We start from the raw sequence: 57671 nt of genomic DNA on the forward strand, positions 1-57671 counted from the left end.
ATGGCGGAGGGGACCCACGCGTTCCCATCTCGAACACGACCGTTAAGCCCTCCAGCGTCGATGGTACTTGAACCGCAGGGTTCTGGGAGAGTAGAACGTTGCCAAGCAGTTACCCCTTGTGGGTATTTTTTTTGTCTGGGGCCATAGCTCAGCTGGGAGAGCGCCTGCCTTGCAAGCAGGAGGTCAGCGGTTCGATCCCGCTTGGCTCCACCATTGTTCCCTGATAGCTCAGTTGGTAGAGCACTCGACTGTTAATCGAGTTGTCACAGGTTCGAGTCCTGTTCGGGGAGCCACTCTTTTCTAGGCCCGTTGGTCAAGTGGTTAAGACACCTCCCTTTCACGGAGGTAACAGGGGTTCGAGTCCCCTACGGGTCACCATTTACACATCCCATGGAGGCTTAGCTCAGCTGGGAGAGCATCTGCCTTACAAGCAGAGGGTCGGCGGTTCGATCCCGTCAGCCTCCACCATTAACTTCATATGCCGTTGTAGCTCAACTGGTAGAGCAACTGACTTGTAATCAGTAGGTTGGGGGTTCAAGTCCTCTCGACGGCACCATTTTTATGGTAAACCTTTTTGTAGCATGGAGCTGTGGTGTAGTGGCCTAACATGCCTGCCTGTCACGCAGGAGACCGCGGGTTCGAATCCCGTCAGCTCCGCCATTTTATTGGTAGAGAAACAGAATATTCGGCGCTATAGCCAAGTGGTAAGGCAGAGCTCTGCAAAAGCTTTACCCCCAGTTCGAATCTGGGTAGCGCCTTTATATACAAGCCGGAGTGGCGGAATCGGCAGACGCACAGGACTTAAAATCCTGCGGTAGGTGACTACCGTACCAGTTCAAGTCTGGTCTTCGGCATTTTTAACAACATAGATGCGCCCTTAGCTCAGCTGGATAGAGTATTTGACTACGAATCAAAAGGTCGGGAGTTCGAATCTCTCAGGGCGCGCCATCAATGCTTAAACAAACTACGCGGGCGTAGTTTAATGGTAGAACTTCAGCCTTCCAAGCTGATCGCGCGGGTTCGATTCCCGCCGCCCGCTTACATGAAAAAGACCACCTTTGGGAGAACGCTGCAAAAGTAGTGTTTTTGGAAAAAGAAAAGAATTTAGGGGGTAAAATATAGGTCTCCCTAAACGCGAAACGAGCCTTAGAAGCGATTCTAGAGGCTCTTTTTTTTTAATATTTTTTTTGTTCTGAAAAAATGGACTTTTGCAGCGGTCTTATATTGGCTGTCTTTTTGTATTATAGTTTGTATCGTGGTAGGAGGGCTAAAGCACCTGCTGCATTATCTTGTGCAGAGACTCCATTGCCTTCAAGTGTGATTTTGTCAAAGTCGGCGATGGTGAAGGCAAGGCTTTGATTCACATTGACAGCCAAATGAGCGATTTCAACAGCTCCATTTATGAATCTAACGATGATCTTACTGATACCCGTTCCTAAACTGAATTCGATAACGCCTGACGCAGTCACAGTTTTGTTAGGAGACTGGTAGATAGTTACTGGCGCCGAGTCTCGCAGTTTCCATTTGAGCTCTAAGCAGTCTTTTACAAACGACCGTTTTATGTGAATGAGGTGCTTTCTTCTTCGACGATGATGCTTTTTTCTTTTCTTCGCACACTTATTTTCTTTGATTAGCTCGCAGTGCATACGCTCACTCCTTTTCTACCCACATTATAATATTATGGAAAAAAAGAGGTTGTACTAGATACCAACCCTGATAATTGAAAAAAGGCGATCAGGGTTATTCTTGTTCATGATATTCAACCAATTAATAAAAGATGGTTATTTCACATGGGTATTGCTATCTTTCTCGTCCAATCTAACAGGTACTATTTTCTATATAATGTTAATGAAAGATTTAAAAAAAATAAAATAGTTTAGGAGATGGGAATATGTCCTGTGCGTCTTGTGCATCGATTAAGCATAGTAACCTGCAGTATTGTTTAGATTTTAGTCCGGTTGGATCTTTTAATCTAGGGGTGGGTCCGTCAGCCGTGACTTTTGATGAAGTGTATCAATCCTCCGGTGGACTAGTTACAGCATCTGGCGTTTTGGTGATTTCAGCAAGTCTTACACCTCCAGGACTATCTGCTACTACTTCTATAACACTTAGATTTCAGCAAGGAGTTACTACAGTTGGAACAATAACTTTAAATAATGTCACTAGTGGTCATACGTATGGTTTCACCGAACTGATTCCATTCGATAACATCGATGTAATAGTAAATAACACTGCTGCTGGTACTTCTGCTGGAACAATTAAAATGTCTCTTGTAGTAAACGCAGCGTCCTAATCTTACTTAAGGTAGACAGTATAAAAGAGACCATGGGTAAAATGGACTCAAATGCTGTTCGCTGTTACATTAAAAGTAGGTTTTTTGCAGTGGTCTCCTTTGGGGGCTCTTTTTTTTATTGTATAGGCTGGGAAGAGAACACGTAGAGGGTTCGACCCAATATGCTATGGATAAATGAGGCGAGAAAGGCATCCTTGTAATCTCTCCTTTGACCAAAAAGATACCGTTCGGTATCATGGAAGGTGATAACCGACATATTCGCATGAATATCGAAAGTCTCTCCCTGTATCTCAAAGGAGTTTGCATGAACTGAAGATCAGTTATAGCACATATATAAAGTTAGAAGATGAATGGGGACGAGTGTATGGCGCGGCAGCGGTACAGCAATATGGATCCAAAGGCAACGACGAAAACTTGGAAAGAAGTACGTCGCTGGCAAAAGGAGCGCAAGGGTAAAGTCAAAGATCTGAGCTTCCGAATTGGCCAATCCGAACATAAGCAGCAGAAGCTGCTGAAGAATAATCAGGGTGAAGTTACGATTACCTGGATCGGGCATGCAACCTTTTTGCTGCAAGTCGCTGGATTGACGATTGTAACCGACCCGGTATGGGCTACTCGGATGGGTTTCACCCAGAGGCTTGAAGCACCTGGTCTTTCTATAGAAGAGCTGCCGCCAGTAGATGTTATTCTGCTATCCCATGCGCATTATGATCACTTGCATGTGGGTTCGTTGAAAAAGCTGAGAGGTACGCCCTACGTACTTGTGCCAGAAGGACTTGGCTCCAAGCTGCGGAAGTTGGGGTTCAGCACTGTTTATGAATTGCCATGGTGGGGGAGTCAAACCATTGGCAAGCTGGAGTTTCACTTTGTTCCCGCGCAGCATTGGACAAGGCGTACGCTAACCGATACGAATACATCGCATTGGGGCGGCTGGGTGATGCAGCGAACAGCGGCGTCTCTGCCAGTGGGAGAGCAGGATCCTCATACGATATACTTCGCAGGCGATAGCGGGTATTTCGATGGGTTCAGAGAGATCGGTGCGAGATATCCGAGCATTCACTACGCGTTGATGCCGATTGGCGCCTACGAGCCGGAGTGGTTTATGGGGATGCAGCACGTGACCCCTGAGGAAGCGGTGCAGGCGTTCCTCGATGTCGGCGCCAAGCAGTTCATTCCGATGCACTATGGGGCATTTCGGCTCGCCGATGATACGCCGAAGGAGGCACTGGATCGGTTGCTGGCGGATTGGCAGCGGAGGGGGCTTGACCGAAGCAAGCTGCGCTTGTTAAAGCATGGTGAAACCTTGGTGGCGGAGCGAACGGGGGAATAGGCAGTAAATTGAGGTGCTTGATTTCGAGGATGGGAGTCCTGGAAGGCAAGCATCTCTATGCGTTAGGGGGCTAGCTCCTATTAAATGTAGCAGACACCTTCGTTTTGTTCCACACGACTTCGATGAGATAATCCCCTGTAGGTAAATTCGTAAAAGTCTTCGAATCCGTATAGGATTGCCCCGGCTCCAGGTCCAAATAGTCTTTGATCGCAACGGAGCCTTTTTCGATTACCGTATGATCCTTCAATAGCGTATACTTTGCTCCGCCGATGACGGTGATCGTTTCATTACTCTGATTTGTGAACGTATAGGTCACCTTCGTTGCCTTGTCCCCGTTGTCTACCGTGGCAGTGCCTTGCATGACTTCTGCGATTTTTACCTTTGGAGAATAAAGTGCTGGTTTCGTTGAGCTTTCTGACGGTACTACCTCAGTATTCGAGCATCCTGTAAGGAGTAATGTAGTGCTTAGTGCTCCAAGTAAAGCATTACGCATTATTGTCATCCGTAGACGTAGACCACCTTATCCAAAAGATTCTGTATAACATGACTGACGGCGAGTTTTTCATTTAAGTTGCATGGGGGATGATTTGGGATTTTGTAGGGGGCTCGCGGGGGTGCTATATATTGTTTTGAAATAATTACGAATGACAAAATCGTAAAAATGTCATTTGATATCTGTCATTCGGACATTTATAATAAATTTAATATGTTAGGTGGGAAAGACGGCTGGATACTTCATTTCATTGAAAAGGCGGGATTAAGAGATGGAACGTAAATTGACAGGTAAAGTAGCGCTTGTGACGGGTGCATCCAGAGGAATAGGTCAGAAAATCGCGGAAGAGCTAGCTCTTCACGGGGCTAAGGTTGTTGTGAACTACGCTAGCAGTCCAGGTAAAGCGGAGGAAGTCGTTAACGGCATTAAACAATCAGGCGGGGAAGCTATCGCGATTCAAGCGGATATCAGTGAAGTGGCGCAGGTTGAGTTTTTGTTCCAGAAGACGCTGGAGGCGTATAGGCAGGTTGATATTTTGGTCAATAATGCAGGGATCATGATTACGAAACCGATACTCTCCATTACCGAGGAAGATTTCGATAGGCAGTTTAATATTAATGTGAAAGGGACGTTCTTTGCGATTCAGAAAGCGGCGCTGCATATGAAGGAGAACGGGCGAATCATCAATTTCTCTACTTCGGTTAATGGGCAAATGTTCCCTGGATACAGCTCATATGCTGGCACGAAGGGGGCCGTTGAGCAGTTCACGCGTCAGCTTGCCAAAGAGTTAGGGCCTAAGGGCATTACGATTAATGCCGTTGCACCTGGACCGGTGAATACGGAGTTGTTCACAGTAGGGAAATCTGAGGAACAAATCAAAGCGATTGCTAACATGAATTCGTTCGGGCGTTTGGGTGAAGCGAAGGATATTTCGCGTGTTGTACTGTTTCTGGCAAGTGAAGAATCACAGTGGGTAACGGGACAAACACTTCGGGTGAATGGCGGGTTTGTATAATATGACGAAGAATGAGTTGCCATTATCGAGAGATGAGATTTTGGATGCAGCCGAGCAAGTACTTCGAAGGTATGGTCCGGACAAGACGTCCGTTGTGGACATTGCCAAGGTGCTGCAAGTGAGTCATGGGACGTTGTATCGGCATTTTGAAAGCAAAGCTGCGCTGCGGGAGGCTGTGACTTCGCGGTGGTTGCATACGAGTGTCGCGATTCCTTTGGAGGCTATTGCGAGTGATGAGACTAGCGGCAGTGCGGTCGAGCGTTTGCGAATGTGGCTAGAGACATTGATTCAAACCAAGCGGAAATTCGCCGCCGAGGATACGGAAATGTTTACGATGTATGCCAATGTAACGCTCATTGAAGTTGAAATGATTAGCACTCATGTGTATCGCTTAATAAAGCAGCTAGTACAGATCCTTGAGCAGGGGATGGCGAGCAAAGAGTTGAAGCAAGGTGACTCGGAATCGCTTGCTAGAGCCATTTTCTTAGCTACCTCACGTTTCCATCATCCATCGCATGCTGGGGAGTGGGGAGTGGGGAGCAGGGTGGATGAGGATTTTGAAAATGTCTGGCAGTTGTTGCTTGGAGGGATCATATGATCAAACCCAAAAGATTAAAGCCTGGATCCAAGATTGCCATCATTTCACCATCAAGTGGATTGCCTTATTTGTTCCCAGATATTTATGAGCTTGGCTTGAAGCATCTGCAAGAGGTCTTTGGCTGGGAAGTTGTTGAAATGCCATCGGCAAGGATGTCTCCAGATGAGCTGTATAAGCATCCACACCTGCGTGCTCAGGATATTAATCATTGTTTTGAAAATGAAGATATAGCAGGAATCATTACCTCTATCGGTGGCTATGAATCAGTGAGGATACTCCCTTTTTTAAATATGGAAGTTATTATTAATCATCCTAAATTCATCATGGGCTTTTCGGACGCGACGACATTCTTAACGTACTTAAATAACTTGGGAATGGTAACGTTCTATGGGCCATCTGTTATGGCGGGATTTGCACAGTTGAGAAATCTGCCGGAGGCCTATCCCGAGCATCTCAACGCAATATTGGTTGAAGAGCATTTCCCGTATCGCTATGCGCCGTATCAAACATGGACGAATGGCTACAAAGACTGGAGAAATCTAGAAACATTGGGCGAATGTCAGCCGTTTATCGAGAATGAGAACGGGTGGACTTTTATACAGGGGGATTCGATTGAGCAAGGGTATTTGTGGGGTGGATGTATCGAGGTTTTAGAGTTTATGAAATCGACGATCTACTGGCCGAAGGATGATTTCTGGCAGGATAAGATCTTGTTTTTCGAAACATCGGAAGATAAACCCTTGCCCATGCAAGTGGGCTATATGCTGCGGAATTATGGGATGCAGGGCATCTTTTCACGTATTAAAGGCGTCATATTAGGTAGGGCGAAGGATTATAGCGCAGCTGAGAATTTAGAGCTTAGAGGGATCCTGGTGAATATTATTGCAAAAGAGTTTGGGGCGGGTCATGTGCCGATTGTTGTTGATTTTGACTTTGGGCATACCGATCCGAAATTGATTCTGCCCCTCGGTGGGCGAGTGGAATTGAATCCGAAAACGAATGAGGTTATTTTGTTAGAGAGTCCTTTTGAATAACAACAGCATGAGAGGTAGCAGATGAACATGAATGAAACAGTAAGTTTAAGTCTTGGAGGCTCTTACATGGTGGCTCCAGACAACCCAAGAAAAACCAAAAATCGAGGTAGAAAATGTATGATTCTTTCTTTCGAGCTTAACGAAGAGGAATTAGATATTAGGGTGATCTACCTCGATACCAGTAGAGAGGTCTTGCTAAAGTTCAGTGATTTGAAGCCAATCACCGAGTGAGAGTGACTTTGTCACGGGGATACTCCAACGTGCGGGATGGAACAGATAGGGAGGGCGCCAATGTGTAAAAAGTGGTTTCTTTTAACGTTGACCGTGGTCATCTTTTGGGCATGTGTAGGGTGTGGCAAGGGGGAAGCGGCAGAAAAACCTAAGCTTACCGTAAAACAATTAGAAGAATTTTACCCAGGCGACATTTCGAATGTGGATCATATTGAAATTAGGAGTGGCTCGACAGGAGAACTTAAGATCATTAATGATAAACGATTGGTTCAGGATTGGATTGGTAAAGTACGTCATATGAAGCTTACACCAGACCCGAATCAAGAAGGTAGGGTAGGTTTTTTATACTCCGTTGTACTATTTGAAGGTAAGGAAAAAAAGCTCGTATTTAGTCCTAGCAGCATTGCGGGGAATTATTATCTGCATTCTGAGGAATTAGCGAAGCAAATTAGTGAGCTTTTTCAATCGATGGACACACGAGCCGTTATTTGACGAAATAGCAGGGATACCAAATTGTAACGGACGATACAGCCGGTATTTATTTTTAAAAGTACATGTGAATGACATGTAAGCACGCCAATAAGCAAATAACGCTCCTTGTGTCCGTTAGAAAGCGGATTTGACTGATTTCTTAGTAATAGAGGCTGTCAGGTCCGTTAGTATAATCGATCGAATGGGTTTACACCAAAAGACTGGAGGCTTACTCCTCCGGTCTTTTTTGCATCCCGTTCCCAAGTAGCGTTCCCGGCGGCAACTTTCTGTCAGTTCCATACGTCTAATTCATATGGGAAATATTATTAAAATCGAATAAGGATTGGTGCATACGATGGTCAGAATAGTAGGTTTTGGATTTCTTATATCTGTCATGCTGTTGTTGAACGCGTGCGAAGATAGTAGCCAGGGTTCTGCCGTATCTCCAGCCGTATCACCACCAACAAGCTCTCCAGCAGCATCGGCGATGATGACGGCTGAGCCCGTCGCAGCTGTCGAACCTTCAATCCGCAGCAAGCTGCAAAGCCTTATTTTCGGTGAACGAAATAGTTCTGAGGGGAGGGTATTCCAGCAATGGAAGGCTACGGATGTCCCCCAGGAACCTTTCCAAGTTGTGTATCATCTAGAGGATGTCAGTGTGAATGCGACTTTTGCGAACATGAGCGAAGAAGAACGACGGTTGCTAACAAACCAGATTAGGGTTGACGGCGATGTGGATTGGGAAGTTGAAGTAAGTGACAATCCGATCTACCAGGTGAGGATTCAATTTCATCATGCGAGTTCATCGTTCGACCTACGCGTTGGGGATCTGCCTGCCATGACGTTCATACGAAAAGAACCGGTGAGTTTTACATTCAGCCCAGGCGCAGGTCGCGATGTTCCTCACCTTTTGGTAATGGCACAGGAATATGGACCACGACTGCGTATCCCCGAAGGGGAAAGCTCGGTAGAATTAGTCTTCTCTAATGAGATGCGAAATGACCTGCCTACGACGATAGAGGGTGTGCCTTTAGCAGCCAAATGGTTAGATGCCAAACACCTCTTGGTCCAACTGGACAATATGGGGGCCGGAGAGCATGGAATGAGAGAACAGTATCTGCGAATGGATAACTTGGTGGATGTAAGCGGCAATCGCTTGGGTGGTGGTCTCCAGGGAGTCTGGGTTCAACAAATGCCGAGGCATGTATGGCGCTATGTCGAATCAGGTGAGCTGGCTGGGGGAGGCGCGAGGGATCAATTCTATGATCAGTTGGTTTTATCTGAGGATAAACAAAGCTATGTCGGGATTGTTCGCCTTGGCGGGTCCATGGGAGATGGGGACGGAACCAGCTACGCTTTTATTTTGGAGCAAAAAGGGAAGACCCCTGTTGTCATTGAGGATGTGTTCTATTCCACGATAGAGCCAGATCAGCAACCCATCCAATGGATGGATGCGAGAACGCTCATTTATGGGTCCTACTATGGCGTTTATGCCTATGATATCGAGAAACGTGAGAAGCGTATTCTCCATAAGGCTGATCCCCAAGAAGATCATAATATCAATTATGCTTCGTATGATACAACGAGAGGATTGCTTCACCTTCTAGCCTATGAGAACCGGCATGGAACGAGTCAATTGGAACGGCTCACCTACTCGTCAGGAGATCCCATGCCCCAAATAACGCAAGCTTACACGACAAGCGTTCAGGTAGCCAAATACTCCGAATTGGATATGGCTATTACCCCAACGCCGGATGGAACGTATTGGACACGTATACAAGATGGCGTTCCCTACACGGATTTTGTGAGCAATTCAGGGGCAATGTTTACTGCGAAAGGGATTGCTCGGCTCGTCACGAAACAAGGCGTCTACCTGCAGCAATATGAAAAAGGAGAATTTCAGCTGCAAGCCTCCCGATGGACATTGTGGCAACCAGGCCAAACTGCCAAAGTGATCGCTAACCCGCCAGAAGGCAGCTTTACCTTTGCTAGCGGGACGGATTTATTTGCAAGGCAGGATGATAGGTATGTTAAATATGATCTTTCACGTAATAAATGGATGGCTTGGCAGGCACCAAATGGAGAGAAAAATGCTGAGCCTGTTCGGGGAAAAGATGGATTGTACCGCGCCAGAATGGAGTAGCCAATCGTGGAACAATAGGCGAGGGGGGGATCGTCACTGTTTAAGCGACTTTATCGTACGATGTTAGGCATCATCATTATGGGTGGATGTACTTTCTTGATATATATGATCGTTGAAACCCTGGTTACCGAGAGAACGCGCGGAATTCCGGTAAATATTTCACAATGGAATGTGCATGACTACGCCGAGCACTGGCAAGAAATTGCATCCAAGCTGGAGATAGATGCACAAGCGAAGCTGGAAGATTTTCATCTGTTATATAATCAGCAGGGGGAAGCTCGGAAGCTATCGTACGAAGTAGTAGGACGTAGTAAGGATGATTTTATTTATTATTATGTTGATTATGACCTTGCATCTAGTAAAGCGATTGTCAAGCGGCACAAGCTAGATGGCCCATGGTTGCAATATGATCGTTCGGTTGCAGCAAGGTATTTTTTTGAGCGATTGGATGAAATGGATTTGAGGGTAATTAAACCTAACAACGACGATCCGATACGCCAAATGCGGGTCCATGTGAGTGGCGCTCGTATTACTTACGCTATGAAGGATACGCAGAAATACCGCATAGACAAGGATCAGATCCAAGAAATCTCTGACGCACAGCTTCCCGTTGAAGGGTATTGGCTATCTGTATGTGGCATGTCGGAGGACGCTGTGCCCGATTTCGTTTCGTCTTGTGAGGATCGGATCGACTATATCTTAGATGCTCGTACGAGCGATAATAAGTAAAAGCAGGCTGCCGATAGGATATAATCGGTGGCTTTTTTTGTGAAAAGCGAGGATGAATTTGAGTGAATTATTTTATTTCTTTGTAATTTGGACATAATATCCAGAAAAGGGTGTAATTATTTACTCCATGGGAAGTAAGTCGCAAATGACGAATGATGATCTGAAAGTTTGACACTTTTGTGTAATGAAGCGCAGTTTGGACAACTATTGGTTGTTTGATTTGGATTAACTTTCATAAAGTATGTTATCATGAGATTACATTATTACTAGACGAAAAGGTAAGTTAATACTTGGAGGTAATTACCATTAATACCGATACCCTGAATGATGCAATGACGATGTTGAAACAAACGAGCCGAACCTTTTATATACCGATCAGCAATTTGGACTTCGGATTAAAAGAGGCTGTAACATCTGCCTATTTATGTATGCGGGCCATCGATGAAATCGAGGATCATGAGGAACTCGCTGACCCGTTGAAAATAGAGCTTTTATCTGGGGTGTATGAAGCTTTCCAATCCTCCGATATTATGGGCTCGATACAGAGTTTGTTAGCACCTCATCGGGAGGTTTTGCCGGAAGTCTCGATGCGACTGGATGAATGGCTGGCTCTCTGTCCACCCTCTGCAATGCCAATCATTGAGCAGTATATTGCTAAAATGTCATTGGAAATGTCCGAATGGGTCCAAAATGGTTGGAACATTCATACGGAAGAGGATTTGGACCGCTATACGTATAGCGTAGCTGGCATGGTTGGCGAGATGCTGTCCGAGCTGTGGTTGTGGCATGATGGCACGCAATCTGATCGTGATAAAGCTATTGCCTTCGGAAGAGGACTGCAGGCGGTGAATATTCTCCGCAATAAATTGGAGGATGCGAAGCGCGGCGTGAACTTTTTCCCGGATGGTTGGGGATTCAAGGAAATGCAGCAATACACGCGTCGCAATTTGCAACTGGCAGATAGCTATATCGCAGATCTGAAGCAGGGTCCAGCGTTGAAGTTTTGCAAGGTCCCATTAGCCCTAGCGCATGCTACGGTAAATCTGCTAGCTGCTGGCGGCAACAAATTGACCCGAGATGCGGTTATGAAAATTGTGAGTAAAGTAACGTAAGTATAAGATTTACATAGGGAAATTGAAGGGAGGCCTGCAGCGGTTTGTGCAGGCTTCTTTGTTTTGCGTCTCGATAGAGCCTCACAACGCCATTTTAATCACCTTCCGATAATGCTGCACAGACAGCACGCCGAACACCGAGTAGAGTACCGTGTACAACACCATAACGATCATCATCGGAGTCCACAGCGCTGTTCCGAAGAAGAACCACCCTGACTGGATTGCGAAGTAACTGTGAATCAACCCGACAATTAAGGGGATACCGAAATTAAAAAACTGTTTAACCTGAATCCCCTTTGTTAGATCGCTTTGGGTAAAACCGAGTTTTCGTAGAATGGTATACGATGACTTCTCATCCTCGCTCTCATCCATTTGCTTGAAATAAAGAATGCAGCCAGATGTGATGAGGAAAGTTAAGCCTAAGAATCCAACGATGAACATCATTAATCCCATTCTATTTTTCAGATCATTGGCCGTAGTCAGATGAGAATCATTGGCATGAGTTTCATCAAAATCTAACGAATGGAAAATCTCATTAGCCTCCTCCAGTTGTTTCTCATCTGCGATATCAACGCCGATATAGAGGGATGACTTCATTTGAATATCCGGATTGATATCTTGCTTCAATCGCTGGAAGACGGAATCGTCTACGATGACTGCGGGCAGATTGCTCCTTGAAAAATACCATGAAATATAAGAGCTTTGCTGGGCGCCTATATTCGTCTGCGGAATGACGGAGTGCAGCCCATGCAGTTGGATAAGGCCGTTATTTTTAAAATGAAAGAATTTGAGCATCGCGTCATTCACTCCGGTAAGAAGCGTTTGGTCTGCCGTCAAATCAATCGATTGCGCAACTTTGTCGCTAATAACAGCCATGGGTTTGACGCCTGAACTCATTAAAAGGGAGCTTATATCCGATTCCATCGCTTGACTGAGATCGACGTCTGTCTGAATAACGTCAATCGTTGTTTCACGATGTTTAATGCCACTTGCGTCTAAAGCGGTCTTGAACCGGTCTGCGTCTTGTACATTCGTAATCGCAAAGTGAGCGGGCACGTTCATTTTGGCCGTTTTCTCAGCAGAGTAATAGGAGATATAGCTTAACGAGAGCAATCCGATAGCTAGTGCGGATACGGTCGTAATCACGGTCAAAAGCAAAGCATTGGATTTCATCCGATACATGATGGAGGCTAGCGATAGGACTTCGCGAACGTTCAGGAAGCCATTTTTCTTCGTTCTAGCGATATTTAGAATCAGACGGACGGATCCTTTATAGAACAGATAAGTACCAATAATAACAGATCCCAGAATCAAGATCATACCGCCAAACAATTCCGTCGTTGTCGTGAAATTTCCGGTAAACAGCCTTGAGGATACATAGTAGCCGATCAAGATGAAGGAAAGCCCAACGAGTCCCATGATGATTTCCAAGGTGGACATCTTTTTCACTTTGGCTTCCGTCGAAGTTGAGGCGCGAAATAGCGAAAGTATGGTCTGTCTTTTAATAAACATAAAGTTGACCATCATAATAAACACATAGATGACGCCAAAGACAACAAGTGTTTGGATGAACGCCTGTGGCGAAAAGTGTAGAGTGGCAGTAGCCTTGACCCCTGTGATTTGAAATAAAACCATCAGGATCAGCTTAGACACGGAGAATCCGATAAACGTCCCAACGACTAACGATCCGAAGTAAAGGATGCAATTCTCGGTACTAAGGATGCGAAAGATTTTCCCCTTCGTCATGCCGATGAGCTGCAGAAGACCGATTTCTTTACTGCGTCTTTTGACGAAGATGTTATTGGCATATAAGTTGAAGATAGCAACAATGGCGATAAGCAGGATCGATGCAGACTTCAGCGCAGCGGCTCCTTTAATAGTCCCCTTGGCTGCATCAAGCGCAGGGTCATACTGCAGCGTGACAAAAGCGAAATAGAGCGCAACGCTAAACATTAATGCGAACACATACAAGTAGTAATGCTTGATATTGGCCTTCAGGTTTTGGAGGATGAGCTGATTAATACTCATATTGCACACCGCCAAGGACGCCCTGGGTCTTCATAATGTCTTGAAAGAAGGCTTGTCTCGTCTCTTGCCCTTTATAGATTTGGGAGTAAATCTGCCCGTCCTTAATGAAGATCACTCTGCTGCTGTAGCTAGCGGCAACCGGGTCATGCGTGACCATCACAATGCTCGCTTGGCGACTTACATTCATTTCACTGAGTTTATTAAGCAAATCTGATGCAGATTTGGAATCGAGTGCACCCGTTGGTTCATCGGCGAAAATAATATCAGGATCATGAATGAATGCCCGAGCAGCGGACGTTCGTTGTTTCTGCCCACCGGATACTTCATTCGGATACTTATCCTTCAACTCATAGATGCCAAGCTCTGTCGCTAAGTCATGAAACCTCTGATTGGCTTCTTGCTTGGACATCTTCGTAATCGATAGTGGAAGCAGGATATTTTCTTTCACGGTTAACGTATCCAGCAAATTATAATCCTGAAAAATAAACCCTAAATGATTCTTCCGAAACTCAGCCAATTGCTTTTCCTTCATGCTCGTCGTTTCTGTCTTGTTAATCTGAATGGATCCATGACTCACCTTATCGATGGAGGAAAGCACGTTGAGCAGCGTCGTTTTCCCAGAACCGGAAGGGCCCATGATGCTAACGAATTCCCCTTTTTCGATAGAGATGTCGAGGCCTCGAAGTACCTCCTGTTTGTTATTTTTATTGCCGAAGCTTTTATGAATTTTAACGGCTTGTAAGATAGACATGAACCATCACACTCCTTTACACGATAGCTTTATTATAAAAAGCTGGATCGCATTTATCCTTCGATTGGACGAACAAAGTAGACAAGCATGTGACATTATTGTCACATGCTTGTTATCCGTACGAGTTCATTCGGCTGTGGGAAGGAGAGGGTGAACGTGCTTCCTACGCCAACCTCGGACTGCGCAGTGATCTGGATGTGCAAAGTGTCAGCTGCTTTGCGGGCCAGATATAAGCCCATGCCTGTCGCGGCGCTGTCCTGATGCCAGGTCGTTGAGGTGAAGCCCTTATCGAAGATGCGAGGCAAATCTTTCGCGTCGATGCCGCGTCCAAAGTCCTGGATTTCTAGGACAACGTGTTCCTGATCCAGAAAGCTCCTCACGATGATATCGGACGAGCAGCTTGCGCTATATTTCACGGCGTTCGTCAAGATCTGCCGCAGGATAAAAGCGAGCCATTTGGCGTCACTGAGGACCGTCTCTGTGGCGTCTAACTGGACGTCAAACCCCATGCCTTTTTGAATGCACCAAGATTGCAGCGACTTAATCTCCATGTAGAGGAGATCTTCGATGTCTACCTTCTCAATGTAGAGATCATTTTCAATCGAGGGGAGCCGCAGTTGGTGAAGCTGCTGGTCCAGAAGATGATGTATACGCAGCCATTCAAAGGTTAATGTCGCTTTCATCGGATCGTTCCCTAGACGGCCAATCATCAAATGCATGGCGGTAAGAGGCGTCTTCACTTCATGAATCCAAGACAGCAGCTCGTCTTTCTCCTGTTCCAAAGCGATTTGCTGCCGCGAGGCCGTCTGGTGGAGCTGCTCGGTTTGATTGACCAAGGCTGCTTCCATGACTTTCTCAAAAGGACTAGCCGCATCAGCGACACCGGATACATCTAGACTGGTTTCCCAGTCAATTAGCCGCTTGATAAAAGCCGTTTCTTTGTGATAGCGAATGATCAAGAAGACCACGAACAGCATCGTGGATAAGAAAACAATATACAGAACGGATTGGAATGGAATCGAGTGGTCGAGATAGGCAATTAGCAGCAGGAGGGCTTGACCGAAGAGGAACATGAGGATCCAGCTTATTCGCTCTCTGAGATATGCCTTAATCATAATGAGGGGTCTCTTCCGTTGCGATATAGCCTTGCCCGACCCTTGTCTCGATAAAACGCCCTAAATCCAGCTCGTCCAGCTTTTTTCTGAGCCGATTCACGTTAACAGTCAAGGTATTATCGCTGACAAAACGCTGGTCATTCCATAAGCTGTTAATCATGGCCTCTCGACTGACAATCGTGTTTTTATGCTCGATGAGGAGCTTCAATATATAGATTTCATTCTTGGTTAACTCAATGGATCCTGCGGGATTACTGACTACATTCTTTTCAAAATCAATCGTAGCACCGGACCACGTTTTCAATTTCATTTGTTCCGTATTGTAGTTATACACGCGGCGGAGAATGGCATGGATTTTCGCGATCAGCACGTCAAAATGAAAAGGCTTTTGGATGAAGTCATCCGCTCCAAGCTGCATAGACATAACCATGTCCGTAGGATGGTCGCGCGAAGAGAGGAATACGATTGGCACGTTGGAATGCGTCCGAATCATGCGACACCAATGAAACCCATCGAATTTGGGGAGTTGAATATCAATAATGACGAGATCAGGCTTCAGCGCAATAAATGTCTCAACCACTTTATTAAAATCAGCAATGCCATGGACCTCGTAGGACCATTGAGCCAGGCGTTCTTTGATCTCTGCAAACAGGGTTGCATCATCTTCAATAAGTAAGATCTTAAACAAGGGAAAACACCCACTTCTGGTCATTCTTTGAAGCTAAGCTTCATTATAAGGTAAACTGGTTATGAGTGAGTATCATCAGGTGATCCCTCTCGTTCGACCATTTTAGCAAATCATAACATAAATTCAAATGAGGAGTCATGGATGCGATGAAACAGAACAAATATGATGATCTTGGATTTTATGAAAAATATAGCGAGATGCCACGTTCTATTGGTGGCCTCAATGCCGCTGGGGAATGGCCCGTACTACGTACGATGCTGCCTGCGCTTCAAGGTAAACGCGTTCTCGAGCTTGGATGCGGCTATGGCTGGCATTGCAAGTATGCTCGCGAGCAAGGCGCTGAGTCTGTAGTTGGTGTTGATCTCTCGGAGAAAATGCTGGCGTATGCCAGAGCGAATAATAACGATTCCGCGATTACGTATCAAAGACTGGCGATTGAAGACATCGACTTCGCAGCGAGTGAATTTGACGTTGTGATTAGCTCATTGGCCCTTCACTACATTGAGCAATTTGATGTTGTTTGCCAGAAGGTGCATCATAGTTTGGCTGTTGGGGGGACTTTCGTACTCTCTGTTGAACATCCGGTCTTTACCGCACGCGCTGCGCAAGACTGGCACTATGGTCTGGAAGGCGAGCGAATGCACTGGCCTGTCGATGACTACCAGAAGGAAGGAATGCGGTTAGCGAGATTTCTTGATCATGATGTCGTTAAATATCATCGGACGATCGCTACCTATATGAATGCATTAATGGAGGCTGGATTCCGTATTACGCAAGTTGCCGAACGCAACCAACACAAGAAGCCTTGACTCAATATCCCGAAATGAAAGATGAAACACGGCGTCCCATATTTTTATTGATTTCAGCTGTTAAGGATTAGTGAATAGAGACGTACATAAGCATCTTACAGTGAGTCCTGCTGCCCTTCGGGGTGGGAGGTTTTTTTTCTATTTAGCAAAGATATGAAACATTAGTTGGAAATTAACGTCTTATGAATAGGACATGGAAGGAAGTGGTTTGTGAAAAAATATGTGAGAGCGACTCTTTTGTTTGTACTAATGTTTATTTGCATGAGTCTCATCCTGCATAGTAAAAGTTATGCTTGTAGCTGCGTGATTCAACCGGATCCCATCAAGGCTGTAGAACAAGCTAAGGCAGTATTTTCGGGTAAGGTTCTTGAAATCAAACCAAAGGTTCTAGATATCAATGGTATTCTCGATTATAAAATCGCCGTTCATTTCAATATAGAGGAATCTTGGAAAGGGATTTCTCAAACAGAGGTCATTGTACTCAATACCTTGGGTGAAGCTTCATGCGGATATAATTTCAAAGTCGGTGAATCTTATCTCGTTTTTGCCTATGACTATGATTATAAGGAGAATATGCTGCAAACAAGTTCTTGTTCATTAACAAAGAAGCTCTCAGTTGCGACTTCGGAACTCGCTAAGATGGGACAAGGTGTAAAGCCAACGAAGATAGTGAGCTTGCAAGAAACCATGGATAAGATGGCGTATACGAATATACTGGCTTATCTCGAAGCTGTCTATCATCGTTTGGTTAATCATCATCTCCGTGAATTCATTGTGGTGGCGTTAATTATAGGTACTGGAGTAGGGTTGCTAGTGTTCAGGATGAGAAGAAAATCATAACTATGCTGCATGGATTAAGAGAACGATAGGTTCCAGCATTGACAAACGGCTTCCAGAACGCTATGATATCTCTTGTTGTTTAGAAAAGTAACTGGAGGTGTTTTGACTATGGCAGTTCCTCAACGGAGAACGTCCAAAACACGTCGCGATAAGCGCCGTACTCACTTTAAACTGGCTGTGCCAGGAATGGTGAAGTGTGAACAATGTGCTGAACTTAAAAAAGCGCATCATGTTTGCAAAAACTGCGGTTCATATAAGGGTAGAGAGATCGTACAAGCTCAATAATCATATGAATCTTGCAATGAAAATGACACTTCTAATAGAAGTGTCATTTTTTTTGTTATCTGTAGGGAAGGCCGTTGATTAAATCTCTATTTAATCGTTGTTAGTAAATTTCTTCAGCAAATCCTCGATTAAGATACCGTTAATTTTCAAGCCAGTTATATTACCTCCTAAATTTACCTTTACATACATATGAGGCCACAAAGAAAGAAGCCCCACCCAGGGCTTCTTCTTTTCCGTTCATTTCCCGTAAATCAACTACTCCATCACCACATGCCAAGGCTGCATCCACACGATTCGCTCACCTACACGAAGAACGATGTTCAAGTCGTGAGGGCCAGAAGTAAGGGTTCTTGAAGTACTTAATTGGTACAATGGCGTGACCGTGTCAGCGGTAACCGTCTTACTGGCGGGGGCAACCGCGATCGATGAGACAGCATCCTTCCCGTCAAGCTCATTCTTTTCTTCCAGAGATAGCCGTGGTTGTATGGCGTCTTTGAGATTTTTCTGTGTCCATTGTACCTGTGTATCGTAAAGGAAAGCATCCAGTTTAGCCGTTGTTCCTGCTAATTTGTCAGGGAGCTTTCCGAGCTCGACCTTGTAGGCTCCTTCATAATAGGCGTGCCCCTCATACCAAGGAATGGGGGAAAGACCGAATAATTGCTTCGCATCGGGCTGTTCCAAGTACCACTCACCTTCTTGTTGCTGGGGGATGCTGCTAAGGGCAACAGATTTGGTTAAAATATCTTTCCAGTAGATCTCAGCACGCTGTTCCCCTTTGTGTAGTACGAAGGCATAGTCGCCTTTCGTATAGCGAACGGCCCCTTTCGCATCTTCCACATCCGATTGCTTGTATCCCAGTTGCTCAGCTAGAACCTTCAGCTTCAGAACATCCACGCCTTCTTTTACAAAGCCTGCGTCAACATCCTCGTTCCACTTCAGATTGCTTTGGCTATCAAGCTTAAGAATAACTTGCTGTGGATATTGGGTTTCAATCTGTAGCTCAGTACCCGTATCCAGGTCCCAGAATCGGTCTTGATTCCATGGTTGTAAAGGGATCCACCCCGTATGTCCATCTGCACTCGCCTTGAGCCATGTGGCTCCATTTGGAAGGCTCCATACCGCGGATACCTCCACCTCCTGATTCCGCAGCAAAAGGACAGAAGACGTATTGTGCACATCAGGATAACGCATTAACTCACGGTCACCGCGAATGGACACCTTCCAATGAACGTTTACCGCGTCCGCAGGCTCCCCGTATAAGAGGTTGATCCATCCTGTTCCTTTTGTTGTTTGTACATGGTACCAAGTAGAGAAATGCCAAACATCATACGGACCTCTGCCGTACCATAACGGCTGGGTGATTTTTTCGAAGGCTGTGACCTTCTCGCCAGAGAGGACAGTTATTTCTTTGTTCGCTGGGCCATTGAATAGCGGAAGCTCAGTTGTCAAGTTTAGCGTTTCATCGGAAGGGACGATGGACACACCTGCTTGCGAAGTCCACAGAGGACCCACCTCGGTTTCAACGAAGAAGTAACGGTCATAAATCGTTGTATACTCTTGGATGATTCGTGTTTCCCCAGCAGATGCGGATTCCATCGAAGTCTGCGCTGATTGTAAAAGGGGCAACAGCTCCTTACTGCCGTAGATACCTTGATAATAGACGGGCTTGCTGACGTCTTGAACGGTGCCGATCTGCTTCACCGGGATGTGCGCCCACAAGTCACCCATCCATGTAGTATGAATCTGAATCCATGCTTTATTGGACGGATCGTTCGTGTAGAACCATTGCTTCTCCGCACTGACAACCTTCACTTCTTGAGGTGCAAGGACTGCTACCGAACCGCCTCGTTCGCTTATTTTGCTATAAAGCGGTGTGTCAGAGGATAGCAAAATGTGATCGGGTGGCGCGATATCAATCTCCCATGGGTTTGGACGAACCCAACGAGGGCCGAACATCGTCTCAATTTTCCAGATAGCTGCACCAATGGACCAAGCGCCATTCGTCTCGATGACGTTGACGTTTTGTGGAGAAAACCATCCCTCGGGCTGATCGGCAGGTGTATCTACTGCAGGATAGTAAGCTGTATCCGACAGCAGTTCTATCGATCCAGGAATACGTAAACCATCAGGGGGATAGGGCCCCTGAGCCATGAAATCCGCGGAGGTTCCTGCAGGTTTACCTAAAAGTCCGGCTAGTGTTACCACTAACAAAGTTACCATCCAACTTGCTCGCCATTTCATTTCTTAACCACTTCCCGTCACCAATTGTGGTAAATATTTCAAATATTAGACGTAAAGTGTGAGCAAAAGTTTCTCAAATAGGTGTAACATATGGGAAAGGGCAATGATAAGATTTTTGGAAGCTTAGGAGGCGAACTCATGAAACTTATCAAACTAATCCCATTATTTATAGGTGCAATGCTGTTGCTGCTCTCGGCAATGCCCTTGTTTTCGATGGGACAAGAGATGGTTTACGGAAGCCGAGTCGACCGTGAATTCACATTTGATCATATTTATGTGAATTTCATGGAGTTAGGCAAAGTGGAGATTCTGGGGAGAGGTGCGCCCATTCCAGTAGATCGTATTTCAGTTGAGAATTATATTTCTGCTGACAATGACAAAAAAGCCATTCATACGATGGCAGAGTACGTGAACATGAATCAACAAGCCAATTCGAATCCACTTACTTACACTAGAACGTATAAGTGGGCAGGTCAGACCATTGAAATTGCAGATCAATTCCAATCAGGTGTTTTCAATGAAGCCAGTCGTGAGGCTGCCAACTTAAAAGTGAAGGTTAATCAGAAGGATTGGTCTGTGGAGGGGCCAGTTCTGGTAAGGCCGAATTTCTTGGATGATAATCGGTACCACGGATACTTTGGCATTTTGACAGTCATGGAGAAAGGGCTCGAGAAGTTCGTGGTCATTCAACGAATATCCGGAACTGCGTTTACACCAAATCAAAATTTGTCATGGCGCATACTGTATGTGGACCAGAAGGGGCAGGTTCAAGAGGATCGCTTCACATTTGATGAGCTGGCGGAGGTTCCGCAGAGGGTAAACATGATCAATATAACGACAACTTCACCGTCTGCCTTGGGCTATCATAGTGACATTCTGCTTGGCTGGCCATCCCTTATTTTCCCGATAGCGTACCCATTCGGTACAGCCTTAGTAGGACTCCTTTTAGTTATCATCGGGTTAGTGAAGGGATTTCGTACATTTCCGCAATAAGATGAGGCGTTGAAAGGAGTGAATCCGTTTGAAGTTTTCGTACTATTTAGTGCTATTAACTTTACTGGTAGGATTGTCTGCGTGCCAAGGAACTGAGCCTACAGCGGTTGAACCGATTGCAATATCAGAACTAGCAACGGCTCCCATAGTGGTGAAAAAGGATACTGCAACCCCAAAAATTAATGAGGTTAAGGATCTAACGTCCCTTATTCCTATGGGGTGGCAGCAGCTTATTCGGCAGAGCGGACCTGACAAGGTAGAAGGTGACTTGAATAAAGACGGTATCCCCGACGTCGCCGTTGTCATCGAAAAAATTGAGGCCAAGAAAGGCGAAGCACCGGAGAGGGCACTTCTCATTGCTTTTGGGAATAACGATAACACCTATAAGCTCTCCATTATCGCAGATGAAGCGATTCTAAAAGCCGACGAAGGCGGGATATGGGGCGATCCACTAGCTAGTATTTCTATCGATAGGGGCTCTATAGTTGTTAGTTTTTACGGGGGAAGTAACTACAGATGGTACGGGAATTACCGGTTCAGATTTCAAAATGATGACTGGTACCTGATCGGTGCCACGGTTGGATCTTTCTTTGCAGGTACGATGACAGAAACGACGGGTGACGAAGAAGACTATAACCTGCTCACAGGTGATTACGTCAAACGAATCGTAGACGATCCGAAGGCCGAGCAGCCCACCTCACACACGGTCAAAGGCAACACGGGGAAGAAGAAGCTTCTGAAGTTGAAGGATTTTGTTGCGACGGGGTCAACGGATCAGTTTTTAAAATAAAGAGAGTTCGCGGCCGCGGGGGCGACGATGAGGCTAATAGCTGGGGGATACGGGCTCCAGTAGGGCAACAAAATAGATGGATTTTCTCCATCTATTTTCGCCGAAACTGGCCAAAATCTTGACTTAGATGTATTTTCTACAGTTAATTTGAAGCTACTTTGCCATTTGGCGGAAAATGGGTTCATTTAACTGGATATTTTCCATCTATTGCTTCATTTCGCTGAAAACGTGTGAAATTAGCTGGAGGAAATCCAGTTAGTTTGCTGGGGGGAGGAGCTATCTATTTCTCCATCCTCATTTCGACCATCCGCCATCCTACTATCCCATACCTACCTACATACTATCTACCTCATTATCCTCGTCTCCATCCACCCGCCATCCAACTCAATTATCTCATCATCCATCTACCTCACAATCCTGGCCCCCACCATTCCATCCACATTTCCTCCATCCATTCCACCAACGCCACCAACCCTCTTCTCCCTCTTTTTACCTACGGTTTTCGTCGTCGAAATCCCCATCTTACCCACTTATCCCCGAAGTTACCCACAGTATCAACATGTCCACAAATCAAGCTGTGCATAAGATTCCGCAATCCTTATACACATATCCACAGAAGATCTTATCCACAGGTGGAGAAAGGAGTCCTTCTAAGCAAACCGCTGAAATGAGTCAGCCCTCCAAAATGCTTAAGAGATGCTTTTCCTCGTGCGATTTGGTATGCTGTATTATGTTGTAACATTGTCGTAATATATTTGAAACACTTTTGCTAAAACCAGCTAAGCTGCCATACCAAACACGTCGCATCATCTTCATATGCAGCTTAGGATGTGGACAACTCCGCCTTTGGTCTAGTTTTTTTCACGACCTTTGGCTAACGAAAGACAGTACCTTGGTGCGTTCAGCAAATGGCCTAACTCCTTTATGATAGAGGTAACGTAGAGGAGAGCGAGGATTTGGCATGAGAACAAAAGCTTGGATGTCCTATTTGCTGGCTTGCAGCGGACTACTTTTGATCCCATTAGTAGGGCTCATTTATATACATTTAAATCAAGATAATGGAACGGCATATAGCTTAATGACGGATCTCGATCGACAGATTCCTTTTATCAAAGGCTTCGTGGTCCCGTATTTAGCTTGGTACGGCTATCTTGCTGTAGGATTCCTTTACTTAGCGTATCGAGATCGCTCGAACTATCTTCAAACACTCGTGGAATTTATCATAGGTTTGCTTTTGTGTTATGGCGTCTATGCTATATATCAGACGACCGTGCCCCGACCGGACATTATAGGAAGTGATTGGCTGCTGCGGACGGTCCAGTGGGTATATCGCTCGGATCAACCGTTTAACTGTTTTCCCAGTACACACGTGTTAACAGCCTATCTGATGATGAGAGCCTATCTCCGATCGATACCGATTGCGATACGATACAAAATTATAGCGGCGGGTATGTCCATTTTGATTATTGTATCGACATTGTTCGTTAAGCAGCATGTGCTTATGGATATTGTGGGTGCAGTGCTTGTGGCTGAGGGAGTCGTCTATGTAGTGGAGAGATATAGAAAAGGTTGGTTAACAGGATCGATAACTGCTGGTGCGCGGCAGGATAAGCTCGAAAGGGGACTAAAGCAATGAGACGAAAAGGGAAGCTTTTGATACTGACGGGCAGTCTTGGCGATGGGCACAATAAAGCAGCACAAGCGATACTTGAAGCGGTGCGTATGTATAGGCCGGATATGGAAGTGAAAGTGGTTGATTATTTAGCATGGACGCATCCGTACCTGCATGGATTGGGCAAATACTGCTATATGCAATGGGTGAAAAGCTTGCCCTCGGTGTATGGCTTCCTATACCACAAGACAAGACATGATACCGCGTTATCCCATATGTTCAAAAGAATGAAGTCGTTTAGCACTGACCGGATGCTAGATTTAATAGAAGAAGAAGCACCCACGGAAGTCGTATGTACGTTCCCTGGTGCTGCGGCAGCTATGTCTTATCTAAAATGTAACGGCCTTACAATCGTGCCGACCGTGACGGTCATCACCGACTACACCGATCACAGCTACTGGATACATCCGGGAACGGATAAGTATCTGGTGGGGGCGGAGCATGTGAAGCAGGCGCTCCTGCGGTATGCTATTCCTGAGCAGCGTATCGTCGTGACGGGGATTCCGATTCGGATGCCTTTCACACAAACGTACAATCGTGCTGAGCTGCGAGATAAATACGGCTTACACCGTGACATGCCAACAGTGCTTGTGATGGGCGGGGGACATGGCCTGATCGGGAAGTCGTTCAAATCCGTACTGCAATCGGATGAATTGGCGGTGCCCGTGCAATTTGTATTCGTCTGCGGTCGCAATGAGAAGCTGAAGCAGCATTTGGAAGAGGAACTTGGTGGCTCGAATACGCATCATCATGTAATGGTTACTGGATTCGTCGATCATGTTCATGAGCTGATGGCGCTGTCCGATCTGATCGTGACGAAGCCAGGCGGGCTCACTGTTTCCGAAGCGCTTGCGCTGGAGCTGCCCATGATGCTGTACAAGCCGATCCCTGGCCAAGAGCAGGCAAACGCCGCTTATCTTGTGGGCATTGGCGCAGCCGTTGAAGTGAAGAATGCAGCGGAGATGAAAAGCCAACTCCTAGAGGTCATCGCGAACCAATCCGTTCTGCTCCAGCTGAAAAAGAATGCACAGCTGAGTCATCGCCAGCCCGATGTGCTTCGCACCTTGGATGCGATTCTGGAAACGGAGCATCATTACCTTCCTGTTCAAGATGGCGTACAATTTTCGTATGCTAATGTTTAGAATCGTTGTTTCAGGCTTCCAGATAGCTCGACCTAACACAAACGCGACCCTTCTTCCTCCCTCATTTTGGCGGGGGAGAAAGGGTCTTTTTTTAGGTTTACTTTGGGTAGCTACTTATCCTCCTGCATCGTCACGATGATATCCTGTGAGTAGTTGCCGAATTGTTTGCCAAACAGCGTTACCCCGCCACAATTCGCTGCGGATTCCAAGGATGCAATACGGAAATGAATATCTTGAGAGAATAAGATGTTCAGATCGTGAATCGTGGTCGCTGATATTTGCGTGCCATCTAGAAAAGAGCCCTGCGGATTCACCGTAATAATTTTCAGCAGACCATGCTGCGTGTTGCAATTTCCCCACCAATCGGGGGAGTGCACGCCTCTGTGCTTGCCGAAATCACCAGGGCAGGTCCATTGACCGAGCGGCTTGTCGTTAATAGAAAAGGAAATATCCGAAGGCCAATTCTCGTTATAGCCAGGAGCTTCCGAGCAAATTTCAAACGAAATTTCCAATGTGCGGAGCTTCTGGTTGCTATGGAAGAAATTCGGGATGCGGTACTCAACATAGCCGCTGCCGAACCAGAGAATGCCAGCTTGTACATGCTGCGGATCCGCAAAATACCGCGGATCATCCAGCACCCCAATGAGCTGCGTCGGTGAAGCCAAGCCACACGTCGGGTTCACGTCGAAGGCGGAGTATTGGCCGATAGGAATCGCAACCGTCGTTGTCGGATGCTCATATGGCTTCTTAGACTTAAACTGAAGGGTGGCTTGTTCAAGCTGCAGGTAGCAGATCTTTTGCGTGCCGCGCACGCCAGTCACACTCTCCGAACGCACGATGCCAGCTTGCTCCAGCTTCTGGATATGCTTCGTCACGATCGCCGACGAAATCTCCAGCCGCTGGGACAGCTGTTTGATATTTAATGGCGCTTCGCTCAAAAGCTCAATCATCTTCACGCGAGTCTCCGAGGAGAAGCATTCCAGGAAGGACATATTTTTGGATGAAACCTCAATTTGCATAGGGGGACCTCGACTTTGCAGGCATAGTTTTCTTTATTGTATAACCTGTAGGTTATTTAAACAACCTGATTGTGAGGGTTTTGGAGGAAATCTGTAAGGAAGCCCTTGGTTCCCCAGGTAATTAACCCCCGATGTTGTATGAAGTGCAACATCGGAAGTGATTTTAGGCACAAATAACCCCCAATGTTGTATTTCATACAACATAACTAAGCCAATTACCTGAAACGAGACCAAATCCGCCAATATTGTTGCACAAAATGCAACATAGAAGCTCTAGAGCGTTTATTACGTGCAATAATGTTGTACAAAGTACAGCTTGCTCACTCGGGAAGAGGGGATTAACACCCGGTAGCGGAATGGCAGCCACCCAGCAACGGAGTAACTACCATCCCTAACGAGCGTCGGCCGATCCTCTTCACAACAATCGCTGCCAAGCGCCATCACTCAGCTCATAATATCGCGTATAGGCACCATCACCTGATTTCTTCTGAAGAACGCCTTTCGTAACAAGGCTACTTAGCCAGTTACGCGCTGTGCGAAAGTTAACCTCGAAACAATTAATGACATCCTTCGGGCGGATTGGTCTGCTGAGGTTGATCGCTAGCCGAAGTACTTCTTTTTCTTCCGAAGTCAGCTTCGTTGCAGAAGTATGGCTGCGAATGAGATGGGGGCCGATCACTAGTTTCAGCAGCATTTGGCACACTTCGGGTCGGTTCTGGATATCGTCGAAGGAGAAATGAACCATTCTCCAACCCATCCCAGTGAGGAAGGTATCGCGGTTCAACGAATAGTTAAACTTTTCGCGATCCATCTCTTTGATATGACTCTGGAACCCGTCACATTCTATCCCGAAACGCCCCGACGGTGTGAGGTAAGCGAAGTCAAGGAATTGGGATTTTCGATTCCAATCGTAAATCTCATACTCGGGATGCAGGTTGTCGAAGCTTTCGAATAAAGACCACCATACTTGCTGGAGGAACAGCTTCTCAGCATAGTTGTGCCCACGGAGCAATCGCCCTTTACGTTCTCCGTGTCGACGAGTCAGGTGATCATCCAAAAACGCTTTATGAGCATCTTCAAATGACATATTGCAGTGGTCGCCTCCTTTTGCAAAAACAACAAAAAACGCCCCCTGCCAAATTGGCAAAAGGACGTTCTTCGTCTAGCAAATAGTGTACAACAATGGAGGAGATATACCCTATTATTATCCGAATTCAAATTCAGGTAACAATGCGCGGCGATGTGATTTCGCTAATTAATCGAGTCAGAAAACTATGGTATACTATGCATACTGTATCACACAAAAGCAACAAAAAGAGTTAGCTCGAGGAGTCATTAGGAGGAATCACGTATGGATCGAACATATATCGAAAAAATCAACGAATATTTGCAAATTGATGAGTATAACTTGAATTTAATTCTACAATGTTTTGATGAGATTCAACGCTCAGAATTTTTGAAAGAGCAATTGGAAATCGCACGTAATCAAATCTTTGTAGAGAACCAATATGATTTATCCGAAGACGTAAAAGCCAATGTGGCAAACCATTTGCAAGGCGCAAACTTTTTCCCACTCATTGTGCTGTTGGAGAAATTCGATGACGTTCTAACGTTTTATGAACAACACAAGTTGCCCAAGGAGACTCTGCTACTCACGTTTAGCGATGTGAATTTATGGATTCGAGGCTATAAAGATAGACACCAGAAAGATGGATTTGAAGAACTTCGTTGGTTGAAAATCCATTTTAAAAATGAAATTTTCAGAGTAGGGCGTCTGCAATTTATTTATAAGAAAAATTATTTGAAGGCGAGAGTCTATAGAAATAAAGTGACCAGCGAAATGGTCATTATCCCGCTTGATCAGGTACAGTTTGATGATGAAGGGTTTACTACCGCGCTCCCTAGTAAGGATCTGACAAGAAGCAGCTTCGCATCTGAATTGCTGGAAACCGATAAGGCAATTATTTCGAATTGCGTACTTGAGAATGGGGTCATGATGAAGAGAAATGTGACTCTTGCCAAGGAAGATTTCGAGCTTGTTTTGGGTGAAAACGATAATGTCTTGGACGTGCATATACCTGGTTACGAGCCGCTAAACGCGGAGAAATGCAGGGAATCCTACGATCAGGCTTTGGAGTTCTACAAAACGTATTTCAACAATTATACCTATAAGGCTTTCATTTGTGACTCCTGGCTTCTTACGCCGCATTTCAAGGAAATTCTGCCTGCTGACAGCAACATAAATAAATTCAGCTCCATGTTTGAGCTCGTAAGCGGTGTTGTGAGAAACTCGTCATTCTTGTTCTTTGTGTTCAGAACCACGAATCCTGATTTAGAGAAACTGCCTAGACAAAGCAGCCTGCAACAAGCGGTATACAACCATCTGAAGAGTAATAAAGATCTATGTGTTATGAATGGTTTTATTTTGATTGACGAAAAATGATCATGATAGACGTGTCTCCACGTCTTTCATCTTCAACCCTTCTTGTAGAAGAAGCGAGATAATAAAATGCCGATGAAACCAAGTCCGATAAATAAAACGGCTTTGATGATCAGTGAGACATTTGGCAAGTCCATGTAGATGACCTTCAATAAAGTTAGGAATAACAAGGCTATTCCAGTAAGTCTTACTTGTTTGACTTCTTTCTTCAGTCCGTAGGCAATTACACCAATCGCATATACGACCCACGCCGTCGAAGCAAGTAGATGTTGTATATTTGTGCTTAAATCGTGTGCCAATGTTCGTGTGACTTCCGTAATGAAATACAAGAACAATGCACCAAGTCCATATTTAAGAATGACTAAAATGTTCTTAGTTGTGCTGCCCACCCCATAATGAGAAACCATTTTGATCATACACGACAGGGTTCCTAGTACTAGTAACCATATTAACATTCCAACCGAAATAATTGTGCTCATACCTTCTGTGACTGTATTTAATGCAGTTGCGAAGGCCAGTACATAGATGATGACTCCATTGATTTTTTGCAAGAACGACTTAACTACGAAACCAAGTAACAACGCAATCATTCCCTCAACCAACAGGAAACCCGGTAAAGCATCAGCGCTGAAGTAGTTAGCGGAGTAGAATAACAAGGCATAGGATGCTAATGTTATTGTAAATGGTAAATTCTCTTGCGCTTTTCTGCTGAACCAGTAGGAAATCAAGGCATACGCAATAAAAGTAGAAACCATCAAAACATTGAATTGAGCGTCCGTGTAAGCCACTTTAAACCAAATAGCTGTAAACGCGAAGCTTGGAATCAGCATTCTAAGTTGGTGATACATCGTAGGGCTTTTAATAAATATAGATGCAAGCAAAATGAATTGTTGCGCTAACACGCCAATAGCTGCAACTTTTTCATCTCCATTTACACTAATGACATAAAGGAACAGTGCTAATTGCAGCAAACCGAACGAATTGTAAAATAAAGCGACAAATTTATTTTTTACCGCATACATCATAAAACTTACAAACAATATCGTCTCGTAACTTACAAAAAATACCGTTGATGGATTGTCACTATTCAATAAGAATGGCGTCAATACGCCTGCTGCACTGGCTATGATTGCTAATGATTGTGACTTTAATTTGTGTGAAAACCATAAACCCAAACCCACCCATAACACATTCAGGGCAAATGCAACCGGTGCTTGGATGAGTTCATATAATTGATGACACGCAAAGGTGGTTAGCATGAACAATCCGATTGAACCGCCTAATAAAACCTGGGACAGCAATGGCCGGTTTGCCTTCTGTTGTTTGAAACCGAAGAAGACAAAGGTCCCACCGACCAAATAACCAATAGCACAGCGCATGGGCTCTGTTAAGAATCCGCTGTCAACCGCCGCTTTGAATCCCCATACGATACCGATAAGAAGTACAAACATAAAAACTCTCGGCAGCCATACCCTTGCAATCAGGTGTTCCCAGTCGGTTTCTTCTTTAATAACTTCTTGTTTTGGATGTGTAATCTGCTGAACGGGATTTGGATGACTTACTTTATTTTCTGTTGGTTTGCTTTGCTTTAAATTTGCGATTTCCTTTTCGAGCTCGATAACTCTCTTTTCTAAGTTCTCAAATCGATTATTAATGTCCAAGACCAAACCTCTCCTTAGTTCAGTGACATTTTCGATCAAATGTTTTATAAATTCAGGATAACAGTTTATGGTAGATAAACTAAGTACTATCCTATTGTAGTACCTTTATGATGATGCCAAAACTATGCGCGGGCAAACCGCTCTATTGAATGACAATACCCATATCGACTAAAGAACCCAGCAAACATGAGTTTGCTGGGTTCTTGCGTGAAAGGTTTCGTGTTCATGTAATCTCTATCAAGCTAGAATAAATCTCTCTAACTCCGCTTCCCTTGCATCCGATAACGGCTCCGAATTATCCCAATATTGGAGAGACGATGATTCCATCCGCCAAGTAACTTCTCTGCGCTGCAGGGAGGAACGAAATTGCTGCCAATTCTCCAGCTTCCAAACATCCAAAACCGAACCTCTCACACGAATACGTTCTTTATAAGCTTCCTCACTCGGTAAATACACATAAATCACCCTAACGCTAACATTATGTATCGTAGCGCCAATTCGAACTAACTCCCCTTCCAGCCACAGCGGATCCCCCTGCTCCTTGGTAAATGGCCCGACTACAATGGCATCTTGATCAAGTGCGAGCTGCTCAAGCGCCGCGTCCATCGTGATACGATACCCCAAATCGCGGCAATGTGCCTTGTAAAAAGGTGAATCCCGATCGCTCGGATCTTGCCCGGCCAGGGTCATGATCGCTTCTGCGGCCGGACGCAGCAAAGTGTCCATATCCAAGAAAGCCCCGCCATGTCGGCGCACCCAAGCCTTCGCTAGGGTTGTTTTGCCTGCACCTGCAGGGCCGATAAAAAAGATTAATTTGCGCAATAGTGGTACCTCCAATTTAATGACTAAATATGACGTTCATAAGATTGTAACATAAGAGCGTTTACAACTCTGATTTTCAGGAAACTTTCAGCTAACTTAAGGTTTCTTTAAGATTCCCACCACATTTGCTTCACACTTTTTCGGTATATTACAAAATATTACAGATAAAAAAGGGGAAAACCATACTGGAAGGATCGATCATGTGTTAACAAATGTGACTAGACCACTTCGAAGTGGAAATGGAGCAGCGTCCGAAACATTGGCTCAATGGCCGACGCATGGCTGGCCAACATCAACGCCCGAGGCACAAGGTATATACTCAGCTACGTTAGCTAAGACTTTTGAAGTTTTCCATATGCAAGGCGTTCACAGTATAGCGATTATCCGTAATGGTATATGGGTGGCGGATGCCTATAAAGAAGGTATTCAGGCGGGAATTCCGCAAGATATGAAATCTGTGACCAAAAGCGTGACATCCGCATTAATCGGTATTGCTTTAGCGGAAGGTAAGCTAAAGAGTCCGGAACAGCGTTTGGCAGCATTTTTCCCAGAGATAGAGAAGGATCCTTTAAAATCCAAGATCCGAATAAAGCATCTGCTTAGTATGACTTCAGGTCTTTCATGGGATAATTATCAGGAACAATCATCTACTGAGATGATGCATGCAGCGGATTGGGTTAGTTATATATTAAACCGTCCAGCACAGCATGAACCTGGTGCCGTGTTTAATTATAGCAACGGCGACGCGCATTTGCTCTCGGCCATACTTGAGAAGGTTACTGGCATGTCTATGTTCGATTATGCGAAGTCCAGGTTATTCGAACCGCTTGGTATAACGAATGTGAACTGGAACTATGATCACCAAGGCATTACCATTGGTGCGTGGGCATTAGCTCTAACACTGGAGGATATGGCGAAACTAGGCTTGCTTTATCTCAAAGAAGGACAATGGGAGGGGAAGCAGATTATTCCCCAGTCATGGATTCGCACATCATTGGCGAAGCGGGTTGTCTTGAATTATAGCAACGGAACACAAGGCAACTACGGCTTTTGTTGGTGGTCCAAATCACTTGCCAAAGGCATGGTAAGAGGAAGTAAGAAACAAATGGATGTTTTCTATGCGTCTGGTGCAGGCGGTAGACGTGTATTCGTCATACCGGACTTGAATCTGATTGTTGCGCTAACAGCTAACTCGGATGATGTCGATTTGCCAGAAAGTCTGTTAAACCATGTTGTGCAGGCTATTCGATCGGACAAAATGGTTGCTGAGAATCCGAATGCTTACATGCAATTGAAGCAAGCGATTCAATTATTTAGAGCAACACCACTTTGCTAAATGAGAAAAAAACCATCAGTATTAGCGTCAGTTACGCTTGCTGATGGTTTTTTGCGTCTGTTACTTCCGCAATACCGGTATCCAAATTTCACTTCTAAACGTAGGCGAAGTCGTATCCTTATCCGCATTCCACAGCATTTCCGGACCTGCGACTTGTTCATAGCCCGAGGAGGGGAACCACTCGGAGTAGATGCGCCCCCAAACATTTTGCAGCGTTTCAGGGAAAGGGCCGATGGCTTCGAAAACCGCCCACGTTGAAGCAGGCACGTCGAGCTGTGTTAGCTGTTCTGGACATTGGTTCGTTGTGGCGACACCAATATAGTGATCAAGCTCTCCTTTTTCCTCCATACGGCCTTCTGAGAAGTTGGTGGAGGCACTAAGCAGTCCCATGGGCTCGACATTTGAAAGCTGCTTAAGGGTGGTAATCAAGTCCATATTTAAGCTTTGCCACATCGCGGCAATTTCAGGATTAACGCCGTTAAAGATAATTGGCACTCGTTTGTGAATACCGACAATATGAAACGCTTCTTTTTCCTCTATACGATAATTCATTTCATTTCCCCCTTGAATGGTGATTTGGAAGGTCATTGGCGGATAGGCTTTCAAGGATTGCCCATTATTTCTGGCCTCTGACGGTGTAACTCCATGTAAATTGTGAAAAGACCGCGTAAATGAATCGGGCGAGTTATACCCATATTTGATCGCAATATCAATGACCTTGACGTTGCTGTCTCGCAACTCAAAAGCGGCAAGGCTTAGCCGCCTGCGGCGAATGTATTCTGATAGCGGAATGCCTGCGATGAAGGAAAACATTCTTTTAAAATGATATTCCGAGCATAAAGCCCGCCGCGCTACCTCTTTCGTGTCAATCGTGTTCGTCAGGTTTTCTTCAATGTACTTGAGCGCACCGTTCATGTTTTTAAGCAAATCCATCGTTCTGACCTCCTATATCTATAGAATAACAGGCATGGAAAGGAGACGCCCGACATTTCGTGCACAAGTATGTAGGACTTTCCTAGGTGACGAAAGGGGAATACTGGTATATCATAGATGGAAATTAATTAACCCTATGAAGTAGAGGAGTAGAGCCCGATGGAGATTACTTGGAACCAATTTGTCATTAGCGATAATAAAGAACTACTTGATCTAGACGTAATCAAAGGTTTCCTTTCACGAAGCTATTGGGCGAATAAACGACCGGAAGAAAGGACTCTGCGTTCGATCGAGAACTCTGCATGCTATGGTGTGTATGAGGGCCGCAAACAAGTTGGCTTTGCTAGAGTCATAACTGACAACGCGACGATGTATTATTTATGCGATGTATTTATTGATGAAGACTATAGGGGAATGGGGATCGGTAAGAAGCTAGTTGAAAGCTTGACCACTTCCGATGAATATAAAGATCTCACAGGGTTGTTAGGAACAATGGATGCGCATGACCTGTATAAGCAGTATGATTTTGAACCGGATCCGGAACGATTTATGCGGAGGCGGCCTGATTATGTAAGAAACATGACGCGGCATGAGTAAAACGACCACTACCATCAGAGAAGCAACCATCGATGAATCCGAACTTATTTTCCAAGTCATGATAGAATCCTTCAAAGAATACAACGGCAAGCTCAATCCACCCTCGGGTGCACTTAAGGAAACGGTGGATCATACGATCCATACGTTTACAATCGGTGGTGGAGCAGCGCTAGCATGCGATGGTGATAAAGTGGTGGGGTCTGCCAGGTATAAACCGGTCGCCGATTATATGTATATTGGCAGGGTGTCGGTACTCCCTGAGTTTCGGGGGAAGGGCATCGGCAAAGCTTTATTAACTTTTGTGGAAAATAAAGCGCGAGATCAGGGAATTATGGAATCTCGAGTCGAGGTACGGCTATCCATTCCAGAAAATATTAAGCTGTACGAGCGGTTGCATTACGAAGTCATCGAGCACAAATTTTATCCGGAGCGGACAGATAGTTGGTATGTCATGCGCAAAAAGTTATAAGGTTAATGACATGAAATATTCTTCTTATGTTGATCTCCCTTGATTCAAATAAGTCGTGAAAGTTTATGCTAAAATAAGGTAGATCGCATTTTAGAATGATGAGGGATTTCATGTATAGAATCATGATGGTTGAGGACGATGAAAAAATTAGACGGATTGTCGCGGATACGTTGAGAAAGTGGCAATATGATGTGGTGGAAGTCACTCAATTTGACCAGGTTCTCAAGGGGTTTCAGCAGACAGAGCCGCAACTCGTCTTATTAGATATTAATCTTCCGGTACTTGATGGATACTATTGGTGTCAGCAAATACGCGCGGTTTCCAAGGTGCCGATTATCTTCTTGTCATCCAGAAATCAGAATATGGATATCATTATGGCGATTAATATGGGCGGGGATGATTTTATCCAGAAGCCATTTGATTTGGATATCCTTGTCGCGAAAATCAGTGCGCTGATCCGCCGGAAATATACCTATCAGGAAGATGAGAGCCTGCGATTCGTCCATCGGGGCTTGAAATTACATGTGTCCAATTCCACCATTGAATATAAAGGACAAAGTACGGAGTTGAGCCGGAACGAATTCATCCTTTTACAATTGATCATGCGTAATATCGGGAAAATTGTTTCGCGCGAGGACATGATGCAGGTCTTATGGAATGAAGAGCAGTTCGTCGATGATAACACACTGACCGTGAACGTGAACCGGATGCGAAGGAAAATCGCGGCGCTTGGACTGGAGGAGTACATCGTCACCCGGAAAGGAATGGGGTATATGATCGAATGACTTTCCTGCGATATCTCGCCTATGAAAAGTCTTATTTGTATCTGTACCTGGCAGGCTTCCTAATCCCGGCTGCTGTATTTTTTACCGATAGCCATGGTGACTGGGCATGGGGGACCTTCTTCTATGCCTTCGCCTTGTCCTCGATTGTGTTACTGGGATTTTTATTAATTCGCTACCAACAGCACGTACGTGTGATCCGACAAATGAAAAGTGAGGATTATGACAGTTTGTCGTTGGAAGGCGAGTTCGCCCAGCAGTATATCGAGGAGCTGAGAAAGCAGCATATTCATGAAATGAATCAGGTTCAGGACAGGCAGCATGAGCATTATGATTTTATCGTTTCCTGGTTCCATGAGATCAAAACACCAATTGCGGTACTTCGTTTATTGCAGCAAACCGATATGGACGCTAATAGTTTAAGGGAAGAGATCGCAAAGATCGAGAATTACGTCGATCAAGCGCTCTATTACGCCAAGCTTGATAGTTTTAACCAGGATTACGCGATTCAAAATTGTGATGTAATCCAGATCTCGAAAGAGATCGTGAAGTCACATTCGAAAACCTTTTTCTCCAAAAAAATTCGCATTGGTCTACAAGCAGAAACATTTGTGGTTCAAAGTGATCCTAAATGGCTGCAGTTTATCGTCAATCAGCTTGTGACGAATAGTTTGAAATATACAGAACACGGCGGCGAGATTACGATTTCCGTATTCGAAACGCCGCAAGAAAGACAGCTGCTGATTCGGGACAGCGGGATTGGCATTAGCAAAAAAGATCTTCCGCGTATCTTCAATCGCGGGTTTACGGGGGAAACAGGACGATCGCATCCAAAGTCGACCGGAATGGGTTTATATTTGGCTCAGCAATTATCGAACAAGCTCGGTCATTATATTGACTGCACGTCGGAGGTCGGCGTATATACCCAATTTATCGTTCATTTTCCGAAGGATAATGATCCCTACTTATTTGTGCAGCAAAGAACGCAATGATTAGCTCATTGCGTTCTTTGGTGTGACAATTTTGTAGTAAATACTCGTAGAGGATAAATAAAACAACGTATAGATGGCAAAATACAGGATCAAGACCGCTGCAATAATCGAAGTGATTTGCGGCATATCTTTTACTTCCTCCATGCTGGGATAAACTAAAAGAAACCAACTGTGCAGCATACCGAGGAGTACCGGAGGCAAGAACACAAATAGCAGCTGTTTGCGAATGATCCCTTTTATTTCACTGTCATCGACGCCCATTTTTCGTAAAATGGCATATTGCCTTTGTTCTTCAGTCGCCTCTCGCAATTGCTTGAAATAGATGATGCTTCCTAAAGCGAATAAGGCGATAACCGCAAGGAATGCAATTGAAAATAGCAGCAAGGATGAACTTTCAATATCAATCGAATACATCACGACAAACGCTGCGTAGTAGGATCCAGGCGTTTTTGAAACAAGGGCATAAATTTTATCGGATAAAGCAATCGAATTTCTGGCATCTTTGATTTCATAGATGTCGAACGAGGCAAGGACTTCCCCTGGCTTCAGCTTGGCGAAGGCTTCATCAGAAATAATCAGTATCGCAGGTTTCTTGCCTACATCGCTGTCTGCGTCGGTAGCCTTGCTTAGCAGCGCATAGTCTTTTATTTCAACGAGATTAAATGTCGATTCATCCTTGAGTTTTAGAGTGAATTTGGGCTGGTTGCCTTCGGTAAACTTGCTCGGATTAGGTACTCCTTGTGAAAGGACAACCGCTTCTTGATCTTGCAAATTCACTTGGCTGTTATCACCACGGAGCCTGACGACGTCATTAAATTGTGACTCAGAGAACAGAAGGAATTGTTCTGTGAAATTATCAAAATATCTGCTATTATAGGCGATTCCCCTGTCTGTAACCGGTATTGCAGACAGCCCCTCGATCCGTGCATGATGGATGATAGGATGAGCTTCCTCGATGATTTGTTCAATTTGCTTCTGGGTTTGTTCATTCTGCGACGTAAACGCAAGGTGGTTCGGGAATTCTCTCTCCGCCGAGTAAAAATGAGCTGTATAGTTAATCGAGACGAATCCAACCAAGAAAATGAGTAGTGCACTGAATAATGAAATGAAGGTAAGATTCAAGGTGTTTCCACGAATTGAAAAACGCAGCGAGGAAATCCATAGCATCTTATTGCCTTCAACATATTTTTTCCCGCGGCTGATCTTCTCCAGTACCCAACCGAAAAATTGACGGAAAAATAAATACGTCCCCCCGATCAATCCGACTGTTACGGCTATCATGCTCGCCAAGGTGTAATCCTTCCAGAAAACCGAATCTCCCTTCCGAGTAATGAGAAAGAAGGCTGTTCCTAACAACAGGATGGATAATATGGCAAGCCATGCGGAAAACTTGAGCGGCTTCTCCATTTTTGCTTTGGCATGAAATAATTCCACCAATTGGACCCGACGTACACTTACGTAGCTTTGCACACTAATAATGCCAATGAGTACGACAAATAAAAGAATGATCGATCCTACGGCCTCGATGGGGAAGGCAAAGGAAATGACCTCATCGTATTGCATCAGATTCATAAGCAGCATACCAAAGAATTTGGACAGCAATCCCCCGATCAAAATCCCGCTGACAAGTGAAATTGCGCTCAGAAATAAAGTCTCTAGAAAGACCATCAAGGTAATTTGCCCTTCACTCATGCCGTAAAGCAAATACATCCCAAATTCTTTTTTGCGCTGTTTCATAAAAAACGAGTTGGCATAAAGGATAAAGAAAATAATGAACAGAAATACGACAACAGATGCAATGGACGCGCCAAGTTGAAAATTTTGTTTATGGTTAATGGCTGCTAGAATATCGTCGTTAAACATTAAGGATGAGAACGTAAAGTGAATGATAACCCCGATTAGCATGGAAATGAAATAGATGGCATACAGCCGAAAATCACGTTTAATGTTGCGCCATGATAAATGAAACAAACTCATCGCCGGTCGCCCCCTATGGCACTTTGAATCGTCAGGATTCGGTCGAAGAATTCTTTTTCCGATTGTTCTCCTTTGAACATCTCATTGACGATTTTGCCATCACGAAGAAAAATGACGCGCCGACAGTAGCTAGCTGCATACGGATCGTGGGTAATCATCAGAACTGTTGTCATAAAGGTTTGATTGAGCGATTGAATTTGTTCCAGCAGCTGGGTAGCAGATCGGGAATCAAGCGCACCCGTAGGCTCATCGGCAAACACAATCGCAGGATTGGTAATGATCGCCCGCGCTGCAGCCGTACGCTGCTTTTGGCCGCCGGAAATTTCAGACGGATACTGAGGTAAGATCGATTCAATATTTAACGCTTCAATTATTTTTGCTAATCGCTGCTCCATCTCCGCGACAGGTGTTTTTTGCAACGAGAGCGGCAACAGAATATTTTCTTTCACCGTTAACGTATCCAGTAAGTTGTAATCTTGAAAAAGGAATCCCATTCGTTTTTGGCGGAATTGTCTGAGGTCTTTCTTTTTCAAATCTAACAGCGATTTCCCCTCGATCCAAACTTCACCACCAGTAAAGGCGTCAATCGTGGAGAGCATATTCATTAATGTCGTTTTACCTGAGCCGGACGGCCCCATAATCGCGGTGAATTCCCCTTGTTCGATGGTCAAATCAATATTTTTTAAGACTTGTGTTTTTCCGTAAGATTTCGATAAGTTCTTGGTTTGAATAATAGTAGTCATCGTTTCGCCACCCCTTCACCTCCTTACTATACCGATTAAAGTGAGTGCCAACCATCGATATAACAACGTCTAAAGTGACATTTCTGTCATGTTGCAAAAAGAAGCGACCATGATTCCATCCATTTATTTGTTTAACCTCGTCATAGGTCTACAAAAAGAAATGATTAACAAACCTACAGGCAAGAACAACCCGATGGTAAGGGCAAACGGAGGCCATATGTTTGAAGCGAAATCTCGGAAATAGACAATGTTAGGGTAGACGAGAAATGCGAGCCCAAACATCATAAGTGCACTCGGCACAATGAAAGGGCGATAGGTACGCAAGTTTAGAATCTGCGACAGTCCAACTAGTGAGCTGTAGAAGCATATGATGAGCTTGAAATAGATGGTTACAAACCAGATGACGGCAACCAATACTTCGATCCGCTGGACGAATCCCCCAACATGTATTTTTTTAGCTAATGTGTAACTGGGAAACGTATGACGTGATGTGAAGTCCCAACCAAGCACGGCGATGCATAAAGTAGTTATGATAAGTATGATAAGTCCACCCATAATTCCTGCTTGGACGAACCCTTTGCTAATCTTCAATTTGGTGTGAATGGCTGGATAGATAACAAGAAAGACGATCATTTCCAAATAGGGAATAGATAGAACGGACAAGCTTCCATGAATAATGGCTTTGGAGCCTGCTTCAAATAAAGGCGGCAAGTGCTCAATTCTAATTTGTGGAATCAGAAAGCCAATAAGCACACCAATAAACAGCAGTACCCATGGAAGGAACACTTCTCCAGCGCGTGCAAACACCTCTAAGCCCAACCCTGCTCCTAACATAATAATCAGTAGGAATACAAAGTGAATAACTTGAATCGGTGTCTCCGGCATGATGATGGTTGTAACAAAGTCACCGACATTACGAAGAACGAGTGAGGCTACCATGATGAAATATACATAGAAGATGAGCCCTACACAAGTACCAAGCCATTTGCCAAGAATGAACTTACTATACGCTATTATGGAATGATTCGGATATCGATTAGCTAGGGCCATGTACAGGCACATCACGCCACAGCCGATCACAATACCTAGAATGGCGGACATCCACCCATCCTGATGGGCATAAGCCGTAAGTACTGACGGCACGATTAAGATCGTACTTCCCAAGCTAAAAAGCAATACTAATATTTTAAATTGACGCAGACTAATTTTCTCATTTTCGAACATCGCTGACTCCTTTGATTGACAACTACGTTAATAAAGTTGTGATCATTTTGCCCATGGGTCTAAATATGTAGGCGATAACATCTAATGGATTGAGTACGGGCAATTGTAAATTCACTGCCATGCTGAATAGGGCAGAGGCGCTGATGGATACAAGGAAGATCCAGAGCTCTTTATGCTGTTTATTTTTTCTAAAACGAGGGATTTCAACCTTCAAAGCCCACAGTGAAACAAGCAAAATAATCAGACTCCATATCATGCGTTATCACTCCATTTGATTAAGAAAGGATTCAACAATCGAGCCCGTGCGACGGATTCTGCTATGTACACTCACTTGTACGGGTAGATCCACAAAGGCTTGATCCCAGTTATCTTTGATGAGATTCCATTGCTTATAATTGGCACGATGGAGGGCGTTTCCGAATCCGAAAATATCTGATTTATAAGACTTCGCTTTGGCAACCGAGTCAAGGATCGTCCGTTTAATTTCTTCATTTAACAGTTCTTCGAAGGCTTGTATTGTATAGGTAGAGTTTAAGTTTAATTTACAGGTTACTTCTCCGATATTCGCCTCGACCTGGACACTTACGAAAGCCTCTGGATGTTCATCCATAAACTTTGCTTTGATTTTGGATTTCGTGTTTATCAATTCTATGGACATTTTGCCGCCTTGACACGGGAGAGCAACAATTGTGCTTCGAAGGTTACCTAAGGCATAGTTGTAGCCTTTGCTTTCTCTGTCCGTTAACCATCCGACAAACTGATCTTTATGTATGACACCAAGGCTTTGATACTCCAACGATGCCGGTGGAAGAACAGAGTTTAAGTTTTCGCGAGACTTTGCTAATTGCGGGTTTCCTTTGATATGAATACTAGAAAGGACGGGATCTTTGCCTGGATCCACTAAATCGAAAATAAGTTGATGCAAGTCAACATTTGTGGTAACTCCCCAATTTTTCTCGGAAGAGATGAGAGAAGAATAGAGCTTATTAGCTGGAATTTTCTCGAGCGGTGTCAACACTTGTAAGATTTCATTGGCTGTAGCATTTCTAGCTAGTAAAATATTGAAGTCCGAGCGCAGCTCATGATCTCTTGATAAGAGATCCAGCACTTTGGAGATACCTTCTCCAGCCAATTCTTCTCCTAGGACAAGTATACGTAGATGGGAAGAAAGGATTTTGCGCGGTGAGCTCATTGTCAGCTTACGAAATGACTCGAATATCGTATTCCCGCTGCTGAGCTGAAGTGTCACAACAGGCATTCGTTGCCCGGCGCCTTTATTTGACGCGATTTCTTCGGAGTTAAGTAGTTGGGTGGAAACACTATAATGATCCCCTTTTTTATCAATGCCAATAGCTGTCGCTATGGAAATCTGATCAAGTTCCTTTCGATTCCAACACCCCGTTACGATCATCAGGATGAGGATAAGTAGTATCGCTCGTTTAAACATGCGTATAGATCACCTTCCCCGATTTGGTTGTACTCGCTTAGGATTCTGGATTCTGTGGGGGATTGTATGTTTGTTTCTGCCTATTGTTTGGACTAATAAACTGAGGACGCTTTAATAAGGCCCATTGCGGGAGGCGAATAACATTATCCTTCTGATCCTCCAAATTATAGGGAGCGAATGGAGCCAGGTAGGGAATGCCAAAAGAACGCAAGCTGCACAAGTGCAGGACCAGAGCAATGATGCCAATCAGTATCCCATATAAGCCTAAAGCAGCTGCTAGTAGCATCAGTACGAAACGGATCATACGAATGGAAATCCCCAAGTTGAAGGAAGGGATAACGAAGGTCGAGATAGCTGTAATGGAGACAATAATCACCATCGCAGGACCCACTAACCCAGCTTCGACGGCTGCTTGTCCAATGACAAGTGCACCTACAATGGAAATTGCCTGTCCTATCGCTCGAGGCATTCTTATCCCTGCTTCGCGTAATATTTCGAACGTAACCTCCATGAGTAGTGCTTCTACAAACGCAGGAAAAGGGATCCCCTCTCGATGGGCGGCGACGTTTATGAGAAGCGTTGTCGGAATCATCTCTTGGTGGAAGGTTGTCACCGCAATATAGGCGGCAGGAGCCAGTAAAGCAATCAATAGGGCGAAATACCGGAGAGTGCGGAGCAAGGAGCTAATATCTGCCCGTTGGTAATAATCCTCTGCTGCTTGGAAAAAGTGTGTAAATACAGCAGGTACAAGGAGGACAAATGGTGTTCCATCCACAAGAATGGCGACTCTCCCCTCGAGTAGAGCTGCTGCAACCACATCAGGTCGCTCTGTATGAAATACAGTCGGGAAAGGGGAGTAAGCATCGTCTTGGATTAACTCTTCGATGTAGCCGCTCTCCAGGATCCCATCGATATCTATTCGTGCTAAGCGGGTACGCACTTCCTCGATAATCGTGTCATCCACGAGTCCTTTGATGTACATGATGGCCACGTCGGTCTGGGTTACACGGCCAATCTGTGTTGTTTCCATCCATAAATGAGGATCTTTAATTTTCCTTCGAACTAAAGCGGTATTAGTGCGCAAGGTTTCGGAGAATCCCTCTCGAGGCCCTCTAACAACGGTCTGTGAAGAAGGCTCGGTGACTCCACGATCTTTCCAGTCCCGTGTACTTGCGCAGATTCCTTCGCTGAACCCATCAACTAAAATGACAGTATCACCTGATAAAATCATATGATAGAGCGTTTTGAAGTCGGATGTACTCGTGATTTCACCTATTTTTAATAGGTACTCTTTGATTAGTGGTAAGGGGAGTATGTCGTCTAGCAGAGGAAGAACGATATCTCCTGACTTGTAATCACCCAGAAGAGAATCCAAGATATCTCTGACATTCGCAAGTCCATTGATGTAGATAATGGCAGCCTTGCAAGGTGGGTGGGATGGAATCATCATTCTTCGAATTACAAGATCCGTGCTATGTCCCAAACCTTCACTTATCGTGAGCAAGCTCTCTTCAAGCTTATCAAGCATGGAGTGAATCCTAATTACTTCGCTGTTCGTTGCTGCATCCGGTTGGTGCTTTTGTTTCAGTAATTTTTGCATGAAGGTAAAGATGGAGTTCTTCATGGAGCAGACCACCCTGACATGTTTTTGTTAATATTGCCCAATGTTGAGTTTTTTCACTCATGAGTTTGAGGGAATCGTGTGTCGAAGGTAAAATCAGCGAAGCCGATTTTTTCTTTTCCACCTCCAGATGTAGTAGAATAGAGCCACAGCAACAAGAAGGGGAGTCAAATCGTGACGACAAGAAGTTTTAATGATTATCAATTAAGCGAGGATATCACTCGTGCTTTAACTACGCTGGGTTATACACAGCCAACGGATGTTCAGCACAAAGTGATTCCGATCGCGCTGCAGGAGCGGGACCTGACCGTTAAATCCCGCACGGGGAGCGGGAAAACGGCGGCATTCGGCATACCAATCTGCGAGTTGGTGGAATGGGAAGAGAATAGGCCGCAGGCACTGATCCTAACACCAACACGAGAGCTTGCCGATCAAGTGAAGCAGGATATGACCAATATCGGGCGCTTTAAGCGGATTAAGGCCGTAGCCTTGTACGGCAAGCAGCCTTTCGCCAAGCAGAAGATAGAGCTGCACCAGAAATGCCATGTGGTCGTTGGTACACCAGGACGTGTGTTGGATCACATTCAAAAAGGGACGCTGGATGTCGAGCGTCTGAAGTATCTAGTCATTGATGAGGCGGACGAAATGCTGCGGATGGGATTCATTGAGCAGGTGGGGGCGATCATTGATGAGCTGCCGACGGATCGGATGACGATGTTGTTCTCGGCAACATTGCCTAAGGATGTCGAGCAGCTGTGCCATCAGTACTTGCGGAAGCCAATCGATATCGAGATCGAAACGCCGGAAGCTGCGAAGGTTCAAATCGAGCACTCCCTCATCACTGTTCGGGAGAACGAGAAGTGGCCATTGCTTCAGAATGTGCTCGTGATGGAGAATCCAGATAATTGCATCATCTTCTGCCGGACACAAGAGCATGTGGACAAACTCTATACTCTGCTGGATCAGTTAGACTTTCCGTGTGATAAGATTCACGGCGGGATGGTTCAGGATGATCGTTTTCTCGTCATGAATGCGTTCAAGCGCGGCGAGTTCAGATTTCTCGTGGCCACGGATGTCGCGGCTCGCGGGATTGATGTGGAGGACATCACACATGTCATCAACTACGATCTCCCGATGGAGAAAGAGAGCTACGTTCACCGGATCGGTCGGACAGGGCGTGCTGGCAAGACAGGCAAGGCGATTACGTTCGTCACGCCGCATGAGGACAAGTTCCTGGCGGACATTGAAGGCTATCTAGGCTTCGAGATCCCGAGGAAGGATGCGCCCGACTCGGAGGAGGTTGCCGCGAAGCAAGCTGCCTTTGATCAGAAGATGCAGGCGACGCCTGTCATCAAGCGGGATCGCAGCGACCAATTGAATAAGGGCATCATGAAGCTCTATTTTAACGGTGGCAAAAAGAAAAAGATTCGCGCAGTCGACTTTGTCGGCACCCTCGCCAAGATTGAAGGCGTCACTGCCGAGGACATCGGCATCATCACAATTCAGGATAATGTGTCGTATGTCGACATTTTGAATGGAAAAGGGCCGATGGTGCTCAAGATCATGAAGAACACGACCATCAAGGGTAAACTGTTGAAGGTACATGAAGCGAATAAGTAGTCAGATGGGAACCAGAATGCCATAAAGGCGTTCTGGTTTTTTGGTGTGAAGTCCGTAACGGTGTTTTTCAACGTTACAGCGGGAGCGAGCGAGTGGTAAGGAGCTGTAAGGGTGTTTTTCACGCTTACAGCGCGTAAAACTAACTCAAATGCTGATCTGTAGGTCTGTAACGTTGTTTTTCAACGTTACAGCGGGAGAAAACGAGTTACATGACGCTGTAGCGATGTTTTTCACGCTTACAGCTTGTAAACCTCGTTAAAGCAAGCAGTGATTCCGACGCTCGGGCTCGTCATTAAGGCCCGAATAGGGCCTTAATGTGCAACGCTTCTGAAACAACGAGCCGGATCGTGAGCTTTAACGCCCCTTTTGGGAGTTAAAGCAGTGATCCTGACGCTCGGGCTCGTCATTAAGGCCCGAATGGGACCCTAAAGCGCGACGTTTCTGCAACAACGAGCCGGATCGTGAGCTTTAACGCCCTTTTGGGAGTTAAAGCAGTGATTCCGACGCTCGGGCTCGTCATTAAGGCCCGAATAGGGCCTTAATGCGCAACGCTTCCGCAGCAACGAGCCGGATCGTGAACTTTAACGCCCCTTATGGGAGTTAAAGCAGTGATTCCGACGCTCGGGCTCGTCATTAAGGCCCGAATGGGCCTTATTACGCAACGCTTCCGCAGCGACGAGCCGGATCGTGAGCTTTAACGCCCCTTTTGGGAGTTAAAGCAGTGCTCCTGACGCTCGGGCTCGTCATTAAGGCCCGCTTACAGCGCGTAAACCGGCTGGAGTTAGGTATTTGTTGTTCTTGGCGAGCCCGAGCCCACGCCGAACTTCCCGAAATGGGAGGCAAGGCCGCCCCAGATCGGCCGCCACATCTCCTTTTCCTCATAGCAATCCATGCCGAAGGTTAAAATATTACCCGAAAGGGTCAATTCTGTGACTTACCCGTCAAACGCTCACAAGGTAGACTATAGAAAACACGACATGGGGTGAATTTCATGGCTAACCATATACAATCACAAGCGAGCAGCATTCCAGCAACAAAGGTAAAATCGAAATGGTCCAAGCAGAGTATTCGAGAGAATTTGGCCGGATATGCCTTTGTTAGTCCCATGTTAATCGGCTTATTCGTTTTTACCTTATTCCCGATTATCGCTTCATTCTTCTTAAGCTTCACGGATTGGAACTTTGTTGCCGGGTTTTCGAAGGTGAAATTCCTAGGGTTGGACAACTTTACCAAGCTTGTTCACGATAGTGTGTTTCTACTTTCACTGAAGAACAACATGATTCTGTTGGTCGTTGTTCCGTTAACGCTCATTATTTCGCTAGTATTAGCGGTTATCATTGATAAACAATTGTATTTCAAAGGTTTTTTCAAAGTTGTTTACTTTATTCCTTACATCTCAAGTGTTGTTGCAGTAGCGATTGTCTTCCAAGTTCTGTTTCACCCAACTTACGGACCGATTAACCAGACATTAATCGATTGGGGAATCGCCAATCCGCCCAAATGGCTGGCTGATCCCGATTACGCTTTGTATTGTGTAATGGGACTGATGGTTTGGATTAACATCGGGTACAACATGATTATTTTCATGGCAGGACTTCAATCCATCCCGAAAGACCTTTATGAAGCAGCCGATATTGATGGCGCATCGAAATGGAAGCAATTTTACAGTATTACTGTGCCTTTATTGTCACCAACAACGTTCTTCTTACTCGTGTCCGGTATTATCGGAACGTTCAAAGTATTCGATGTCATTTCCGTATTGACCAACGGTGGTCCTGCGAACTCCACAAGTGTTGTGGTATATCGCTTATACGAAACGGCCTTTATTAACCTGCAATCCGGTTATGCTTCTGCGATGGCGATTGTGCTTCTAGTTCTCGTGCTCTTGATTACGCTAATTCAATGGTTCGGCCAACGTAAGTGGGTCAACTATTAAACAGGAATGGAGGTTAACACATGGATAAGAATAAAAGTTTGAAAAAAATCATTTTAACGATCGTGATGGCCCTCTTCGGCATCCTGTTCATGACTCCGTTTCTTTGGATGATATCGGCTTCCATGAAGCCCGAAGCTGATGTTTTCATTTTCCCAATTCAGTGGATTCCTAAGCATTTCAGTCTGATTGAAAATTATAAAACCGTATGGACCACCAAATTCCCCTTGTATTACTGGAATTCGATCAAGGTGTCTGTCATCACAACGGTCTTGTCCGTTCTGTTTTCATCGATGGCTGCGTACGCATTTTCAAAAATTAAGTTCCGCGGCTCGAACTTTCTCTTCATTCTCGTTCTCATTATGTATATGATTCCAAGTCAGGCGATTCTCGTACCTCAATTCTTGCTGCTTCGGTCGATGGGCTTGTACGACACGCATATTGGACTTATCCTTCTCGGTTCCTTCAGCGTACTTGGTACCTTCATGCTGCGTCAGTTCTACCTAGGTATTCATGATGAGTACATGGAATCTGCAAGGATCGATGGCGCAGGTCACGCTCGTATCTTCTGGTCCATTTGTACACCGCTTGTTCGTCCAGGGATTGCAACTTATGCGATTCTGCGATTTATCTGGACCTGGAATGACTATCAGAACCCATTGATTTTCTTAAGATCGAAATCATTATTCACGCTTCCACTTGGGATTCACTCTTTTGCCGATCTGAACGGTGAATTCTACTCACTCATCATGGCAGCGTCCGTATCTGCGATCTTACCTTTGCTCATCATTTTCATCATTGGTCAGAAGCAAGTTATCGAGGGTATTTCCATGGGTGGCGTTAAAGGTTAATCTTCGGTTAAAAAGCAAGATGTCAAAATAAGAGTGCATGAGGTTAAAATATTGCCTCGTGTGCTCATACCAAGTTTGTTACGATTCGTCATGTAAAGGTTTTCAGGTATCGAAGCATTATACAAATATCTTCTTGGAGGGGTTCATATGAAAAAGAGTTTACTCGTATTAAGCGGTGTTCTAGCAATCAGTACGGCACTTGCAGGCTGTGGCAGTAAAAGTGAAGATAAACCGGCTGAAACGGCTGGTGGTGCAGCAACTTCATCAACGAAAGCACCTGTAACAATTAAAGTACAAGCATGGTATACAGAAGCTCAAGGTAACTGGAACAAAACAGTTGAAGCCTACAATGCAACTCATCCGAACGTAAAAGTCGTTTATGAGAGCATGTCCGAGAAGGGCGATTCCCAAGAAGGTATGAAAAAGCTTGATCTACTAGCTGCTTCCGGCGAGCAAATGGACGTTGTTATGTACTCCAGCGCATCTGATTTTGCACAACGTGTAGGTGCAGGGATTCTTGAGCCTCTAGATGCTTACCTGAAAAAAGATAACATCGTTGTTAAAGACGAGTACAAACTTGATCCGGTTGTTAACGGCAAATACTATGCATTGCCTGGTAAAATGATTGAATGGTTCGTTCTTTTGAACAAAGACAAATTAGATGCTGCGAAACTTCCAGTTCCGACAGAATGGACTTGGAATGACTATGCAGAATATGCGAAAAAATTAACTTCCGGTGAAGGCGCAGCGAAACAATACGGTTCGTACTTCCACAACTGGAAAGACTACGCTCTTCTAGGTTTGAACAACAATATGGATAACCCGTACCTAGTTAAATCTGATGGTACAGAAAACATTGATAACCCGCAGGTTCGCTTCTCCTTGAACCTACGTAACCAAATGGAAAACGTGGATAAAACGTCTGTTCCTTACTTCGAAGTTGTTTCCCAAAAGATGGCTTACCGTGACGTGTTCTACGCAGGTAAAACAGCTATGCTAGCAACGGGTAACTGGATGGTTGGCGAGCTTTCACAAAATGCGAAGTTCAACACCGTATTTGCGCCATATCCGAAATATGATGCAAAAGATGCGAACGGTTTAACTGAAGTTGGCGCTGACTTCATGGGTGTAGCTGCAAACTCCAAAAACAAACAAGCAGCTTATGACTTCGTGAAATGGTACACAACGGAAGGTATTCAAACGCAAGGTCTGTTCTTCTCCGGTTGGAAGAAAGCGGATATTAATAAAAACGTAGACGCGATCCTAGCAAGCGGCAAGCCAGATGTTGTTGCTAAAATCGATAAAACGTCCTTGCTATCTACGTTGAAAGTAAACAAAGCTACTAAATTGGTTGTTCCTCCAACGTACGCATTGCAACAAGAGAAAGAATACTTGACGCAAGTTGAATTGTTCTTGACAGGCAAGCAAGATCTGGAGAAAACGATCTCAACAGCAAAAGGTAAAATTGAAGACATCAGAAAGAGCAATGCGAAGTAATCGGTAACGATGAAATCTGCTTTACTGTTATAATAGTTTAAGGAAGCAAGAGGAGGCCAAAGTGGCCCCTCTTTTTCCCATTTTCAACGGGAAAGGCAGGACATCTTCGTGCTAAACTGGCTTCGCGCATTATCGCTGCGTAACAAATTAGTCCTAACGATTCTGATTTGTCTGGTTATACCATCCATTGTTTCGATGAATGTATCCAATTTGTTTACAAGAGATGCTGTGCGCTCACAAGTGGCGAACAGTTCGCGAGAATCCATGCGGATTGTTAATCAGATTGTTTCGGGGCAAATGAAGAATATGTTATATATCATGAACTTCATTCAATTCGATGAGGATCTGCAGGAGCCTATTCTGAATTTAAGCCATCGGGATGAGAAGTCGACGATAGGTGACATTGTTGCAGATAAGCAAACCATTTCCAAAAGGCTCACGACGGTTATCAAATCATTAGGCAATTTGTATGTAACCGTGCTATTGCCCAACGGGCAATATGTCGCTTCCTATTCCACCTTTAATTTTGACCCGAGAACGTTTCTGGATAAGAGTTGGTTTCCTGAAGTGGATCAGGTGACTGGCTATAATGTGAAGTGGATTGGCGCAGAACGGAATTACAGCAATGAGTCTAGTCAGCCCTATTTATTATCTGCTGCGAAGCCGCTCAAAACGAATGGATTGACGAAGGGCTATGTTGTTGTCGGTCTAGAGATGAGTGTGTTACAGCAGTTGTTTAATCAATACGAAGACAATGAATCCATGGTGATCATTGATGGTCAGGGACGTATTTTAGTCGACAGAGACTCCAGCACGATAGGGGAATTATTTCCCTATTATGACCAACTGCCAGCTGAGGACGGTTCGTCTTTTGTAAAGGTAGATGGGGAAGATTATATCTTACTAAGCAGTCAAGTGACGACCGAATGGAAGCTTGTGAACATGACGCCATATAAGGCGGCAGCGCAGCAGATCGAGTCGTTCCGAAAGACGGATTTTGGGATTCAGCTGCTGTTTCTGGTTTTGTTCGCGGTTGTGCTTCTATATGTGGTAGGAACCCTTACGAAGCCAATCGCAAAGCTTGTTCAAACCGTCGTTCGTATCGAATCCGGTCAGTTGAGTGAACGCTCCAATATTCATGGCGGGGATGAAGTAGGACGGCTTGGTTATGTGTTTGACCGGATGATTGATCGCATCGAGCTGACGCTCTTCGAGAACAAGCGAGAACAAGAGTTGAAACGCAAAGCGGAGCTGGCGATGCTGCAGGCGCAAATTAATCCGCATTTTCTGTTTAACGTTCTGAATTCGATTCGGTTGAAAATCATGATGAAAGGCGACGAGGAGAACGCGGAGCTCATCAGCTCCTTATCTGCACTTCTACGAATGACCATCAACCGCAACAACGCGTACATTTCACTACATGAAGAGATTGGGATCAACGAACACTATGTACGACTTTTAAATTCGCGGCACGGTGATCGGGTTGTCCTGCGGGTATCTGTGGCGTCTGACACTCTTCTGATCCAAATTCCACGCTTCCTTCTACAGCCGCTCATTGAGAATGCGTATATTCATGGGCTTAAAAGTAAAGCAGGTGAAATAACGATCGCCTCCCGAATTTCCGAGGATGGCAGGCTGCAAGTGGAGATTAAGGATTCTGGTGTAGGCATGACACTGGAACGCCTTGCTGAACTGCGCGATCATCTGGGGGCCGCTTCAATGGCCTATATAGAGGAAGAAGGAAGCAGCCCTTCCTTATCTGGCATTGGTTTGCATAATGTGTTTGAACGACTTCGCATGATCTATGGGCATCGATTCGATTACGATATTGAAAGCACACTGGGACACGGAACCCAGATCATTCTACGCTTTCCGCAGCAACCCGAGAAGGAGGTGTGACCCTTGTACACTGTCATGATTGTAGATGATGATATCCCCGTTCTTGAATTTCTGAAAACGACGATCAAATGGGAAGAGCTTGGCTATCAATTGACTGGCGTTTATGCCAATCCGTTGGAAGCCTTGAAGGCAGGCCAGCAATCGAAAACGGATGTGCTGATCAGCGATATCGGGATGCCTGAGATCAACGGACTGGAGCTGATCAAGTCCCTCCGCGAGGAGGATCCGAACGTGAAGGCTGTGATTCTCTCCTGCCACGACGAATTCCATTACGCACAGGCGGCGGTTAAGCTTTCGGTGAGTGAATATATTTTGAAGGAAACGATGAATGTCAGCAATATTACCGAGGTACTGATCAGGCTGAAGGAACAGTTGGATGCGGAGGATCGGCAGCAGTCGAAGAGCCGCAAGCTGGAGAAAGAGGTTTCTCAGCAGCGCGGAGCGTCGAAACGCCAATTTATCCGCAGCACGGTGAATGAGCCATTATTCGATGCTGCGGAGTGGAGTGCCAAAGCAGAGGACTTCGGGATCCAGCTCACGAAGCATGCGGTTCTGCCTGTTTTCGGCTATGCCAATCGGGTGAAAGAAGCGAATAGTCGGTTTCAATCGAAGGATTTATTCGAGTACACGATTCAGAATATCGTCGAAGAGCTGCTGATCGATCAGAAGGAAGTGACCTTATTCACCTACGATACAGGAGAAATTGTGCTGTTATTTCCACATTTCTCTGAGCTGCATGTGAACAATAGTCAGAAGATGGAACAGACGCTGCGACAGCTGCAGACGTGTCTGCAGAAGTATGCGAAAATTTCATTTTCGTTCATCACCGGGACGCCTGTGAAGGATGTTCGGGCATTGAAGGATCAGTTGATTCGCATGGTGGAAGCCAAGGCGATACGATTCTATATGCCAGAGTCCTCGATCAGCAAGCTTGAGCATATGCGGGATGGCTTCGGAGATGGCGGGGAGCTGCTGGCGCAGTACGCGCAGGCACTGGATGAGTTCCGTAGTGTGGTTTTCGATGAGCGCGGGGAAGTGATTGAGTCGTTCGTCTCGAAATGGGTCGATTTCATTCAATACAATCGGTTCCGTCCCTTGGAGGTCAAGGATTGGCTGCTCAAAATGATCCTCGACGTGCGAATGCGTCTCAAGTCCCTACAGCATTATCAATCGACGTTTTCCTCAGAGCTGCTGCACCATGATGTGCATGAACTGTCTTCCATCCGTGAAGTGGAGCTATGGCTCAAGGATTATCTGCAGCAGGCGATCCAATGGGCTGGGCAAGTGTACAGAGAGTCGCATAATCGTGAAATCTTGGAGTGCCAGCGGTTCGTGTACAACCATCTCGATACGAAAATATCACTCGAGGATGCCGCGGCACATCTGCACCTGCATCCGAGCTACTTGAGCCGCTTGTTCAAGCGGGAAACCGGCGAGAACTTTATCGAGTACGTGACGCGGATGAAGATGGAGAAAGCGAAGGAGCTTCTGGAGATCACCGATAAAAGCGTGGAACAAATCTCCGACATGCTCGGCTACGAGAATAAGAACTACTTCGGCAAGCTGTTTAAGGCGCATACCGGATTCGTGCCGAATGTGTATCGGGGGCAGACGAAGGGAAGTTCGTAGGTGGGAAACACAACGGCACAGAACCCTGCAACCATGCAGTTTTCTGTGCCTTTTGCTGCCGAGATGACCTACATATATGTGATATCTTATTTACATGTTTCAAAAAAGCGCTCCGCCGCTTCTCCTACATGCTTTATAGTAAACGTAGCCGCTGTTTTAGATCTTGCATCACTGTTGCGGATCAAGATCGTAGTTCCAATTCCAGCCCGCAAACCTGCTTCGATGTCACTCTCTTTATCACCTATGATCACCGATGAGGCTGGTTCCAGCTGGAACTCCCGTATTGCTTGTAAAATCATACCCGGATTCGGCTTTCGGCAAAAGGCGTCTTGTTTATATTCACCGAGGCCATGTACCGGGTGATAGGGACAAAAATATACCTTGGCTATCCGGATTCCGTGATCTTCGAATTGCCCGACCATCCATGCCGTTAACGCCCAAAAGTCGTTCTCCGTGTAATATCCCCGCCCAATACCCGCTTGGTTGGTCACAATGATGAGCAAAAAACCCGCTTGTTGAAAACGTAAAAGGTTCTCGAATATACCCTCGTTAAACTCAAAATCATCCAATTTGTAAACATACGATTTATCAAGATTAATTACACCATCTCTGTCGAGCAAAAGTGCCTTTGGTCTCATCCGTCTCCACCTCCGGTGCCAAGCTCGGATTTCGCACGCTCATAGTCTTCCGGAATACCCATATCAATAAAATAACCTTCACTCGGGAAGCCATATATGTTAAGTTTCTGTACGCCGGGATTTTCTAGAAATTGCTCAAACGAAAACTTGGCAGACAGCTCGAAGGGATCCCACAAATCGGTACGAGCTACGTATACACCACCATTAATCAAGCCGGATTCGCACATCCGTTTCTCCTGAAAGCTCAACACTCGCCAGTCCGAACTTACGATAACGGCACCATATCGGTCAAACTGTCTCATCGGTTTAAGCGAAAGCGTCAAGTCCGCAGCGTGCTCTTGATGATACTGAACTAACTGCGGGATATTGACTTGAAACAATGTGTCCCCATTTACTAAAAGCACCTGATCGCTGGAAATTCGATCCATCGCCTTCTTTAGAGCCCCTCCGGTTCCTAGTGGTTCTTCTTCCACCGAATAGGCGATCGTTATTTCTCCGAATCGATGGCCGAAATAGGAGCTTATGGTTTCATGCTTGTATCCTACCGCAAGTACCACCCTGCGAACCCCTTGCATCTCCAATCGTTCAAGAATGTAACGAAGAAATGGTTTGCCCCCTACGGGAGCCATCGGTTTCGGTACATCCCATATAACCCCCCGCAAACGAGTCCCAAGTCCGCCAGCTAGAATGACTGCTTCCATAGGGTTAAAATCCTTTACCAAATATGGTTTCTTCTACAATTGCACATAAAATATGACCAATCACAATATGCGCTTCTTGAATTCTCGGGGTTTCCTGGGAGGGTATACGAATGCAGATATCGCATAGGGCAGCCATATTACCCCCCGTTTCACCGGTTAAACCAATTGTCGTGATCCCCATGGTACGGCATATTTCTAAGCCTCTCATAACATTGGGGGAGTTGCCGGATGTGGAAATGCCAATAAATATGTCTCCTGTTTGGCCGTTAGCTTGAATTTGCCGTGCAAACAACTGCTCATATCCGTAGTCGTTTCCGATTGCAGTAAGAATGGAGGTATCTGTCGTAAGTGCGATGCACGGCAGTCCGGGCCGTTCGAAATAAAAACGGCTGACGAATTCGCCGGCAATATGCTGAGCATCTGCCGCACTTCCGCCATTGCCGCCGATCATGATTTTATTACCCTTTCGGTAAACCTCGATCATTGTACGAGCTGCCTGCTCTATTAAACTAAGTAAAGCTCTATCCTTAGCAATCGTCCGTTTAATCTCCATCGACCGTAAGATTTCACTGCTAATATACTCCCTCATCGTGATACCCTCCATCCTTGCGTACCGTTCTTTGTAAAATGGACTTGATACACTTTGCCTCCTAATTCGTTCAATCGATGAACCACCTGTATGCGTTTGACGGGATCCACGATGAACATCATAAATCCGCCTCCTCCAGCTCCAGATACCTTGCCTGCTAATGCACCGGCATTCATCGCCGTATCGTATATGAAGTCAATCCGATCGTTCGTTATAGAGGATGCCATCTTTTTTTTGGCATTCCATGATTTCCCCAAGTGCTCGGCAAACTTTGTGATTTCTCCCTTTAAGATACATTCCTTTATGGCGTAAGCCTCCGCTTTCAATGCATGGGTGGCTTTCAGGGTTGACTGTTTTTTATTCTGTGTATTGCGTACTTGTTCGTCAATGATCTTGGCAGATTCCCTTGATGCTCCCGTGTAATATAAAATCATGGAGTTCTCCAATTCACTGATAATCCAATTTTTTACCCGAAGCGGGTTCACAATAACCCGATTGTTCTCGTAAAACTCAATAAAGTTAAATCCACCGAAGGTGGCCGCATATTGATCCTGCCTTCCTCCGTTAAATCCAACTTCGATACGCTCGATTTCATAAGCAAGTTGAGCAATTTCATATTCCCCAAGCGGCAGATTAAGCCACTCCACGAAAGCTTTCAGCATGGCGACCACCATTGTGGATGATGATCCGAGACCGGATCCTGCGGGAGCGTCAGAATAAGTGGTCATCCGAAATGAGAGCGGCTTGCCTTTCATAAACTGTCTGACAATCCGGTTATATACGCCTTTATGCAAGCTTAGGCAGCCATCCAACCCCAGCTCCGGGAGAGCTGCATGATGGAACTCTTCATTGAGATCTGCAGCGATAAAAGTAAGGTTACCGTCATCGATGACCTCAATCGTACAATAGGCGTACAAGTCAATTGTCGCATTGAGTACGCATCCTCCGAATAAGTCGCAGTACGGCGACACATCCGTTCCTCCTCCGGCTAACCCCAATCTTAAAGGGGCTTTAGACCTAATGATCATCTGCTTCCTCCGTTCATTTTGTTGTCCAAAATACATTGAACCAATTCAGCATATGTTCGAATAGGACAACTTGTATGGACGGATGGTGCAGCGTTGAATATTTTCCATCTCCTCGCTTTTTGAAAATAAACGTTTGTCCCATTCAGACCATTTACAGAGGGAATAGTATAGCTATGTGATAATGAATTGCGCCCAGGAGGGGTTTCGGTGAAGCTAAAGGCTAGGAGAAAGAAGAGAAAGATGGTGGGGTCTATACGCGTGCGTAACCTTCGTAAATACAAAGCAGGCCGGCGCCTATTGCTCAAACGTGGAAAATCTGTACGTGCCCGATGGAAGAATCGGAGAAAACGGTCAGTTATGAAGCTTTATAAACGCAACAGGATCCGGCGCTTGAAACGTCGCCGGATCCGTAAAGGCTTACGACTCGTGAAAAAGCTGGTGGTACCGAGCTCACCTCACCCACTGGTCAGTATTATTATTCCAGTTTACAACAAATGGAGTTTTACTTACCCATGCTTGGTGTCCATCGTTCAGAACACACATGGAATTCCTTACGAGATCATTGTGATGGACGATAATTCAAACGACCTAACAGCCCGTATCGGACATTTCGTCAAACAAGTCACTGTCATCCGCAATAAGGTGAAGAGGGGATTTCTTCATAACTGCAATCATGGGGCAGCGATTTCCAAAGGAAAGTATGTATTATTTTTAAATAACGATACCATAGTGACTCCCGGTTGGTTGGCGCATCTGCTGTCTTTACCCGAGAAAGATCCAACCATCGGAATCATAGGCTCTAAGTTGATATATCCGGACGGAAGGCTTCAGGAGGCCGGCGGTATTGTCTTTAATAACGGGTATGCAAGGAATTTCGGTCGATTAGATAGTCCAGACAAACATGAATACAACTATGTCAAGGAAGTGGATTACATCTCAGGGGCATCGATCATGATTCGTAAAGACCTATGGAATGGAATAGGCGGTTTTGATGAGCATTTCGCACCTGCTTACTCTGAGGATGTGGACATTGCATTCAAAGCAAGACAACACGGGTACAAGGTTATCTACCAACCCAAATCCGTTGTCGTGCACTACGAGGGAGTATCCCACGGTACAGACCTTAACTCAGGAATAAAGAAATATCAGGTGATCAACCAGCAGAAATTCACAGAGAAATGGGCGGGAGTACTGCAGCGGGATCAACTTGCTTACGGTGAGCACCTCTTTTGGGCAAGGGAACGCTCAAGGAATAAAAAAACCATTCTGGTCATTGACTACGGCGTTCCAAGTTTCGACAAAGATGCGGGCAGCCGAACGACGTTTATGTATTTGAAACTATTTGTTGATATGGGCCTTAATGTAAAGTTCATACCGGACAACTTCACCAAACTGGAACCCTATGGCTCTGAACTCGAACAGCTAGGCATCGAGATCCTTTATGGACCGCAGGACCGCAGGTATTATGAGCATTGGATAGTCAAGCACAGGAATTATATTGATTATGTCCTGCTGAACCGGCCTAACATTTCATATCAGTATATCGATCTAATCAAAGCCTATACCCGCGCGAAAATTCTGTATTATGGCCATGACTTGCATTATGTCCGTGAGCTGAAGCGATTCGGATTGGAGAACAACCGCGAACTGCTTCATGCATCCGAGTTCTGCAAAAGGCTCGAGTTCGACATGTTCAGCAAAGCGGATACCGTTCTGACCTGCAGCGACTCAGAAAAACGAATTATCGAAGGGAATTTTCCAAATAAAAATACAGTATTGCTTCCGGCCTACTACTTTGACCATACGATACCGACAACAAAGCAATGGAATGAACGCAATGGTCTGCTCTTTGTTGGCGGCTTCAACCATAGCCCTAACACCGACGGTATTTTGTGGTTTTGTCGCGATATCCTGCCTATTGTGCAACAATCCATTCCTCATATACACATGTTCATCGCCGGTTCCAATCCACCGCCCGATGTAGTAGGATTACAATCGGATCGGGTTACTGTCACAGGATTTATACCAGACGAGGAGCTTAAACAGCTGTATGGAAACACTAAAATTGCCGTCATTCCTCTTCGCTACGGCGCAGGCGTGAAAGGTAAAACGGTGGAAGCCATGCGCCATCAGATGCCGTTAGTTACGACCAGTACGGGAATCGAAGGGCTGCAGAATATTATGCACATGATTGAACCTATGAACACCCCACAGGTATTTGCAGAAGAAATCATCCGGTTATATCACAATAACAGTCTATTAGCACACAAGGCCGAACAAAGTAAGCAGTATGTGGAAACTTACTTCTCCAGATCAAGAGCCTTGGAGAGTATAAAGTCAGCTTTATAGCGCAGGATAAAAGTAGGGAAATGATAAAAAGTGACTGAAAGTTTCGACTTTCAGTCACTTTTTATCGTTCG

General features: G+C 45.2%; 51 protein-coding genes, 10 tRNA genes, 1 rRNA gene and 1 pseudogene. 41 read left to right on the forward strand and 22 right to left on the reverse strand.

Annotated elements, in window-relative coordinates; all coding sequences use genetic code 11:
- From rrf to AC58QC_RS20260, 11 genes are all read left to right on the forward strand, one after another.
- Nucleotides 1–107 (forward strand): 5S ribosomal RNA (gene rrf / locus AC58QC_RS20210); the annotation flags it as partial.
- Between the two features lie 30 nt (nucleotides 108–137).
- Nucleotides 138–213, forward strand: a tRNA-Ala gene (locus AC58QC_RS20215).
- A gap of 4 nt (nucleotides 214–217) precedes the next feature.
- Nucleotides 218–293: transfer RNA gene (locus tag AC58QC_RS20220), tRNA-Asn, on the forward strand.
- A gap of 10 nt (nucleotides 294–303) precedes the next feature.
- A tRNA-Glu gene (locus AC58QC_RS20225) sits at nucleotides 304–378 on the forward strand.
- Nucleotides 379–392: 14 nt separating this feature from the next.
- Nucleotides 393–468 (forward strand) — tRNA-Val (locus AC58QC_RS20230).
- 12 nt (nucleotides 469–480) lie between these two features.
- Nucleotides 481–556: transfer RNA gene (locus tag AC58QC_RS20235), tRNA-Thr, on the forward strand.
- 27 nt (nucleotides 557–583) lie between these two features.
- Nucleotides 584–660 (forward strand) — tRNA-Asp (locus tag AC58QC_RS20240).
- 27 nt (nucleotides 661–687) lie between these two features.
- Nucleotides 688–758 (forward strand) — tRNA-Cys (locus tag AC58QC_RS20245).
- A 10-nt stretch (nucleotides 759–768) separates the two neighbouring features.
- Nucleotides 769–854, forward strand: a tRNA-Leu gene (locus tag AC58QC_RS20250).
- Between the two features lie 17 nt (nucleotides 855–871).
- A tRNA-Arg gene (locus tag AC58QC_RS20255) sits at nucleotides 872–948 on the forward strand.
- A gap of 20 nt (nucleotides 949–968) precedes the next feature.
- A tRNA-Gly gene (locus AC58QC_RS20260) sits at nucleotides 969–1039 on the forward strand.
- Nucleotides 1040–1241: 202 nt separating this feature from the next.
- On the opposite strand, the gene AC58QC_RS20265 is transcribed toward AC58QC_RS20260, so the two are convergent.
- Nucleotides 1242–1646, reverse strand: a complete 405-nt coding sequence (locus AC58QC_RS20265; RefSeq protein WP_497416887.1) for an S-Ena type endospore appendage — start codon at nucleotides 1644–1646, stop codon at nucleotides 1242–1244.
- A 347-nt stretch (nucleotides 1647–1993) separates the two neighbouring features.
- On the opposite strand from AC58QC_RS20265, the gene AC58QC_RS20270 reads away from it, so the two are divergent.
- Complete coding sequence (locus AC58QC_RS20270; protein ID WP_497416888.1) at nucleotides 1994–2293, forward strand: hypothetical protein; 300 nt, start codon at nucleotides 1994–1996, stop codon at nucleotides 2291–2293.
- 364 nt (nucleotides 2294–2657) lie between these two features.
- Nucleotides 2658–3623: an MBL fold metallo-hydrolase gene (locus AC58QC_RS20275; RefSeq protein WP_497416889.1), complete on the forward strand. Its 966-nt coding sequence runs from the start codon at nucleotides 2658–2660 to the stop codon at nucleotides 3621–3623.
- A gap of 70 nt (nucleotides 3624–3693) precedes the next feature.
- On the opposite strand, the gene AC58QC_RS20280 is transcribed toward AC58QC_RS20275, so the two are convergent.
- Nucleotides 3694–4125: a putative periplasmic lipoprotein gene (locus AC58QC_RS20280; protein WP_497416890.1), complete on the reverse strand. Its 432-nt coding sequence runs from the start codon at nucleotides 4123–4125 to the stop codon at nucleotides 3694–3696.
- 262 nt (nucleotides 4126–4387) lie between these two features.
- Between AC58QC_RS20280 and AC58QC_RS20285 the strand changes: the two genes are divergently transcribed.
- From AC58QC_RS20285 to AC58QC_RS20320, 8 genes are all read left to right on the forward strand, one after another.
- Nucleotides 4388–5131 (forward strand): SDR family oxidoreductase, encoded by a 744-nt coding sequence (locus AC58QC_RS20285; RefSeq protein WP_497416891.1) that lies wholly within the window; start codon nucleotides 4388–4390, stop codon nucleotides 5129–5131.
- Nucleotide 5132: 1 nt separating this feature from the next.
- Entirely contained in the window at nucleotides 5133–5729 is a 597-nt protein-coding gene (locus tag AC58QC_RS20290) for a TetR/AcrR family transcriptional regulator (RefSeq protein ID WP_497416892.1), read from the forward strand.
- On the forward strand, nucleotides 5726–6763 hold the full coding sequence (locus AC58QC_RS20295; protein WP_497416893.1) for a S66 peptidase family protein: 1038 nt from the start codon (nucleotides 5726–5728) through the stop codon (nucleotides 6761–6763). The genes AC58QC_RS20290 and AC58QC_RS20295 overlap by 4 nt, the downstream gene beginning before the upstream one ends.
- 21 nt (nucleotides 6764–6784) lie before the next feature.
- Nucleotides 6785–6994 carry a hypothetical protein gene (locus AC58QC_RS20300; RefSeq protein WP_497416894.1) on the forward strand — a complete coding sequence of 70 codons (210 nt, stop codon included), beginning with the start codon at nucleotides 6785–6787 and terminating at the stop codon, nucleotides 6992–6994.
- A gap of 60 nt (nucleotides 6995–7054) precedes the next feature.
- A complete protein-coding gene (locus tag AC58QC_RS20305; RefSeq protein WP_497416895.1) occupies nucleotides 7055–7486 on the forward strand; it encodes a hypothetical protein in 432 nt (143 codons plus the stop codon).
- 334 nt (nucleotides 7487–7820) lie between these two features.
- Nucleotides 7821–9608, forward strand: a complete 1788-nt coding sequence (locus AC58QC_RS20310; RefSeq protein ID WP_497416896.1) for a hypothetical protein — start codon at nucleotides 7821–7823, stop codon at nucleotides 9606–9608.
- A gap of 105 nt (nucleotides 9609–9713) precedes the next feature.
- Nucleotides 9714–10337, forward strand: a complete 624-nt coding sequence (locus AC58QC_RS20315; protein ID WP_497417068.1) for a hypothetical protein — start codon at nucleotides 9714–9716, stop codon at nucleotides 10335–10337.
- 290 nt (nucleotides 10338–10627) lie between these two features.
- The gene (locus tag AC58QC_RS20320; protein WP_497416897.1) at nucleotides 10628–11449 is read left to right on the forward strand and encodes a squalene/phytoene synthase family protein; all 822 of its coding nucleotides are present in this window, start codon (nucleotides 10628–10630) and stop codon (nucleotides 11447–11449) included.
- A gap of 81 nt (nucleotides 11450–11530) precedes the next feature.
- Here the strand turns inward: AC58QC_RS20320 and AC58QC_RS20325 are convergent, their stop codons facing one another.
- The 4 genes from AC58QC_RS20325 to AC58QC_RS20340 all read right to left on the reverse strand — a co-directional run bounded on the left by AC58QC_RS20325 (nucleotide 11531) and on the right by AC58QC_RS20340 (nucleotide 16031).
- On the reverse strand, nucleotides 11531–13477 hold the full coding sequence (locus tag AC58QC_RS20325) for an FtsX-like permease family protein (RefSeq protein WP_497416898.1): 1947 nt from the start codon (nucleotides 13475–13477) through the stop codon (nucleotides 11531–11533).
- The gene (locus tag AC58QC_RS20330) at nucleotides 13467–14228 is read right to left on the reverse strand and encodes an ABC transporter ATP-binding protein (protein ID WP_497416899.1); all 762 of its coding nucleotides are present in this window, start codon (nucleotides 14226–14228) and stop codon (nucleotides 13467–13469) included. Before AC58QC_RS20330 ends, AC58QC_RS20325 begins: the two co-directional genes overlap by 11 nt.
- Nucleotides 14229–14329: 101 nt before the next feature.
- Complete coding sequence (locus AC58QC_RS20335) at nucleotides 14330–15343, reverse strand: sensor histidine kinase (RefSeq protein ID WP_497416900.1); 1014 nt, start codon at nucleotides 15341–15343, stop codon at nucleotides 14330–14332.
- Nucleotides 15336–16031, reverse strand: a complete 696-nt coding sequence (locus AC58QC_RS20340; RefSeq protein WP_497416901.1) for a response regulator transcription factor — start codon at nucleotides 16029–16031, stop codon at nucleotides 15336–15338. Before AC58QC_RS20340 ends, AC58QC_RS20335 begins: the two co-directional genes overlap by 8 nt.
- A 146-nt stretch (nucleotides 16032–16177) precedes the next feature.
- Here AC58QC_RS20340 and AC58QC_RS20345 point away from each other — a divergent pair.
- From AC58QC_RS20345 to rpmF, 3 genes and pseudogenes are all read left to right on the forward strand, one after another.
- Nucleotides 16178–16911: pseudogene (locus AC58QC_RS20345) on the forward strand (class I SAM-dependent methyltransferase).
- A gap of 139 nt (nucleotides 16912–17050) precedes the next feature.
- Nucleotides 17051–17680: a hypothetical protein gene (locus AC58QC_RS20350; RefSeq protein WP_497416902.1), complete on the forward strand. Its 630-nt coding sequence runs from the start codon at nucleotides 17051–17053 to the stop codon at nucleotides 17678–17680.
- A gap of 108 nt (nucleotides 17681–17788) precedes the next feature.
- On the forward strand, nucleotides 17789–17965 hold the full coding sequence (rpmF, locus tag AC58QC_RS20355) for a 50S ribosomal protein L32 (protein ID WP_047680282.1): 177 nt from the start codon (nucleotides 17789–17791) through the stop codon (nucleotides 17963–17965).
- Nucleotides 17966–18220: 255 nt separating this feature from the next.
- Here the strand turns inward: rpmF and AC58QC_RS20360 are convergent, their stop codons facing one another.
- The gene (locus tag AC58QC_RS20360) at nucleotides 18221–20206 is read right to left on the reverse strand and encodes a hypothetical protein (protein WP_497416903.1); all 1986 of its coding nucleotides are present in this window, start codon (nucleotides 20204–20206) and stop codon (nucleotides 18221–18223) included.
- Between the two features lie 138 nt (nucleotides 20207–20344).
- Between AC58QC_RS20360 and AC58QC_RS20365 the strand changes: the two genes are divergently transcribed.
- The 4 genes from AC58QC_RS20365 (at nucleotide 20345) to AC58QC_RS20380 (ending at nucleotide 24803) form a co-directional block, all read left to right on the forward strand.
- On the forward strand, nucleotides 20345–21199 hold the full coding sequence (locus AC58QC_RS20365) for a hypothetical protein (protein ID WP_497416904.1): 855 nt from the start codon (nucleotides 20345–20347) through the stop codon (nucleotides 21197–21199).
- Nucleotides 21200–21227: 28 nt separating this feature from the next.
- Nucleotides 21228–21989 (forward strand): hypothetical protein, encoded by a 762-nt coding sequence (locus AC58QC_RS20370; RefSeq protein WP_497416905.1) that lies wholly within the window; start codon nucleotides 21228–21230, stop codon nucleotides 21987–21989.
- A 961-nt stretch (nucleotides 21990–22950) separates the two neighbouring features.
- Nucleotides 22951–23625, forward strand: a complete 675-nt coding sequence (locus tag AC58QC_RS20375) for a phosphatase PAP2 family protein (RefSeq protein WP_497416906.1) — start codon at nucleotides 22951–22953, stop codon at nucleotides 23623–23625.
- Nucleotides 23622–24803, forward strand: coding sequence for an MGDG synthase family glycosyltransferase (locus AC58QC_RS20380; RefSeq protein ID WP_497416907.1), 1182 nt, complete (start codon nucleotides 23622–23624; stop codon nucleotides 24801–24803). The genes AC58QC_RS20375 and AC58QC_RS20380 overlap by 4 nt, the downstream gene beginning before the upstream one ends.
- Nucleotides 24804–24913: 110 nt before the next feature.
- Here the strand turns inward: AC58QC_RS20380 and AC58QC_RS20385 are convergent, their stop codons facing one another.
- Nucleotides 24914–25822: an ArsR/SmtB family transcription factor gene (locus AC58QC_RS20385; protein ID WP_497416908.1), complete on the reverse strand. Its 909-nt coding sequence runs from the start codon at nucleotides 25820–25822 to the stop codon at nucleotides 24914–24916.
- Between the two features lie 415 nt (nucleotides 25823–26237).
- Entirely contained in the window at nucleotides 26238–26909 is a 672-nt protein-coding gene (locus tag AC58QC_RS20390; RefSeq protein ID WP_497416909.1) for a putative endonuclease domain-containing protein, read from the reverse strand.
- A gap of 264 nt (nucleotides 26910–27173) precedes the next feature.
- Here AC58QC_RS20390 and AC58QC_RS20395 point away from each other — a divergent pair, with 264 nt between their 5' ends.
- The gene (locus AC58QC_RS20395; RefSeq protein WP_497416910.1) at nucleotides 27174–28265 is read left to right on the forward strand and encodes an acyltransferase domain-containing protein; all 1092 of its coding nucleotides are present in this window, start codon (nucleotides 27174–27176) and stop codon (nucleotides 28263–28265) included.
- Between the two features lie 32 nt (nucleotides 28266–28297).
- Here AC58QC_RS20395 and AC58QC_RS20400 read toward each other — a convergent pair whose 3' ends face one another.
- Both AC58QC_RS20400 and AC58QC_RS20405 read right to left on the reverse strand, forming a co-directional pair.
- Entirely contained in the window at nucleotides 28298–29923 is a 1626-nt protein-coding gene (locus tag AC58QC_RS20400; RefSeq protein ID WP_497416911.1) for a DUF2339 domain-containing protein, read from the reverse strand.
- A 237-nt stretch (nucleotides 29924–30160) separates the two neighbouring features.
- On the reverse strand, nucleotides 30161–30745 hold the full coding sequence (locus tag AC58QC_RS20405) for a P-loop nucleotide/nucleoside kinase family protein (RefSeq protein WP_497416912.1): 585 nt from the start codon (nucleotides 30743–30745) through the stop codon (nucleotides 30161–30163).
- Nucleotides 30746–30947: 202 nt separating this feature from the next.
- On the opposite strand from AC58QC_RS20405, the gene AC58QC_RS20410 reads away from it, so the two are divergent.
- Complete coding sequence (locus tag AC58QC_RS20410; RefSeq protein ID WP_497416913.1) at nucleotides 30948–32081, forward strand: serine hydrolase domain-containing protein; 1134 nt, start codon at nucleotides 30948–30950, stop codon at nucleotides 32079–32081.
- A gap of 60 nt (nucleotides 32082–32141) precedes the next feature.
- On the opposite strand, the gene AC58QC_RS20415 is transcribed toward AC58QC_RS20410, so the two are convergent.
- Complete coding sequence (locus AC58QC_RS20415; RefSeq protein WP_497416914.1) at nucleotides 32142–33014, reverse strand: AraC family transcriptional regulator; 873 nt, start codon at nucleotides 33012–33014, stop codon at nucleotides 32142–32144.
- 159 nt (nucleotides 33015–33173) lie between these two features.
- Between AC58QC_RS20415 and AC58QC_RS20420 the strand changes: the two genes are divergently transcribed.
- The 4 genes from AC58QC_RS20420 to AC58QC_RS20435 all read left to right on the forward strand — a co-directional run bounded on the left by AC58QC_RS20420 (nucleotide 33174) and on the right by AC58QC_RS20435 (nucleotide 35854).
- On the forward strand, nucleotides 33174–33611 hold the full coding sequence (locus AC58QC_RS20420; RefSeq protein ID WP_497416915.1) for a GNAT family N-acetyltransferase: 438 nt from the start codon (nucleotides 33174–33176) through the stop codon (nucleotides 33609–33611).
- Nucleotides 33604–34080 (forward strand): GNAT family N-acetyltransferase, encoded by a 477-nt coding sequence (locus AC58QC_RS20425; protein WP_497416916.1) that lies wholly within the window; start codon nucleotides 33604–33606, stop codon nucleotides 34078–34080. The genes AC58QC_RS20420 and AC58QC_RS20425 overlap by 8 nt, the downstream gene beginning before the upstream one ends.
- A 110-nt stretch (nucleotides 34081–34190) precedes the next feature.
- Entirely contained in the window at nucleotides 34191–34865 is a 675-nt protein-coding gene (locus tag AC58QC_RS20430) for a response regulator transcription factor (RefSeq protein ID WP_497416917.1), read from the forward strand.
- On the forward strand, nucleotides 34862–35854 hold the full coding sequence (locus tag AC58QC_RS20435; RefSeq protein ID WP_497416918.1) for a sensor histidine kinase: 993 nt from the start codon (nucleotides 34862–34864) through the stop codon (nucleotides 35852–35854). Before AC58QC_RS20430 ends, AC58QC_RS20435 begins: the two co-directional genes overlap by 4 nt.
- On the opposite strand, the gene AC58QC_RS20440 is transcribed toward AC58QC_RS20435, so the two are convergent.
- From AC58QC_RS20440 to AC58QC_RS20465, 6 genes are all read right to left on the reverse strand, one after another.
- A complete protein-coding gene (locus tag AC58QC_RS20440) occupies nucleotides 35855–37831 on the reverse strand; it encodes an ABC transporter permease (RefSeq protein ID WP_497416919.1) in 1977 nt (658 codons plus the stop codon).
- A complete protein-coding gene (locus tag AC58QC_RS20445) occupies nucleotides 37828–38574 on the reverse strand; it encodes an ABC transporter ATP-binding protein (RefSeq protein ID WP_497416920.1) in 747 nt (248 codons plus the stop codon). The genes AC58QC_RS20440 and AC58QC_RS20445 overlap by 4 nt, the downstream gene beginning before the upstream one ends.
- 123 nt (nucleotides 38575–38697) lie before the next feature.
- Complete coding sequence (locus AC58QC_RS20450) at nucleotides 38698–39798, reverse strand: GerAB/ArcD/ProY family transporter (RefSeq protein ID WP_497416921.1); 1101 nt, start codon at nucleotides 39796–39798, stop codon at nucleotides 38698–38700.
- Between the two features lie 22 nt (nucleotides 39799–39820).
- A complete protein-coding gene (locus AC58QC_RS20455) occupies nucleotides 39821–40054 on the reverse strand; it encodes a hypothetical protein (protein ID WP_497416922.1) in 234 nt (77 codons plus the stop codon).
- A gap of 6 nt (nucleotides 40055–40060) precedes the next feature.
- Nucleotides 40061–41245, reverse strand: coding sequence for a Ger(x)C family spore germination protein (locus AC58QC_RS20460; RefSeq protein ID WP_497416923.1), 1185 nt, complete (start codon nucleotides 41243–41245; stop codon nucleotides 40061–40063).
- Nucleotides 41246–41282: 37 nt separating this feature from the next.
- Complete coding sequence (locus AC58QC_RS20465; protein ID WP_497416924.1) at nucleotides 41283–42869, reverse strand: spore germination protein; 1587 nt, start codon at nucleotides 42867–42869, stop codon at nucleotides 41283–41285.
- Between the two features lie 171 nt (nucleotides 42870–43040).
- Between AC58QC_RS20465 and AC58QC_RS20470 the strand changes: the two genes are divergently transcribed.
- From AC58QC_RS20470 to AC58QC_RS20495, 6 genes are all read left to right on the forward strand, one after another.
- A complete protein-coding gene (locus tag AC58QC_RS20470) occupies nucleotides 43041–44486 on the forward strand; it encodes a DEAD/DEAH box helicase (RefSeq protein ID WP_497416925.1) in 1446 nt (481 codons plus the stop codon).
- A 991-nt stretch (nucleotides 44487–45477) separates the two neighbouring features.
- Entirely contained in the window at nucleotides 45478–46422 is a 945-nt protein-coding gene (locus AC58QC_RS20475; RefSeq protein ID WP_497416926.1) for a carbohydrate ABC transporter permease, read from the forward strand.
- Nucleotides 46423–46442: 20 nt separating this feature from the next.
- Nucleotides 46443–47270: a carbohydrate ABC transporter permease gene (locus AC58QC_RS20480; RefSeq protein ID WP_497416927.1), complete on the forward strand. Its 828-nt coding sequence runs from the start codon at nucleotides 46443–46445 to the stop codon at nucleotides 47268–47270.
- A gap of 147 nt (nucleotides 47271–47417) precedes the next feature.
- On the forward strand, nucleotides 47418–48767 hold the full coding sequence (locus AC58QC_RS20485; RefSeq protein ID WP_497416928.1) for an ABC transporter substrate-binding protein: 1350 nt from the start codon (nucleotides 47418–47420) through the stop codon (nucleotides 48765–48767).
- A gap of 108 nt (nucleotides 48768–48875) precedes the next feature.
- Nucleotides 48876–50666, forward strand: a complete 1791-nt coding sequence (locus AC58QC_RS20490; RefSeq protein ID WP_497416929.1) for a cache domain-containing sensor histidine kinase — start codon at nucleotides 48876–48878, stop codon at nucleotides 50664–50666.
- Nucleotides 50667–50669: 3 nt separating this feature from the next.
- On the forward strand, nucleotides 50670–52295 hold the full coding sequence (locus AC58QC_RS20495; protein ID WP_497416930.1) for a response regulator transcription factor: 1626 nt from the start codon (nucleotides 50670–50672) through the stop codon (nucleotides 52293–52295).
- 86 nt (nucleotides 52296–52381) lie between these two features.
- On the opposite strand, the gene AC58QC_RS20500 is transcribed toward AC58QC_RS20495, so the two are convergent.
- From AC58QC_RS20500 to AC58QC_RS20515, 4 genes are read right to left on the reverse strand one after another with little or no spacing between them, the layout of a single operon-like run.
- Nucleotides 52382–52933, reverse strand: a complete 552-nt coding sequence (locus tag AC58QC_RS20500) for a D-glycero-alpha-D-manno-heptose-1,7-bisphosphate 7-phosphatase (protein WP_497416931.1) — start codon at nucleotides 52931–52933, stop codon at nucleotides 52382–52384.
- On the reverse strand, nucleotides 52930–53634 hold the full coding sequence (locus AC58QC_RS20505; RefSeq protein WP_497416932.1) for a nucleotidyltransferase family protein: 705 nt from the start codon (nucleotides 53632–53634) through the stop codon (nucleotides 52930–52932). Before AC58QC_RS20505 ends, AC58QC_RS20500 begins: the two co-directional genes overlap by 4 nt.
- A gap of 4 nt (nucleotides 53635–53638) precedes the next feature.
- Complete coding sequence (locus AC58QC_RS20510; protein ID WP_497416933.1) at nucleotides 53639–54223, reverse strand: D-sedoheptulose-7-phosphate isomerase; 585 nt, start codon at nucleotides 54221–54223, stop codon at nucleotides 53639–53641.
- Complete coding sequence (locus AC58QC_RS20515; protein ID WP_497416934.1) at nucleotides 54220–55251, reverse strand: GHMP family kinase ATP-binding protein; 1032 nt, start codon at nucleotides 55249–55251, stop codon at nucleotides 54220–54222. Before AC58QC_RS20515 ends, AC58QC_RS20510 begins: the two co-directional genes overlap by 4 nt.
- Before the next feature lie 357 nt (nucleotides 55252–55608).
- On the opposite strand from AC58QC_RS20515, the gene AC58QC_RS20520 reads away from it, so the two are divergent.
- The gene (locus AC58QC_RS20520; protein ID WP_497416935.1) at nucleotides 55609–57600 is read left to right on the forward strand and encodes a glycosyltransferase; all 1992 of its coding nucleotides are present in this window, start codon (nucleotides 55609–55611) and stop codon (nucleotides 57598–57600) included.
- Nucleotides 57601–57671: the final 71 nt, after the last annotated feature.

This window comes from Paenibacillus sp. J22P51, from assembly GCF_059692215.1.

What these genes read in the sequence shown, in the direction of transcription:
- AC58QC_RS20265 (WP_497416887.1), bottom strand. Translation starts at nt 1,646, where the DNA reads ATGCACTGCGAGCTAATCAAAGAAAATAAGTGTGCGAAGAAAAGAAAA.
- AC58QC_RS20275 (WP_497416889.1), top strand. Translation starts at nt 2,658, where the DNA reads ATGGCGCGGCAGCGGTACAGCAATATGGATCCAAAGGCAACGACGAAA.
- AC58QC_RS20280 (WP_497416890.1), bottom strand. Translation starts at nt 4,125, where the DNA reads ATGACAATAATGCGTAATGCTTTACTTGGAGCACTAAGCACTACATTA.
- AC58QC_RS20285 (WP_497416891.1), top strand. Translation starts at nt 4,388, where the DNA reads ATGGAACGTAAATTGACAGGTAAAGTAGCGCTTGTGACGGGTGCATCC.
- AC58QC_RS20290 (WP_497416892.1), top strand. Translation starts at nt 5,133, where the DNA reads ATGACGAAGAATGAGTTGCCATTATCGAGAGATGAGATTTTGGATGCA.
- AC58QC_RS20295 (WP_497416893.1), top strand. Translation starts at nt 5,726, where the DNA reads ATGATCAAACCCAAAAGATTAAAGCCTGGATCCAAGATTGCCATCATT.
- AC58QC_RS20300 (WP_497416894.1), top strand. Translation starts at nt 6,785, where the DNA reads ATGAACATGAATGAAACAGTAAGTTTAAGTCTTGGAGGCTCTTACATG.
- AC58QC_RS20305 (WP_497416895.1), top strand. Translation starts at nt 7,055, where the DNA reads ATGTGTAAAAAGTGGTTTCTTTTAACGTTGACCGTGGTCATCTTTTGG.
- AC58QC_RS20310 (WP_497416896.1), top strand. Translation starts at nt 7,821, where the DNA reads ATGGTCAGAATAGTAGGTTTTGGATTTCTTATATCTGTCATGCTGTTG.
- AC58QC_RS20315 (WP_497417068.1), top strand. Translation starts at nt 9,714, where the DNA reads ATGATCGTTGAAACCCTGGTTACCGAGAGAACGCGCGGAATTCCGGTA.
- AC58QC_RS20325 (WP_497416898.1), bottom strand. Translation starts at nt 13,477, where the DNA reads ATGAGTATTAATCAGCTCATCCTCCAAAACCTGAAGGCCAATATCAAG.
- AC58QC_RS20330 (WP_497416899.1), bottom strand. Translation starts at nt 14,228, where the DNA reads ATGTCTATCTTACAAGCCGTTAAAATTCATAAAAGCTTCGGCAATAAA.
- AC58QC_RS20335 (WP_497416900.1), bottom strand. Translation starts at nt 15,343, where the DNA reads ATGATTAAGGCATATCTCAGAGAGCGAATAAGCTGGATCCTCATGTTC.
- rpmF (WP_047680282.1), top strand. Translation starts at nt 17,789, where the DNA reads ATGGCAGTTCCTCAACGGAGAACGTCCAAAACACGTCGCGATAAGCGC.
- AC58QC_RS20360 (WP_497416903.1), bottom strand. Translation starts at nt 20,206, where the DNA reads ATGAAATGGCGAGCAAGTTGGATGGTAACTTTGTTAGTGGTAACACTA.
- AC58QC_RS20365 (WP_497416904.1), top strand. Translation starts at nt 20,345, where the DNA reads ATGAAACTTATCAAACTAATCCCATTATTTATAGGTGCAATGCTGTTG.
- AC58QC_RS20375 (WP_497416906.1), top strand. Translation starts at nt 22,951, where the DNA reads ATGAGAACAAAAGCTTGGATGTCCTATTTGCTGGCTTGCAGCGGACTA.
- AC58QC_RS20380 (WP_497416907.1), top strand. Translation starts at nt 23,622, where the DNA reads ATGAGACGAAAAGGGAAGCTTTTGATACTGACGGGCAGTCTTGGCGAT.
- AC58QC_RS20385 (WP_497416908.1), bottom strand. Translation starts at nt 25,822, where the DNA reads ATGCAAATTGAGGTTTCATCCAAAAATATGTCCTTCCTGGAATGCTTC.
- AC58QC_RS20390 (WP_497416909.1), bottom strand. Translation starts at nt 26,909, where the DNA reads ATGTCATTTGAAGATGCTCATAAAGCGTTTTTGGATGATCACCTGACT.
- AC58QC_RS20395 (WP_497416910.1), top strand. Translation starts at nt 27,174, where the DNA reads ATGGATCGAACATATATCGAAAAAATCAACGAATATTTGCAAATTGAT.
- AC58QC_RS20415 (WP_497416914.1), bottom strand. Translation starts at nt 33,014, where the DNA reads ATGGATTTGCTTAAAAACATGAACGGTGCGCTCAAGTACATTGAAGAA.
- AC58QC_RS20420 (WP_497416915.1), top strand. Translation starts at nt 33,174, where the DNA reads ATGGAGATTACTTGGAACCAATTTGTCATTAGCGATAATAAAGAACTA.
- AC58QC_RS20425 (WP_497416916.1), top strand. Translation starts at nt 33,604, where the DNA reads ATGAGTAAAACGACCACTACCATCAGAGAAGCAACCATCGATGAATCC.
- AC58QC_RS20430 (WP_497416917.1), top strand. Translation starts at nt 34,191, where the DNA reads ATGTATAGAATCATGATGGTTGAGGACGATGAAAAAATTAGACGGATT.
- AC58QC_RS20435 (WP_497416918.1), top strand. Translation starts at nt 34,862, where the DNA reads ATGACTTTCCTGCGATATCTCGCCTATGAAAAGTCTTATTTGTATCTG.
- AC58QC_RS20440 (WP_497416919.1), bottom strand. Translation starts at nt 37,831, where the DNA reads ATGAGTTTGTTTCATTTATCATGGCGCAACATTAAACGTGATTTTCGG.
- AC58QC_RS20445 (WP_497416920.1), bottom strand. Translation starts at nt 38,574, where the DNA reads ATGACTACTATTATTCAAACCAAGAACTTATCGAAATCTTACGGAAAA.
- AC58QC_RS20450 (WP_497416921.1), bottom strand. Translation starts at nt 39,798, where the DNA reads ATGTTCGAAAATGAGAAAATTAGTCTGCGTCAATTTAAAATATTAGTA.
- AC58QC_RS20455 (WP_497416922.1), bottom strand. Translation starts at nt 40,054, where the DNA reads ATGATATGGAGTCTGATTATTTTGCTTGTTTCACTGTGGGCTTTGAAG.
- AC58QC_RS20460 (WP_497416923.1), bottom strand. Translation starts at nt 41,245, where the DNA reads ATGTTTAAACGAGCGATACTACTTATCCTCATCCTGATGATCGTAACG.
- AC58QC_RS20465 (WP_497416924.1), bottom strand. Translation starts at nt 42,869, where the DNA reads ATGAAGAACTCCATCTTTACCTTCATGCAAAAATTACTGAAACAAAAG.
- AC58QC_RS20475 (WP_497416926.1), top strand. Translation starts at nt 45,478, where the DNA reads ATGGCTAACCATATACAATCACAAGCGAGCAGCATTCCAGCAACAAAG.
- AC58QC_RS20480 (WP_497416927.1), top strand. Translation starts at nt 46,443, where the DNA reads ATGGATAAGAATAAAAGTTTGAAAAAAATCATTTTAACGATCGTGATG.
- AC58QC_RS20485 (WP_497416928.1), top strand. Translation starts at nt 47,418, where the DNA reads ATGAAAAAGAGTTTACTCGTATTAAGCGGTGTTCTAGCAATCAGTACG.
- AC58QC_RS20500 (WP_497416931.1), bottom strand. Translation starts at nt 52,933, where the DNA reads ATGAGACCAAAGGCACTTTTGCTCGACAGAGATGGTGTAATTAATCTT.
- AC58QC_RS20505 (WP_497416932.1), bottom strand. Translation starts at nt 53,634, where the DNA reads ATGGAAGCAGTCATTCTAGCTGGCGGACTTGGGACTCGTTTGCGGGGG.
- AC58QC_RS20510 (WP_497416933.1), bottom strand. Translation starts at nt 54,223, where the DNA reads ATGAGGGAGTATATTAGCAGTGAAATCTTACGGTCGATGGAGATTAAA.
- AC58QC_RS20515 (WP_497416934.1), bottom strand. Translation starts at nt 55,251, where the DNA reads ATGATCATTAGGTCTAAAGCCCCTTTAAGATTGGGGTTAGCCGGAGGA.
- AC58QC_RS20520 (WP_497416935.1), top strand. Translation starts at nt 55,609, where the DNA reads ATGAAGCTTTATAAACGCAACAGGATCCGGCGCTTGAAACGTCGCCGG.